The organism is Micromonospora sp. RV43 (genome assembly GCF_001029515.1).
Lineage (GTDB): Bacteria > Actinomycetota > Actinomycetes > Mycobacteriales > Micromonosporaceae > Micromonospora > Micromonospora aurantiaca.
On the sequence record NZ_LEKG01000005.1, the window covers coordinates 57,672 to 99,579 of the forward strand.

Sequence of the window (41,908 nt, forward strand, 5' to 3'; positions counted from 1 at the left end):
CGGCCCGCAGGGCGGTGAGCGTAGCCGAGGGGGTGGGGTGGTGTGGGGTGGCGAGGTGGCGGTCCAGCCGGTCGCACCAGTCGTCGGCCAGGTCGAGCCGGTCGGCGTAGATCATGGCGATGAGGGCGCAGATGACCCTCCACATGTGCGGTTCGTCGTCCGGCCCGGTGGTCGACAGTGTCCGCTCGGCCGCCTCGACCACGCCCGCGTCACCCCGGGCCAGCACGCCGGACAGCAGGATGACTCCGCTGAGCCCGTGCTTGACCCGGGCCAGCGTGAGCGGATCCCGCGCCGCCACGGCGGGCGCGGGCCGGTCGACCATGACCCCGGGATAGAGCGTCGAGATCCAGCCGGTGATGATGAGCAGCTCGGCCACGGACTGCGGATCGGCGGGATCCGACCGCTCGCTCAGGTGCCTGACCAGGTCGACGGCCTTGTCGATCTCACCGTGCCAGAGGAGGTACTGGATGGGACCGGCGGCCTGTTGGCTGCCGAGGTGCCCGGCCCGGATGGCGGTGGCGACGCTGACCAGGTGGGGGATCGTGGCCTGCGGGTCGAGTCGCCACTCGGCGCGCGCCAGCGCGGAGCGGATCCGCGCCCGCAGACACTCGCCGACGCCACTGCGGTGCGCCCGGCGCAGGTACCGCAGGGCGGTCTCCACCTCGCCGTCGAGCAGCGCCTGCTCGCCGGCGTCCAGCAGGGTCTGCGCCATCCAGGGTTCGGCCAGCTCGCCGATGTCCACCAGGTGCGGCGCGATCCGGGCCGGGGGCGCGCCGTCGTCGTGCAGCAGGCGGGCTGCTCCCAGATGCAGCCGTACGCGTTCCTCGGCGGTCATCCCGTCGATCACGGCCTGGGTCACCGCCGGATGGCGCAACCCCTGTTCGTCGATCAGCCCCGCGCTGGTCGACTTGTCGACAGCGCCCAGCGCGGGGTGCAACCGGGCGTCGACGAGATGCGGCAGCAGGCTGCCGTGCAGCGGCTCGCCGGTCACGGCGAGCACCCGGGCGGCGTTGAGCACCAGGCGGTCGCAGCGGTACAGGCAGCTCAGCACGGCCTCCCGGAACGACTCGCCGACCGCCGGGGCGTCGGCGGACCGTGGCGCGGCTGCCTGGTCATCGGCGAGCGCATGCACCAGGAGCGGATTCCCGCCGCTGATCCGGTGGCTCTCCTCGGCGATGCTGCGGGCGAGCGGGATGTCGAGCCGCTGGGCGAGCAGCTGGAACGTCCCCTCGGCGGTGAGCAGCGGCAGGCGGATGCGGTGCAGCTTCGCCGGTTGCAGCATCTCGGCGTGCACGTCCGCCTGCCACGGCCGGGTGCGTGGCGCCTCCGTCAGGACCATCAGCACGGGCAGGCCGGAGAGCCGCCGGGCCACGTAATCGAGACAGCGCAGCGACGGCACGTCCGCGTGGTGGATGTCGTCCACCACGATGACCAGCGGCCCCCGCGAGGTCAGTTCGAGCAGGGCACGCCCGATGGCGGCGGTGAGCCGGGCGTTCTCCGCGTCCGCCGGATCGGCGTCGCTCCATGCGAGGGCGCCCGCGTCCAGCAGCCGGGCGAGGCGGGCCCGGATGTCGGGGGCGTCCGCGGCGCACGACGGCACCGCGCGGACGAGCTGCCGGACGACCTCCAGCGGTACGCTGCGCTCCGCGCGGGAGGCGCTCGCGCCGATGACCCGTGCTCCGGCGTCGCAGGCGCGCCGGGCGAAGGTCTGTGAGAGCGCGGTCTTGCCGGAGCCGACCGGGCCGGTCAGCACGGTCACCGGCCGGTCGGTCGGCGAGGTGCCGCCGCGGAGCAGGTCTGCGAGTCGGCGCTCCAGCAGGCCGAGCTGGCTTGAACGCTCGGTCAGCTCCATCACCGCCCCCTCCGGGGGAGGGCCGCGTGCCCGGTGCGGCCCGACAGCTCGACCAAATTGGAGACCGGCAATTCTTGACCCATTCCATTATCGGCAAGTATCGACGGGTGTCGAGCTTTGCCGGTGCGCCATCGACCGACTTGACCGGTTGGCTGCTGCGAGCCGTGTTCCCGTGTGCGTCGGCGATAATTCCCCAGCTCTCGCGGGGTCGACACTTCCTATCGACCTCCTTGATGGTGGGAGTATGGCAGTTGGGCAATTGGGCGGCAAGCCGAGTTGTGTAAAGGATGAGCAAACATGGGTTACTTGTCTCGGGTGACCCGGACCGGGGGTGGCGACGGAAAGTCGCCGGCTGGTCCCGTACCGTGACAGAGCGCTCCCATGAGCCGATGGTTCCGCTTATTCGGCCCGCCTGCTGATTGGCGAATGGGCTTTTCCGTGCTAATCCGGCGTCCGGGCGTTGCCGGTCGCTCTCGCCGAGAGGTTCGAAGCCGCCGCGGTTGCGGCGTGCGGAGGCGTCGAGCTGGGCGTCATCGTCGTTGAACTCGGCGTTCGTGACCCCGCCCGTGCCGATCCCGGCGCGGGCGGGCCTGGTGCCGGCAGCTGGTGTGGAGGTGTCGTCCGCCCCCGGGGTGGGGCTGCGGGGTCTGGTCGGGCCTCCGGCAATTGCCGGAGGCGCTCGATTGTTGCGATGTAAGGCATCGATGCCGGAACTGCGATCGATGCCTGTCCGATCCTGCCGGCGGTCGAGGCTTGGTGTGCGTCGGCGGGCCACGATTCGGACGTTTGGGAGATTCTGCGATTATGTATGAAAAGGAATTATGCGTCCGAGTGTCCTGTTGGTTGCGGAGGTCTGCGGTCCCATTCGGCCTGAAGGCTGATCTCATGCGGGACGCGTCAATGCGATAAAGTCGTGACGGCGAGCTGTCGGGCATTGAGAAAGACGTTTTCCGATCGGTTTTCGCTCGCTGAAGACAAATGCGGTCTCTGTATTGTTCGCCGAGCCGGAGTGAGCGCTCGGGCCGGCCGTTGTGTCCGGACGGCCGGGATCCGGTCCTAGCTGGCCAGTAGGCCCGGACAGGGGGATTCGGACTCGGCGGCTAGGGGTTGTGCCCGACGATAGCCCGGCCCTAATTTCGGGGCACCCGGTCTCCACCGTCTGGATAGCCGGACATGGGGCCGTGCAGGCCCGAGACCTGAAGGGTTCTGTGGCCGTCGTGATGTCCCAGCTGCCGCCGCGACTCGTTGCGGCCCCGCGCAGGGGATAGCGGAGATGACACTGCTGCCGGTGCTGCGTGGATTCGGTGCGGATCGGGCCGACGCGGTCACGGTGGCCGGAAAAGCCCTCTCCAGCGAGGCCCTGCTGGGCTGCGTCACCGCCGTCGCTGATCGGATCAGGGGCGCGACCGCGGTCGCGGTCGACGGCACACCGACGCTGGAAGCGGTGGTCGGAATGCTCGGCGCCCTCCTCGCCGGGGCGCCGCTCGTACCGCTGCCTCCCGGCGCCGACGAACGCGAACGCCGCCGCATCCTGCGGCAGTCCGGAGCGACGGTGATCCTCGGCCGTGCCCCGTCCGGGGCCGACGGCCTGTCCACGATCCCGGTCGACCTGCGAGAACACGCCTCGACGCGGCACCCCGAGCCCGCCCCGGGCAGCGACGCCGTCATCCTCTACACCGGTGGCGCATCAGGGCCGCCACGAGGGGTGCGCATCTCGCGCCGCGCCATCGCCGCCGACCTCGACCTTCTGGCCCGTGCGTGGCACTGGAGCGAGGAGGACGTGGTCGTCCAGGGCACCCCGCTGTTCCGGGCGTACGGTCTGGTCGTCGGCCTGCTCGGCGCACTGCGGGCCGGAAGCCGTTTCGTCCACCTCGATGACGCCGGCACCGCCGGGCCGGTCGGCTCCATGCACCTGGCGTCGCCCGACCAGTGGGCGAGGATAGCGCTGGACGGCCACCGGGCCCGGCCGCTGTCCGCGGCGCGGATCCTCGTTTCCGCGGACGGTCCGCTGGCCCGCGCCGTGGCCGAGCGGCTCCGACTGCTCACCTCGCACCGGCCGGTGCAGGCCTACGGCACCACCGAGACGCTCGTCGCGCTGACCGGGCGGGCCGGCGACCGTACGGTTCCGGGCGCTGTCGGCACCCCCCTGCCCGGCGTCGAGACGCGCGTGCTGGACCGCGAGGACCGGCCGGTGCCGGCCGACGGCCAGTCGGCGGGCGAGCTGAGCGTCTGCGGGCCGACGCTGTTCAGCGGGTACGTCGGCGGGCGGAGCCTCGCCGCCGGTCGCTGGCACGCCACCGGGGACCTGGCCAGCGTGGCCCCCGACGGCACGTACCGGATCATCGGGCGGTGCGGGCTCGACGTGGTGCACAGCCGGGGCCGGCGGATGCCCACCGGGCAGATCGAGGAGGCGTTGCTGAGCCACCCCGGCGTGCGCGACGCCGCCGTCGTCGGCACGCCGCACCACGCGCTCGGCGAGCAGGTCACCGCCTACGTCGTCGCCGAGGGGGTGACCGCGCAGGTGCTCATCGACCACGTCGGCCGGTACCTCTCGGCGGGCCAGCGCCCCCGGCGGGTGCACTTCGTCGACGAGCTGCCGCGCAGCGCCTTCGGGCGGATCAGGAAGTCCCTGCTGATCGCCCGCGGCTGAGCCGGCCGGACAGCGGGCGGCGGTGACCCGCCCCCGCCACGGTCAGCCCTCCACCCAGCCGTGCCGCCGGGCCAGCTCCAGCATCCTCGCACGTACCGCCACGATCTGCGCTCCGGTCAGGTCCGACACGGAGGTCACCAGCGCCTCGGTGGTCTCCGCGGAGAAGGCCCGCTCGGAGAGGACGTCGCACAGACCCTCGTCGTCCTCCGCGCCGCCCGTGGCCTGCCCGCTGTCCCTGCTGCGCCCGCCGCCGACCGTGACGCCGGCCCGGGCGGACAGCCCGGCACCGGCCGCCGGGACGCGATCCGCACCCGGGGCGACGCCGGACACCCGCACCAGCACGGCCTTGGGCCCGCGCTCGGTCTCCACCGCGTCGTACTCGACCGGGACGCCGGGCGTCAGTGCCCACTTGTCGCCGTCGAGCATGTTCGCGTGCACGAACACGTCGTCGCTGCCGTCGTCCGGGGCGATGAACCCGTAGCCCCGCACCTCGTCGAACCGCACCACTTTGCCAGTAAGCATCGCCATTCCCGCGTCCATCCGCCCCAAATCCAGGTGCCCCGCCCGCAGGACCGGGACGGCGCTCAGAGTGGCACCTGTCCCGTGCAGGCCGGCACCCGTACCCGACCCCTATGGTGCACCTATCGCCGAGGCCCGCCGCGGCGAGGGGTGCCGCAGCGCCTACCATCGGCCAACGTGATCGAGCAGATCCTGCCCCCCACCGTGGCGGTGTCCGAGTCCTTCACCGATCCCGCCGGCGTGACCCTGTTCCCCGAGGAGGAGGCGCTGGTGGCACGGTCGGTGGAGAAGCGACGCCGGGAGTTCACCACAGTGCGGCACTGCGCCCGGCTGGCCCTCGGCGAGCTGGGCCTCGCCCCGGCGCCGATCGTCTCCGGCGCACGCGGTGCCCCGCTCTGGCCGGATGGCGTGGTCGGCAGTATGACGCACTGCGATGGCTACCGGGCGGCGGTCGTCGGCCGTACGGCGGCGTTCGCCAGCCTCGGGGTGGACGCCGAGCCGCACGCCCCGCTGCCCGACGGGGTGCTTGGAGCGATCGCCCTGCCGGCCGAACGGTCGCGCACCGTCACGCTGGGCGCGGTCCGCCCCGCCGTCTGCTGGGACCGCCTGTTGTTCAGCGCCAAGGAGGCGGTGTACAAGGCGTGGTTCCCGCTCACCGGCCAGTGGCTGGACTTCTCCGAGGCGGACATCGTGTTCGACCCGGCCGGCACGTTCGAGGCCCGGCTGCTGGTGCCCGGTCCGGTGTTCGGCGGGGCCGAGGTGCGGGCGTTCGCGGGCAGGTTCCTGGTCGAGCGGGGGCTGGTGGTCACCGCGATCAGCATCCCGGCGGTCGCGTCCTAACCGTCTGCGCTGAGCCGCGTCTTCTGCACCTTGCCCAGGGCGTTGCGGGGCAGGGCGTCGACAAGGCGCACCTCGCGTGGTCGCTTGTGCGCCGAAAGGTGCCGGGCCACGAAGTCGATCAGCTCGGCCTCGCCCACCCCGTCGCCCACCACGTACGCGGTGACCTGCTGACCGAGGTCGGGGTGCGGGGTGCCCACCACGGCTGCCTCACGGACCCCCGGGTGCGTCAGCAGGGCGTCCTCCACCTCGCCGGCGCCGATCCGGTAGCCACCGCTCTTGATCAGGTCGGTCGACGCCCGGCCGACGATCCGGTGCCAGCCGTCCGGGTCGACGGTGGCGACGTCCCCGGTGCGGAACCAACCGTCCGGGGTACGGCTCGCCGCGTCGGCGTCCGGACGGTTGAGGTAGCCGTCGAACAGCGTGGGGCCGGTGACCTGAAGCTCGCCCATCGTCGCCCCGTCGGCCGGGAGCGGGGTGCCGTCGTCGCCGACCAGCCGCGTACGGACCCCGGGCAGCGCCAGCCCGACGGTGCCGGGCCGGCGTGGGCCGTCCGTCCGGGCGCTCACAGTGATCAGGGTCTCGGTCATCCCGTACCGCTCGACGACCCGGTGACCGGTGAGGGTGGCGAGGTCGGCGAAGACCGCCGCCGGCAGCGCCGCGCTGCCCGAGACCAGCAGCCGCGCCGGACGCAGCGCCCGGGCCGCGTCCGGGTCGGCGGCGATTCGGGACCACACCGTCGGCACCCCGAAGTACATGGTGCCGTCGGCGGCGGCGTACCGGTCGGGGCGGGGGCGGCCCACGTGGTGCAGCCGGCTGCCCAGCCGCAGTGGTCCGAGCACGCCGAGCACCAGCCCGTGCACGTGGAACAGCGGCAGGCCGTGCACCAGCAGGTCGTCCGGCGTCCATGTCCAGGCGTCGGCCAGCCCGTCGAGGCAGGCGGCGATCGCGCGGCGGGAGATCACGGCGCCCTTCGGGGCGCCGGTGGTGCCGCTGGTGTAGAGGATCATCGCGGTGCAGGCCGGATCCGGCTCGGGGTGGACGGTGTCCGACCGGCGGGTCAGGTCGACGGGTACGACGGGCCGGCCGGTGTCACCGACGGTGCGTTCCGCGCCGGCCGGGGCCAGCAGCGCCGTCGCGCCCGAGTCGCGCAGGATGTGATCGCGCTCCATCGGCCCGGCGTCCGGCGGGATCGGCACGACCGCCGCCCCGGCCGTCAGCGCGCCCACCACGCCGACCACGGTCTCCAGGGTGGCGGTGGCCTCGATCGCCACCCGGTCGACGCCGCGCAGCTCGTCGGCCACCGCCGTGGCAAGGCGGCGAAGCTCCACCCAGGACACCGCCCGGCCGTCGACCCGGATCGCGTCCGGGTGCTCGTCGGTGCCCTTCGTCAGCCAGCCCAGCAGCGGCATGGTGCGATCCTCTCAGCGGCCCGGTCCGAGCCCTGCCGGGGGCCGCGACGCCGGTAGGGTCGTGGGGTACCGCCGGATCCGGGTGGGCGAGTGCGCCGCGCCGGTGGGCCGGGAGAACGGTCCTGACCGTAGTCGGGGGTCTCCGCGGCCTGCCACCCCTACCGGCCGTGGCGGTCGTGCGGGCGGGGAGGTGACATCGGTGGTCGCGAGGGCGACGGCGGCACCCGACGGTGTCCGGGCGGTGGTGCTCGACCTCGACGGGGTGCTGGTCGACAGCCTCGCCGTGGCCAGAGAGGCGTTCGCCCTCGCCTACGCCGAGGTGGTCGGCGACGGCATGGCCCCGGTCGAGGAGTACTGCCGCCACCCGGGCCGGTACCTGCCGGAGGTGCTGGAGCTGATGGGTCTGCCAGCGGCGCTCGCCGAGCCGTTCGTGCGGGAGAGCAACCGCCTTGCACACCGGGTCAGCCCGGTCGTCGGCGCGGCGGAGCTGCTGCGCACCCTGCGTCGGCGGGGGATCGGGCTCGCCGTGGCCACCGGCCGCAGCGGCGTACGCGCCCGGGACCTGCTCGGCCGGCTCGACCTGTTGCCGCTCGTCGACCACGTGGTGGGCTCGGACGAGGTGCCCCGCCCGAAGCCCGCGCCCGACATCGTACGGCGGGCGCTGCACCTGCTCGGGGCCCGGCCGGCGGAGGCGCTGATGGTCGGCGACGCGCCCAGCGACCTGGCCAGCGCGCGGGCGGCCGGGGTGACGGCGGTGGCCGCCCTGTGGGGCGAGTCCGACGAGGAGACGCTGCGCACGGCCGGCCCGGACGTCGTTCTGACCCGGCTCGACGAGCTGCTGCCGCTGTGCCCGGCACGGCGGTGACGAGCCACACCGGATCCGTGGGCGAGAAGCCGTCCGGAGCCGCCGCCCGCCCGGACGGACGCCCGGACACCTGGCGTGACCGGGCGACACCCCTGTCGCCGGGCGGCACCCCTGTGGAGGATCGTTCCCCGACATCGAAACCCCCGATTCGTCACCCGATCAGTTGATCGGCGCATCGGTTGCGCGGATGATGTCGGGCGTCGGTCGGCCCGGGTCCGGCCCGTTCCCGCGAACCGACGCCGCGATCAGCCGAGGGGTCCGCCCTTTCCGACGGCAAACCGCACATGAAGGAGGACCACCCCAGATGCCGGTCATCGAGGTCGATCATCTGCAGAAGCGGTACGGCGAGAAGGTCGCGGTCGACGACGTTTCCTTCACCGTCGAGCAGGGCGAGATCTTCGGCGTCCTCGGCCCGAACGGCGCCGGCAAGACGACCACGGTGGAGTGCGTGCAGGGGTTGCGCCGTCCCGACGGCGGGACCGTCCGGGTGTTCGGGCTGGACCCGGTGCGCGACCGCACCGAGGTGCGCCAGCGCGTCGGCGCCCAGCTCCAGGAGAGCCAGCTGCCGGACAAGGTGCGGGTGCGGGAGGCGCTGGACCTGTACCGGTCCTTCTACCGCAACCGGGCCGACATCGACGAGCTGCTGACCGACCTAGGCCTGGCCGAGCAGCGCAACACCTACTTCCAGAAGCTCTCCGGCGGGCAGAAGCAGCGACTGTCGGTGGCCCTGGCGCTGGTGGGCAGGCCGGAGATCGCCATCCTCGACGAGCTGACCACGGGCCTCGACCCGCAGGGCCGCCGGGACACCTGGGATCTCGTCGAGCGGATTCGCGACCGCGGCGTCACCGTCGTGCTGGTCACCCACTTCATGGAGGAGGCGCAACGACTCTGTGACCGGATCGCGATCATCGACAAGGGGCGGGTGGTGGCCATCGACAGCCCCGCTGGCCTGCTCGCCCGCGTCGGCAGCGAGCACCGTGTGCACTTCCGCCCGGCGGAGCCGGTCGAGGACGCCCTGCTGCTCGCCTCGCCCGACGTGACCGGGGTCAGCCGCTACGGCGCGGAGGTGACGGTGACCGGCACGAAGGACGTGCTCCAGTCGGTCCTGTCAGTGCTCAACGGGCACGGAACAACCTACACGGACCTGCGGGTCGAGCAGCCCAGCCTCGACGACGCCTTCGTCGCCCTGACCGGCCGTGGCGGCCGGACCGCCGCGCAGTCCCCGACCGACGGGAGGTCGTCGTGAGCGCCCTGTCCAAGCTGATCGCCGTCGAGACGAAGCTGTTCCTCCGGGAGCCCGTGTCGTTGTTCTTCGTCTTCGCCCTGCCGATCGGCCTGATGCTCGTCTTCGGCCTGCCGCAGCGTGCCGGTACAGCCGCCGACACCGGGCAGCACGCCGAGCAGACGTTCCTGCCGTCGCTCGCGCTGGCTCTCACCATCGGCATGCTCGCGCTCTTCACCCTGCCGATGGCGCTGGGCATCTACCGGGAACGCCGGATCCTGCGCCGTCTGGCGACGACCCCGGTGCAGCCCGCGCTGCTGCTGGTCGCCCAGGTCGTGGTCAACCTCGTGATGGGCGTGCTCGGTGCGGTGGTCACCGCGATCGCCGTGCGGTTCCTGCTGGACCAGCCGGCGCCGGCCAACCTGCCCGGGTTCGTGCTGGCCTTCCTCCTCGGGGTCGCGTGTCTGTTCGCCGTCGGCCTGCTGATCGCGGCGCTGGCGCCGTCGGCCAGGGCGGCACAGTCGATCGGCCCCGCGCTGTTCTTCCCGCTGCTCTTCCTGGCCGGTGCCTGGTTGCCCCGCGACCGGATGCCGAGTGCCCTGGCCGTCGTCGCCGACTACTCGCCGCTCGGCGCGACGGTCGACACCATCGGCGCGGCGTGGGCGGGCGCCGACCCCGAACTGCCGCAGCTGATCGCCCTGGCCGTCACGGCCGCCGTCGCCTCCCTGGGGGCGACGCGCTTCTTCCGCTGGGAGTGAGCCCCGCCGCCCGACAGGGCTGGTCTGGGCATCGTCGCTGCCCAGGGCGTATCTAGGGGTGCGCTAAGGGTGCCGGTGAAATGTGATCTGCACTACGTTCGGTTCACCCGGCATCGGGTGTCGTTGGACCTGTGTGGACCGAGCCGCCGTCGCCCCTGTAGCGGCTCGTAAGGTGTGCGGAATGCGACGGAGGTCGTGCCATGAAGGACGTTTCGCAAGCTGATCCGGTCGCCCGGGACGCCGCCGGCGTCATCGATGTCGTCCTGGAGGGCGGCCCGGCCGGCCTGCCGGCCGACCTGCGCAGCCGTCGGGTGTCCACGGCCGAGAAGAAGATCAAGATCCTGTACTACGGCGGGTACGAGCACTTCGAGCGGGGCAACGCCGCCGCGGCGGTCGAGCCGGTGGTCTTCCGCTGGACCGGTCGGACCCGGATCGCCGAGTAGCGAAGGGACAGCAGTCTCATGCGGGCACAGGACCAGCGTACGGGACCGCACCTGACGGTCAGCGACACAAGCGAGGCGATCGCCTTCTACACGGACGTCTTCGACGCCGTGGCCATCCAACGGGAGTGCCTGCTCGACGGGCATGTCGTGCACGCGGAACTGGCCGTCGGCGGCCATCACCTGACCGTGAGCGAGTGGTGGGAGGCGGGCGACCCGTCGGTGGCCGCAGACCGTGACGAGGTGTTGACCATCGAGCGGACGGACCCCGAGTCGGTGCTGCGGCGGGCGGTGGCCGCGGGCGCCCACCTCGAGCCGCCGGCTGCCCCGTCGCACCAGGTCATGTTGCGCGACCCTGCCGGCCTCTGCTGGAGCGTCGTCGGCCCGCAGCGGACGGCGTAGGGCGAGCCTTCGCGCGCCCCGGCGGACCCGGGACAGCCGGGCTTCCGCCGGCCGGCCCGATGTGCAGGATCGCGGTCGGCGCGTCGGCCAGGTCTCCGCCGGCCGGCAGCCGGGCCGCCGGGAGAGCGGCCGCCTCCGCCGCCGCGCCCGGTGCGCTCCTGCGCCGCACCATCACCAGTGCGAGCGCGCCCAGGCCCGCGGCGACCAGCAGGCCGCCCAGCAGGAACATCGACGTACTGCCGCCCTCGTCGCCGGTGGCCGTGAGTGTGGGCGGCGCGGCCGCGGGGGCGCCGTCGTCAGCCGCCTCGGCGAGAGGGCTCGCCTCCGCGGTGGGCGACGGCGACGTCGTGGTCGGCGCCGGCACCGCGGAGAGGGTCAACCGTACGGTCGCGACGTCACCGGCCCGGCCCCGTACGGTCGCGCGGGCGGTGCGGTAGCCGTCCATGGTCGCGCGGACCGTGATGGATCCCTCGGCGATCGTCCTGCCTGCCCTGGACGTGATCGAGAACCGGCCGCTGCGGTCGCTGGTCGTCCGGTACTCGTGGCCGGCACTGTCCCGGATGGTCAGATCCGCCCCGCCGATGGCCTTTTCCTCGGCGTCGCCGACCCGGCCGGAGACCCCCCTCACCCCCGCCGCCGGCTCGGCCTCGCCGGAGGGCGAGGCGCCCGGCCCGTGGACGTAGACCATCTTGTACGCGTAGCTGTTCTGCCCGGCGAGCCGCACGCCGACCGAGATGTTGAGGCCGGTGGTCTCGCCCGGGCGAGCGTCAGGGGCCACGAGTGTCGCGTCGAAGGTCCGGCTCTGACCGGGCCGGAGATTCGGCTCCGCCCGGCAGCCGGTGGCGCACCGCGGGCCGCCGCCCACCACCACGATCGCCGTCTCGGCGCGGCGTCCGTCGTTGGTGACGCGGAACTGCACACGTACCGTCTCGCGGGGTTTCACGTTCTCCGCCGACACGCTCAGGATGCTCACCGTCTCCGGCGCGGCCGTCGCCGGTGCCGCCGCCACCGCGAGCGTCCCTCCGGCCAGCGCTACCAGTGCGGCCACCCGGGCCAGCCGGACACGTGAGCGCGTCGTCACTTCCCACCACCTCTTCCCCCGAGCGGGCGATGCCGGTCGATGGCGCCGCGGGCCACTATGCCCTGTGCGGGACGGGCTGCGCGACCCCCCGCCCCGAGAGCGGCGACGGCTGCCCAGCGTGGATCGACGTCGATGGTCGGGAGGTCGCCGCCGGTCGGTAATCGGTTGCCCGCCACGGTGAGACTGCCTAGATTGCCGATCATGCACGACATCGACGGGTATGCCGGATGAGTGGCCGTCTCCGCGAGATCGCCCGGCAGACGGTCGCGATCACCGAAGCCGGACGCTATCGCAACAATGCCGGCGAGGACATCGCGATCGAAGCGGCGGTACGCGCCGCCGTCGCCGGCACCCGTGAGCACCTGCCGGACGAGGTCCTCCACGTCGACGGCGCGAAGCCCGGCACCGGCGACCTGGAGGTGACGCACGAGTCGACGTTGCAGGCGGCCCGCCGGCTCGGGCCCGGCGCGGCGTGTCTGGTGTTCGCGTCGGCGAAGAACCCGGGCGGCGGGTTCCTGGGCGGCGCGAAGGCGCAGGAGGAGAGCATCGCCCGCGCGTCCGCGCTGTACCCGTGTCTGCTCGCGGCGCCCGACTTCTACGCCTTCCACCGGGCGCAGCGGGATCTGCGGTACAGCGACCGGGTCGTCTACTCGCCGGGCGTGCCGGTGTTCCGGGACGACAAGGGCGACCTGCTCGACCAGCCGTACACGACGTCCTTCCTGACCGCGGCGGCGCCCAACCTGGGCGCGATGGTGCGCAATCAGCCGGAGCACGCCGCGGACGTGCCGGCGGCGCTGGGCCGGCGCGCCCGGCGGGTGCTGGAGGTGGCGGCCGCGCACGGGCATCGGACAGTGGTGCTGGGCGCGTGGGGGTGCGGGGTGTTCCGGAACGACCCGGCGACGGTGGCCGGCGCGTTCGCCGACGCGCTCCGGGTGGTCGACCGGTTCGACCTCGTGGTGTTCGCCGTTCGTGACGGGTTGCCGGGCACACCGGTGTACCGCACGTTCGCGGAACGCTTTTCGGTAGGTTCGTCGCATGAGTGACGACACCTTCCGGTCGGTGGAGATCGAGCGCACCAGCGTGGGCAGATACGTCGCGCGCAACGCCCGCGGCGGCGAGCTGTCGATGGGTACGGGGGAGGACGCGACCTTCACGCCCGTGGAACTGCTGCTGGCGGCCCTCGGCGGCTGCACCGCCGTGGACGTCGACCACGTGACCAGCCGGCGCGCCGAACCGACCCGGTTCGCCGTCACGGTGAGCGGCGACAAGATCCGTGACCCGGAGGCCGGGAACCGGATGGAGAACCTCACCGTCACGTTCGCGGTGACGTTCCCGGACGGCGCGGACGGTGACCGGGCACGAGAGGTACTGCCGCGTTCGCTGCGGCAGTCGCACGACCGGCTCTGCACCGTGTCCCGCACGGTGGAGCTGGGCACTCCGGTCTCCATCGTGGACGCGAACGACCCGGGTCCGGCCGACCCGCGCTAAGCCGGCGACGCGGCTCCGGCGTGCGGCCGGAGCCCTGTCAGCAGCTCTGTTAGCGCTAACTAACCGCCCGCGCCGTGAGACGAGTGCGCCGTGATGTGACGCCGGGCTGCAGCGGAAATCAGCGAGACCTTGACAGATATCTATGTTATCGACAACATGACCGGTAACCCGGACGTAACGCCGCAGCCATCATCCTTCGCCCCCGATCGTGCTTCCGGGAGCCGGAGGCGGCCGAGCGCAGGAGGTTTCGGTGACAGGGACCGCTCGGACGACGCGTACGGCGGCTGTCGTGGTCTCGGCGGCGCTGGTCCTCGCCGCGGGGGTGGTGGCAGGGATGCCGCCGGCGTCGGCGGCGACAGTCGACACGTCCGCGTCGTACGTCGTCGTGAACCGGCACAGCGGCAAGGCGATGGACCTGTACGACTGGTCGACCGCGGAGAACGCGCCGGTGAACCAGTGGACGCGCAACGACCTCGCGGTGCAGCAGTGGCAGTTCGTGGACGCCGGCGGCGGGTTCTACAAGGTGCGGTCCCGGCACAGCGGAAAGGTGCTGGAGTTGCCGGACGGCGGCGACGGCACGCAGCTCGTGCAGAGCACCGACCGCTCGTCGGCCACCCAGCAGTTCCGGTTGCAGGACTCCGCGGGCGGGTTCGTGCGGTTCGTGAACCGGCAGTGGGGCAAGGTCGTCGACGTGTGGCAGTGGTCGACGGCCGACGGTGGCCGGCTGGCCGGCTACACCGATCTCGACGGCGCCAACCAGCAGTGGCAGCTGATCCGGCTGGGCGGCGGCACACCCACCACACCGGCGCCCACGACCCCGGCACCGACCACCCCGGCGCCCACCTACCCGCAGCCCGGCCGGGTGACCGGGGACATCGGCGTCCACGACCCGACGGTGGTCAAGCGACCCGACGGCACCTACCTCGTCGCGCACACCGGTGACGGCATCGCGCTGAAGACCTCCGCCGACCGGATCGCCTTCCGCAACGCGGGCGCCGTCTTCCCCGGCGGCGCGCCGTGGACCACCACGTACACCGGGGGAGCGCGCAACCTGTGGGCGCCGGACCTGTCGTACCGCAACGGGCGCTACCACCTGTACTACTCGGCGTCCACGTTCGGTTCCAACCGCTCGGCGATCTTCCTGGCCACCAGCACCACCGGGAACTCCGGGAGCTGGACCCACGAGGGGCTGGTCGTCGAGTCGCGGACCACCGACGACTTCAACGCCATCGACCCGAACCTCACCGTCGACGACCAGGGCCGCTGGTGGCTCACCTTCGGCTCGTTCTGGTCCGGCATCAAGATGATCCCGATCGACCCGGCCACCGGACGCCGGCTCGGCACCGCCATGTACGCGCTCGCGAACTACGGCCCCGGCATCGAGGCACCCGTCCTGGTCAAGCGCGGCGCCTGGTACTACCTGTACGTCTCGTTCGACAGATGCTGCCAGGGTGCCGCCAGCACGTACCGGATCATGGTCGGTCGCTCGGCGAGCCCCACCGGGCCGTTCGTCGACCGCGCGGGCCGGGACATGCTCGCCGGGGGCGGCACTCAGATCCTGGCCTCGCACGGCAGCGTGCACGGCCCCGGCCACCAGGCGGTCCTCGCCGACACCGACGGCGACGTCCTCTTCTACCACTACTACGCCGAGAACGGCGCGTCGCTGCTCGGCGTCAACCGCATCGGCTACGACGCCGCTGCCTGGCCCTACGTGTACTGAACCGGCCACCAGGGAGGGCGCGCATGTCGCCTCGTCACCTTCTCCACCCGGCCCGCCGCACGGCCGCCGACCCGGCCCGCACCGCCGACCCGGCCCGCCGTCGTCTGCGGCCGATCCTGGCCGCGGCGCTCGCGATGCTCACCGCGTCCGCCGGTCTCGCCGTGCCCGGCCCCGCGCGGGCGGCGCCCGCGGTGAACCACACCAACCCGCTGGTGAACCAGCGGGCCGACCCGCACATCGTCAGGCACACCGACGGCTACTACTACATGACCGCGACGGTGCCGCAGTACGACCGGATCGTGCTCCGGCGGGCCACCACGCTGCAAGGGCTGGCCACCGCCACGGAGACGACGATCTGGCGCCGGCACACGAGCGGCGAGATGGGCGCCCACATCTGGGCTCCGGAGATCCACTTCATAGACGGCAGGTGGTACGTCTACTTCGCCGCCGGGCGGACCGACGACGTGTGGCGGATCCGGATGTACGTGCTGGAGAACGCGAGCGCGAACCCGCTGACCGGCTCGTGGACCGAACGCGGCCGGATCACCACCCCGTGGGACACGTTCAGCCTGGACGCCTCGACGTTCGTGGTGAACGGGGTGCGGTATCTGACCTGGGCCCAGCAGGAACCGGGTATCGCCACCAACTCCAACGTCTACCTCGCCCGGACGGGCGCTGAACCGTGGCAGATCACCGGCCCGGTGGCCCGGCTGGTCGTGCCGGCGTACGACTGGGAGACCCGCGGTTACCGCGTCGCCGAAGGACCGGCTGTGATCCAGCGCAACGGCCGGGTCTTCCTCACGTACTCGGCCAGCGCCACCGACGCGAACTACTGCCTCGGCATGCTCACCGCGTCGGCCGGCGCGAACCTGCTCAACCCCGCCTCCTGGAGCAAGAGCCCGACCCCGGTGTTCGCGAGCAACGCCGCCACCGGCCAGTACGGCCCCGGCCACAACTCCTTCACCGTCTCCGAGGACGGGCAGAGCGACATCCTGGTCTACCACGACCGCAACTACCGGGACATCAGCGGTGATCCGCTCAACGACCCGAACCGGCGGACCCGGATCCAGAAGCTGTACTGGAACGCCGACGGCACGCCGAACCTCGGCATCCCCGTACCCGACGGCGCCACACCGGTCCGGTTGCGCTCGCACGATCTCCCGGCCGCCTACGTCCGGCACTACGACTACCGGGCCCGGGTCGAACCGAACGTCACCAACCTCGCCGACTCGCAGTTCCGCCTCGTCCCCGGTCTCGCCGGCGCCGGATCGGTGTCGCTGGAGTCGACGAACTTCCCCGGTTACTACCTGCGGCACCGGGCCTTCGCTCTCTACGTCGAACGCGACGACGGCTCGGCCCTGTTCGACGGCGACGCGAGCTTCCAGCGCCGGCCGGGCCTGGCCACGACCGAGGGGCTCTCCCTGGAATCGCAGAACTACCCCGGCCGGTACGTCCGCCACCGGGACGGACTGCTCCAGCTCGAAACGGTGGGTACGGGCGCGGACCGGGCCGCGGCCACGTTCCACCTGGAGTAGGCGCCCCGACAACCGCTGCGCCGGACTCGGCGTACCCCTTTCTCGGAGGTCGAACGATGCTCAACCCCGCAGTGACGTCGCCGCCCGGCGCCCGCCGGGGCCGGCGCGCCGGCCTGGCGCTGACCCTGGTGGCGGCGCTGGCCGCCGCGATCGGCGTGGCAGTGGTGGCCGCGCCGTCGGCGCAGGCGGCCACCATCGACACCAGCGCCTGGTACGTGCTCGTCAACCGCAACAGCGGCAAGGTCCTCGACGTCCGGGACACCTCGACCAGCGACGGCGCGGCGATCCAGCAGTGGTCCCGCAACGACGGCGAGTGGCAGCAGTTCCAGTTCGTCTCCTCCGGCAGCGGCTACTACCGCCTCCGTGCCCGGCACAGCGGCAAGGTGGTCGACCTGTGGGAGTGGAACGTCGCGGACGGCGCGGAGTACCGGCAGTGGCCCGACCTCAACGCCGCCAACCAGCAGTTCCAGGTGCGCGACTCGGACGGCGGCTACATCCGGTTGATAAACAGGCACTCCGGCAAGGCACTGGAGGTCTGGGAGAGGTCGACCGCCGACGGCGCCCGGGTCAGCCAGTACGCCGATCTCAACGGCACCAACCAGCAGTGGCAGATGGTGCGGGTGGGAGCGGGCACACCGACCACGCCGCCGCCGTCCACCGGGTGCGGCAGCGGCTCCTACCAGGCCGAGGCCGTGCTGAACGGCGGCACCTGGACGGCCCGCAACGGATCGTCGACCGTGTACTCGGGCGGGGACATGCTCGCCGCGATGCAGGCAGCGGTGAACTCCCTGCCGGCGGGACGGACCGCGAAGCAGCGGGTGGTGGTGCGCGGCTCCGGGTCGATGAGCGCGGGGTCGCGGTTGTCGCTGCCGTCGTACACGACGCTCGCGGTCTGCGGCACGATCAACGTGACCGGCTCGGGGTCGGGTGACTATGCGCCCGTGTACTCGCGCGGGACCACCGACGTCGAGGTGCAGAACCTGACCCTCACCGGGGCGCCGCTGTACGGGATCTTCATGCGCAACGTGAACAACCTGATGCTCGGCCAGATCGACATGCGGCTGTCCGGCGGCCTGGGGGTGCGGATCGACAACCACGGCGGCGACCGGGCGGTCAAGGTGCGCAACGTGCGGATCGACACCGTGTACGTGTCGGGGACCGGCGCGCACGGCGTGGAGACGTACGGCGTGGACGGCCTGACGATCGGCACCGTCACCGCGCGCAACACCGGCTACTCCGGCCTGCTGCTCAACGACACGATCAACGCCACAGTGGGCACCGTCGACGCGCAGGGCGCCGGCACCGGAACCGGGTACGCGGCGTTCCGGATGGCCAACCGCAACGGCCGGGTCGGCAGCTCGTACCCGACGAACATCCGGGTCGGCACCGTGATCGCGTCCGGCGGTGGCCGGGGGATCTTCTGCGTGTCGGAGTCCGGCGGCGCGGTCATCGACCGGGTGACGATCTCGAACACCGGGAACAACTCGATCCTCGTGGAGAACTGCTACAACGTCACCATCGCCGGGGTGTCCGGGACGGTGACGGGCGGCGGCGAGGTGCGGATCGCCTCGCGGACCGAGTTCCCGATCTCCTCCGGTATCCGCTTCCAGAACCTGACGGTCACCAACACGAACATCACCCAGAGCCCGTGCGGCGGGGCGAACAACACGATCAGCAACGTTACGCGGGTCAACTCGACGCTGACCTGGTGCTGACGGTCCGGCTGCCCCGCAGCGCCGGTGGCGCGCGGGGCAGCCGGTCAGGCCCGGGGCAGCACGCCCAGCAGGGTCGCGGTCAGGGCCATCGTCAGCGAGTCCGCCATCTCCAGGTGCAGGCGGGCCAGTTCGGGCTCGGCCCGGTAGGCCGCCGCGAGGCTCGGCGGCGGTGTGCTGTACGCCGACAGCGCTCCCGCCAGAACCATGGTCTGGAGGCTGAACAGCATCGCGTTCCCGCCCAGCTCCGGCAGGTATTTCCGCATCAGGTCGGTCATGGTCGCCAGGCGGTCCAGGGAGGCGCGCTTGTAGCGGGCCACGACCTCGACGGAGACGTTGTGCTCCAGGACGCTGCCCTGTGCCCCGAAGAGGTCGCACATCACCGATCGGCGGGCGAGCGAGCGGCTGACGACCCCGGCCACGGCGGTCGCCCGCTCGGCCATCGGCAGGTTCGCGTCGACGCCGTCGGCCAGCTCGTCGGCCAGCTCCGTCAGCCACTCCCGCAGGTAGCGGTCCAGCAGCTCCAGCAGCACCGCCTCGCGGGACTCGAAGTAGCGCAGCACGTTCGGCTTCGCCAGGCCGACCCGGCGGCTCAGCTCGTTCAGCGTGACGGCGGCGACAGGCATCTCGTCGAGCATCGCCGACGCCACGTCGAGGATCGCCCGCCGGCGGATCTCCCGCTGCTCCTCGGTCCGGGCCCGCTGGAAAGTCACGCCCGCCAGCCTAACTTGAGTACCTCCGGTACGTTGACAACGTACCGGAGGTACCTTAACGTCTACGGCACAAGATACTTCCGGTACTTTAAGTGGAGGAGTGGCATGGGCGAGACGTGGACGACGGCGGACATCCCGGACCAGCGCGGGCGGGTGGCGGTGGTGACCGGGGCCAACACCGGACTGGGGTACGAGACAGCGAAGGCACTGGCCGAGCGCGGCGCCTCGGTCGTGCTCGCCGTCCGCGACGTCGGGAAGGGCGAGCGGGCCGCAGCCGGCCTCACCGGCGACGTGAGCGTGCAGGCGCTTGACCTGACCTCGCTCGACTCCGTCCGCACCGCCGCGGCGGCGCTGCGGTCCCGGTTCGGCCGGATCGACCTGCTGGTCAACAACGCCGGCGTGATGTACACCCCGAAGCGGACCACCCGGGACGGCTTCGAACTCCAGTTCGGCACCAACCATCTCGGCCACTTCGCGCTCACCGGGCTGCTGCTGGACCTGATGCTGCCGGTGCCCGGCTCGCGCGTGGTGACGGTCAGCAGCGTCGGCCACCGCATCCGGGCCGCGATCCACTTCGACGACCTGCACTTCGAACGCTCGTACGGCCGGGTCGCCGCCTACGGGCAGTCCAAGCTGGCCAACCTGATGTTCACGTACGAGCTGCAACGCCGGCTCGCCCCGTACGGCACCACCGTCGCGGTGGCCGCGCACCCCGGCATGTCCAGCACCGAACTCGCCCGCAACACCCCGGCGGCCCTGCGGCTCCCGCTCACCTGGCTCGCGCCGCTGATCACCCAGACACCCGCGATGGGCGCGCTGCCCACGCTGCGGGCCGCCACCGACCCCGCCGTGCTCGGCGGCCAGTACTACGGCCCCGGCGGACGGTACGAGGTGAAGGGTCACCCCCGGCTGGTCACCTCCAGCCCGCAGTCGTACGAGGTGGCTGTCCAGCAGCGGCTCTGGGCCGTCTCCGAGGACCTCACCGGCGTGCGGTTTCCCGTCCGGTCCGGTCCGCACCCGGTTACCGCCGCCGCGGCCGGCATGAGGTGACAGCGACCCTCTGTTCCGCGTTCGGCAGCGCGGGGCGGGCCGTCTTTGTGACGCTTCGATAGTGGAGATACCCGGCGGCGACAGAGGCGTCGAGCTGCGCATCCACGGGGTGTCCGGTGCGTCGGCGGAGACGATCGTCGACCATCCGATAGTGGTGCGTGTGGCCGGCGACGGGCACGCCGGGTTCTACCGGGTCCGGGAAGGGCTCGGCTCGGCCGGCGGCGCGACTGCCGGGGTGGTGGTGGAGGCGTACCGGTGGGGAACCCTGACCGCCGGGGTGGCGGTGCGCACGGCGTCGATGCTGGTGCTGCTGCCGTTCATGCTGAGCAACCTGGCGGTGTGGATGCGTTCCACGCCGGTGGACCGCTGCGGCCTGCTCGGCGGGCTGTGCCGCCTGCTGGCCGGATCGCTGACCGTGGCGTTCACGCTGGCGCTGGTCGGGGTCACCATGAACCTGACCGGCTGGCAGTGCGTCCCGTACGCCGAGTGCCGGGAGGGGAGACCGTACCTGTCGTGGCTGGTGGCGTTGCCGATCGGCCCGCGCCTGGCCGTGCTGGCACTGGTCCCGCTGCTGGCGCTGCGGGTGTTCTGGGCCGTCGGGAAGCGGTCGGCCGCCGCTTTCGAGGGCTTCGGCTCGGCCCCGCCGCGCGGGCGGTTCCTGGAGTCCACCGGGAGTCTCGCCGCCCCCGGGGTCTGGCACGACGAGCAGATGACCTCGTGGCTGCGCCAGATCCACGTGGGTCTCGGTGCCGGCACCGTCGGCGTCAGCCTCGTCGTCGCGGTGTCGCACGGCCGGTGGAGCGCCGTCGCCGTCGGGCTGCTCGGCCTCACCGCCGGGCTCGTGGTCCTCTGCGCCGTGCTGCTGACAGTGACGGTCCCCGCCGGGCGGGCCGGGCCGTTGCGCCGCGCGGTCTGGATCCTGGTCGCGGTCGCCACCGTGTCGAGTCTGGGGTACGCCGTGTCCCGGCGGGAGGTGCCCGTGCCGGCCGGGCAGATGCCCGGCTACGAGGGCGCCGTCGCCGGTCTGGTCGCGGCGCAGGGCCTGATGCTGGTCCTGATCGCCGCGGTGACGCTCGTGCGCCGGCGCGCCCGGCCGGCCGGTTCCCGCGCCCTGCTCCGGGGGCTCGGCACACCGCTGGTCGCCGCCATGTCGGTCACCGTCGCCTCCGCCTACACGGCCACGCTCGTGTTCCGGACGGCGGACCAGCTCGACCGGGGCCGCATCCCCGACCCGATCCGGAACAACCCACCCGCCCTGGGACCGCTGGAACCCCCCGTCGGGTACTGGTGGGCGGCGCTGGCCGGGCTCGCCGCTCTGCTGGTCGTCAGCGCGGCGATCGCCGTCACCCTGCCGGTGGCCCGGCGCCGGCGGCGGGCGTACGCGCGGCACGTGGTCGAGCACGACTATCCCGACGCGCCCGCCGAGGCGACACCACGACTCGACGCGGTCCGATCGACGATCGCCCGGTCCTTCGTGACCGACGAACTGGGGCCGACGTTCGTGGCGTTCTTCGTGATCTCGTCGGTCGGGCTCGCCACCGTCGCGCTCGACCTGATCGGGATCGGCCCGACCCAGCTCGTCGCCCGCCTCGGCCGTCGGCACGACACGCTCGCCGTGCTGACCGCGTACGTGACGGACGTCGGCATCTGGGCCATCAGTCTGCTCGTCATCGGGCTGCTGATCCTGGGCTACCGGGCGTACCGGTCGCCGGAGACCCGCCGGCTCGTCGGCGTCCTGTGGGACCTGGGCACGTTCTGGCCGCGTACGGTGCACCCGTTCGCGCCGCCGTGCTACGCCGCCCGCGCCGTACCGGAGCTGGCCCGGCGGGTCTCCGCGCTCGCCGCGCAGGGCCCGGTGGTGATCTCCGGACACAGCCACGGCTCCGTCCTGGCCGCCGCCACCGTCCTGCAACTGCCGCCGGAGGCCCTGCCCCACGTCGCGTTGCTGACCCACGGCAGTCCACTGCACCGCATCTACGCCCGCCTCTACCCCGCCTATCTCGGTGAGGAGGCGCTGCGCGACGTCGGCGACCGGATCGGCTGGCGCTGGCGCAACCTGTGGCGCGACACCGATCCGATCGGCGGCCCGATCTTCGCCGACCCGGGTCTGCGGGCCCACCTGCCCCCGGCCGCCGAGGCGGTCGACGTCCGGCTGCGGGATCCGCGCAGCGTCGTCGTGGAGGCGCCGGACACCGTGCCGCCACCCGTCGAACGCCACTGGCACTACCACAACGAGCCGGAGTACCGGGAGGCCGTACGGGAACTCGTCGACGACATCCGGGCCGGTGCCCCCGGCTGAGGCCGCCCCGCGTACCGCCGCCGGCCGCCGCGACTGTGGCGCTCACAGCAGCCGGCGGCGGGTCAGGAGCCGGAAGGCCACATACCCCGGCGGTACCGGGAGCCAGAACGTCGCGAGACGGTAGATCAGGGTGCCCGCGACGGCGGCGTCCAGTGGCACTCCGTAGAGCAGCAGCCCGGAGACGAGCGCGGCCTCGGTGGCGCCGAGCCCGCCGGGGGTGGGCGCGGCGGACGAGACGCCCTCGCCGACGAGGCAGACCAGGATCACCGGGGGCAGGTGCGCGAGGGGGAGCGGGCCGGTGGCGAGAAGCGCGAGGTAGAGACAGAGGCCGTAGGTGAGGGTGAGCGCCGTGGACGCGACGACGAGCCACCACAGGCCGTGCTGACGGGTCAGGGCGCGCAGGGCGGTGACGACCTGGCCGGCCGCGTCGCCGGAGCCGTGGCGCGGCGAGGACGGCCGCCAGGACGAGCAGCACAGCCAGGGCGCCCAGCAGCAGCGGTATCGCCCTGGTCGCGTCATGGGTGAGGATGCGGGCGGGCCGGCGGGCGAACGGCAGCAGCACCGGCAGGAGCAGCACGACCGACACCGCACCGGCGGCGCGGGAGACACCGACGGCAGTGGCCGCGTCGGCGGTGGTGAGTTCCCTCTGGTGCAGGTACCGCAGGCTGAGCGCGGCACCGCCGAGGCTGCCGGGAGCCAGCCGGTTGGCGAACGACGCGGCCACCTGCACCAGGGTGGCCTCGCCCAGCGGGATCCGCTTGGCCGCGGCGAGCCGGAGCACGACGCCGCTGAGCAGGTAGGTCAGGGCTGAGCCGAGCAGCGCCGCGGCGACCGCGAGCGGATCGGCGTGCAGGATCAGACGCGCCGCGGTGCGTATCTCGCCGAGCTGCGGAAGCAGCAGGTGCACGATCAGCCCCAGGATCAGCAGCTCCAGGACGGTGCGGCGGTTGAACCGGACCACCTTCGCCGCCGGGCGGTCGCGGTCGGGGCAGCGCCGCACGATCTCCTGACGGAGGCTGTCGAGCATGCCGGGACGGCCGCGCAGGGCGCTGCGGCCGGCGCGGGACAGCACCGCGGGTTGCAGGAACGGCACACTGTCCGCGACCGCCGCGGCGCCCAGACGGTCGACCGCGGCGGCGACCACAGCGGCGGGGTCCACCCGCGTGGACAGCGCGACCATCAGCTCGACGACGTCACGGGCCCGCTGGTCGGCCGGGGCGTCGTCGGCGGCGAAGCCCAGGTCCACCAGGTAGACGTGGTCCCGGCCGACGAGCACGTTCGCGGCGCGCAGGTCGCGGTGTGCGATGCCGGCCCGGTGCAGGCGACCCACCTGGTCCCACGCGTCGCGCACGGCGGCGGGCGGGACCGGTCCGACGACGGCGTGCAGCGGGGCGGCGTCGATGAACTCCTGCACCAGGACGGCGTCCCCGCCGGACATCGCGGCGGTCGTGACGACCGCCGGGATCCGCACGCCCCCGCGCTCGGCCAGCAGGGTCATGCAGGTTTCGTGTTCGCTCTGCTGGCGGGCGCTGAGATACGGGGGCGCGTCGGCCACGTGCCGGTACCGCGCCCGGCGGTAGAGCTTGTAGGCCCAGTCCGCGTCGCGCTGCTCGCCGCCGGTCACCTTGACGAACAACTGCCGCCCGCCGGTGGTGACCGCCCGCCACGGCTGCGAACCCCGGGCGTCACCGTGGATCGGCGTCAGCCCTGCCACGTCGATCCCGCGCCGCCGCAGCGCCGCCCGCAGGGCGGGCACCGACCGCTGCGGCCCGACCTCGCCGACCACGAGCCGCGTCACGCAGACCGCGAGCCAGCCGACGAGGAACCCGCCGAGCACGTCGACCGGCAGGTGCGCCCCGACGTGGATCCGGGCCCCGGCCACCAGGGCGATCGCCACCCAGGCCGCCCGGCGCCACCGGGTGCCCCCGGCCCGCGCCGCGACGAGCGCCAGGGCGGTGGCGACCGCGACGTGTCCCGAGGGGTATCCGTACCGCCCGGTGATCGTCTCCCGCAGGACCACATCGGTGAGCAACGCCGCCGGCCGCTGCCGGGTGACCGCGGCCTTGGCGGCGACCGCGAGCCAGTACGCCAGGTTCCCGGCCAGCAGCAGGCTCCACGCCGTGCCGATCCGGCGGGCCAGGACGGCCGCGGTGGCGGCGACGAACACCGCCGGGTAGGAGCCGAGCTGCATGACCAGGACCAGGACCGGAGTCAGCCCGGCGGGAAGGTGGTTGAGGAGGGCGAACAGGTCCCGTTCCCAGGGCGGCACCCGGCGGCTCCGGACGGCCGCGCTCAGCGCTGCCAGCAGACCGGCCGAGGTGGCCAGGCTGACCAGCAGGGCGGGCGACGGGCGATGCGTACGCGCTGCCACCGGTCCTCGGCCGCCCCTCAGTCGGCGCAGATGCCTGCTGTCGATCCGAACCCTACGGATCGCCGACCCGGCGGATGCTCCGGTTCGCCACCGGTCAACCCGTTGGGGGCGACGATCAGGTGGTGGTGGACACGGCGGTGGAGACGCTCGTCGGGCTGCCGCCGGTCCTCGTCCTGACGCTGGTGATCGTCCTGGTGGTCCACGGTGGCGCGTTGCCGCTGTGGGCGGCGGCGGCCGCCGGTACGGCCCGGGTGTGCTCGCCCACGCTCCACGGGTGCTGCGCCGGCGCCTCGACATCGCGCGGGTCCGCCGATGAACTGTGGCGTCAGCCGCGACCACGTACCAGGGGCAGGAACACCTCGTCCACGATCTCGACCAGCACCTCGTCGGGGACGGACGGGACGCCGCGCATCGCGTACTCGGCGCGGAGCAGCATCATCGGTACCGTCGCCACCCGGTGACGGACGGCCGCCGCAGGCGCCTCGCCCCGGGCCGCGGCCCGTTCCAGCATCCCGGTCCACGCACGGTCCATGGTGTCGGCGCCGGATCGTTCGCGCATGAGCGTGAGCAGCTCCGGATCGTCAGCCGCGGCGGCGAGCAGGCCGCGCAGGACGGCCCCGTGCGGCGACGACCACGTCTCGTTCGCGAGCCGGAGCATCTCGAGCGCGTCGCCTCGCAGCGTGCCCGTGTCCGGATTCGGCATGGCCGCGTCGGACAGGTGGCGGTACGCCGCGACGCCCAGCGCCGCCCGGTGCGGCCACCGGCGGTAGATGGCGTTCTTGTTGGTTCCGGCGCGGGCGGCCACCCGGTCCATCGTCATCCCCGCGTATCCGGACTCGCGTAGTTCCTCCGCCGCGGCCCGCAGGATCGCCTGTTCCAGTTCCTCGCCCCGTCGCCTCCTGCTCATGCCTTGCAGGGTACGCGCCGTACCTTATAGGGTACGCGTCGTACCCTAAGAGTGGAGTTCTCGATGCGCGTCTTCGGCATGAACTACGACACCGGCTTCGTCAGCGCCGGATCCACCACCCACGAGCCGTTCGACCCCGACGTCGTGCGCAGCGACCTGCGTGTCATCCGCGACGAGCTGCGCTGCGACGCGGTCCGCGTCACCGGCGGCGTGCAGGACCGGCTGGAGCTGACCGCGCGGCTGGCGGCCGAGGCGGGGTTGGAGGTGTGGTACTGCCCGTTCACCAACGGCCTGGACCGCGACGGCCTCATGGCGTTCCTGCTCGACGGCGCCGAGCGGGCCGAGCGGCTGCGGCGTGTCGGCGCCCCGGTCGTCTACCTCACCGGTTCCGAGATCTCCCTGTTCACCGACGGTTTCCTGCCCGGCCGTGACCTGACCGAGCGCATGGCGGTGTTCACCGACCCGATGCGGATGCGGGAGGCGGTCCCCGCCGCGCGGGCGGCGGTGCGCGACTTCCTCGCGGAAGCGGTGCCCGCGGTGCGGGAGCGCTTCGGCGGCCCCGTCGGGTACGCCTCGATCCCGCTCGAGGACGTCGACTGGACGGCCTTCGACATCATCGCCAGCGACGCCGGCTACCGTGACGCGACCAACTCCGCGGTGTTCCCGCAGTCCCTGGCGGCGGCCGTGGGGCAGGGCAAGCCGTACGCGGCGACCGAGTTCGGCTGCTGCACGTTCCGCGGCGCGGCCGACGTCGCGGGCGCGACGGAGCCCGTGGCCTACGACGAGCACGGCCGTGCGGCGAAGCTCACCGCGGAGCTGGAGCGCGACGAGGAGGGCCAGGCACGCTACCTCGTCGACCTGCTGCGCGACTACGAGGCCGGCGGGGCGGAGGCGGCGTTCGTGTACACGTTCGCGAACCGGCACCTGCCGACCACCGGCGACCTCGAGCACGACTACGACCTGGCGTCACGGGGGATCGTGCGCGTCCTGCCGGACGGCTCGTGGACGCCCAAGGCCGCCTTTCACGCCCTGGCCGAGTACGGCCGCGTCCGTGCGCTGAGCCGGACCGAATTCGGTGGTGGTGGTCGCGGCGGACGGGCAAAGTAGGACTGCGCACCGGCGGCGAGCGCCGCCACCACGACTGTCACCAGGAGAGACAATGCGAGCAGCTTCCACGCTTCGGACCCTTGCCCGTCCTACCGTGGAGCTCCGCCTTGGCCCTGTTGAACCTCGGAATCGTCGCGCATGTTGACGCCGGAAAGACCAGCCTGACCGAACGCCTGCTCTACGAGGCGGGCGCGGTGGCCGAGCCGGGCAGCGTCGACGCCGGCACGACCCGGACCGACTCGATGGAGCTGGAACGCCGCCGCGGCATCACCATCCGGGCGGCCGTCACCTCGATCACCATCGGTGACCTCAGCATCAACCTGCTGGACACCCCCGGCCACCCCGACTTCATCGCGGAGGTCGAGCGGTCGCTGGCCGTCCTCGACGCCGCAGTGCTCGTGGTGTCGAGCGTGGAGGGCGTCCAGCCGCAGACAGTCGCCATCTGGCGGGCGCTGCGCCGCATCGGCGTACCGACTGTGTTCTTCTTCAACAAGGTGGACCGTGGCGGCGCCGACGTGGACCGGGCGACGGCCCAGGTGCGGCAGCGGCTCGGGGCGCGGCCGGTCCTGCTCACCACTGTCACCGGCCAGGGCAGCCGCGAGGCCCTGGTGCATGCCGTGGACCTCGACGCCGAACCCGTGGTGGCGGAGGTGGCCGAGGTCGACGACGCGGTGGCGGCACGCTGGCTGACCGACCGGCCGGTACGTGTCCGCGACGTCCGCCGGGCGCTCCGCCGCGCGGTACGAGGCGCCGAGCTGGTCCCGGCGGTGTGCGGCTCGGCCATCACCGGTGCCGGGGTACGCCGGCTGTCGGCCCGGATCGGCCAGCACATCGGCGACCCGCCACGGCGGCACGGCTACCGGTTCCCGCCACCGACCCGGCAGGCGGTCGTCGAGCCGGTCGACCCGGCGCAGCGCCTGGCGATGTTCGCCGGCCTGGCCGAGCTGGCCGACGAGGACCCGCTGGTGGACCTGCGCCTCGACGAGCAGCAGGCGGAAGCGGTGATCCGCCTGCACGGCGAGGTCCAGAAGGAGGTCCTCGCCGCCCTGATGGAGGACCGCTACGGCGTCCGGGTGCGGTTCTCCGGCACGCTCACCGCCTGCATCGAACGGGTCGCCGGCACCGGCGCGGCCGAGGAGCGGTTGCGCGAGCGCGGCAACCCGTACCTGGCCGGGCTGGGGTTGCGCATCGACGCCGCACCGGCCGGGCACGGCATCGAGTTCCGTCCCGGGATCGAGCCGGGCCGACTGCCGCCGGCCTTCGTCGCCGCCACCGAGGAGGGCGTGCGGGCCGCGCTGCGGCAGGGCCGGCACGGCTGGCCGGTCACCGACTGCACTGTCACCATGACGGCGTCCCGATACTGGCCCAGGCAGAGCCGGCCGCACCGGAAGTTCGACAAGTCGATCTCGACGGTGGCGGCGGACTTCCGCAACCTCGCCCCGGTCGTGGTCGCCGCCGCGCTGCGGCAGGCCGGTACGCGGGTGTGCCAGCCGATCGAGCGGTTCGACGTCAACCTGCCCCGGCACGCGGTCGAGACGGTGCTGGCGCTGCTCGGCCGGCTCGGCGCGGTCGTCCACGACACCGCAGTCGCTGGCGGCTACCTGGAGGTGAGCGGCACCCTGCCGTCCGCCCGGGTGCCGCGGGTCGTCGTCGCCCTGCCCGACCTCACCGGCGGCGAGGCGGTGCTGACCACCACCTTCGACCACTACGCGCCGGTCACCGGCGAGGAACCCCCGACACTGCCCCGGCGCGGGCCCGACCCGGACGACCGGGAGGCGTGGTTCCGGGCCGTACCGAGGTAGGCCGCGCCGGGCGGTGACGGGAGCGTTGCGGCGATAGGATCACCGGCGCCCGCCGCCGCCCGTACCCGTTGGAGTCCCGCTGTCAGCGCAGCCGGTCACCCACCTCGCCCGGCGTGTCCGCCGGGTGCTGACCGCGGTGTGTCTGCTCGTCGTTGCCGGGTTGCCCGCAGGGTCGTCGGGCGCGGGCGCCGCCGGCGCGGGGACGCTGCGGGTGCTCCAGATGAACCTCTGCAACAGCGGCCGGGCCGGCTGCTACACCGGCCGGGCCGTCCCGCAGGCCGCCGACGTCATCGCCGCGGAACTGCCCGACGTGGTCACGCTCAACGAGGTCTGCCGCGACGACATGGTGACGCTTGCGCGTACGCTGCGGGCCGTCCGTGCCGGTGGCACGACGGTGTCCGCGTTCCAGGCCGCCGGTGACCGCCCCTCCGGCGGTCCCACCCGGTGCAACAACGGCGAGCCGTACGGGATCGGGTTGCTGGCCCGCCTCGACGCCCGCGACGCGCGGCCGTCGGTGCACCGGGGGACCTATCCGGCGCAGGACCTCGCCGACCCCGAGGAGCGGGTCTGGCTCTGCGTCCGGGCCGACGGGCTGCACACGTGCACCACGCACCTGGCGAACACCAGCGGCCAGGTGGCGCTGGCCCAGTGCGGGCAGTTGCTCGGCACCGTCGTGCCGGGCGTCCGGGGCGACGCCGTCGGCGCGCCGACCGTCCTCGGCGGTGACCTCAACCTGCGGGCCGGAGGCATGCCGGACGTGCGGTCGTGCGTGCCGGTGGGCTACCGGCGGATCGACGACGGCGGCCGCCAGCAGATCCTGGCGTCGAGCGGCGTGACGATCTGCTGCCGCCGCGCGGTGGACATGCGCGGGGCGACCGACCATCCGGCGCTGGTGGCGACCATGATCCGCTCGTGGCCGGCGCCGCCACCGGGACGGTACTGACCGAGGTCTCCGGACACGCGGCGGATTTGGTCCGCCGTCCGTGCAACTTCCCGGGCGGGCGTAGCCGTTCTACCTCCGTCACGAGGAGGCAGTCGATTGAAAGCCGAAGACGAGCAAGCGTTCCGCGAGTTCGTGACGTCACAGATGGCGTCCCTGCGCAAGCTGGCGTACATGACCTGCGGCGACTGGCACGCCGCGGAGGACGCCGTGGCAAACGCGCTGGTCAAGCTCTATCCACGCTGGCGGAAGCTGGAGCGGCCCGATCTCTACGTCAAGACCATGGTCTACCGGGCCGCGATCGACGAGACCCGCCGGCCCTGGCGGCGCGAGCGGTCGGCCGGCGACGCCATGCCGGACGCCGCGGTGCGGGACACGGCGGCGGTGACTGACGAGCGGATGCGCCTGCGGGCGGCGCTCGAAGCCGTCCCGGCGGGACAGCGGGCCGCCGTGGTGCTGCGGCACTACCTGGACCTGAGCCTGGAGGACACGGCCGCCGTGCTCGACTGCACGGTCGGCACGGCCAAGAGCCAGGTCTCCCGTGGGCTGGCGAAGCTGCGCGAGTCCCTCGGCGGCGAACACCTCAATCTCACCGGCAGGCCGATGGAGGAGTGGACGAATGCAGTTGCGTGAACTGGTGGACGCCGTGACCGGCGACGAGCCGCCGATGGGCCGTACCGTCGACGACATCGTCGCGGCCGGGCGGCGCGCCGAGCGGCGCCGCCGGAACCGGTTCGCGACAGCCGGCGCGGCGGGCCTCGTCGCGGTGGCGGTCGCCGCCGCGATCACGGTGCCGACCCTGGACGCGAGGCGCACCGCCTCGGCGCTGTCCGAGGCGCCGCGTCCGGGCGTCAGCCCCTGGCCGGACGCCTCGCCGTTCACCTTCACCTTCACCGGGTACGACGCCGGCACGCTGCACGTGCAGGACCCGATCGTCGTGTCGACCGCGTACCAGATCGCCCCCGTCTACTCCGACCGGCACACCTCGAACGACAAGCCCGTCAGCCAGGACGAGGCCGAGGCGTTCGAGCAGGAGAGGACGGCCGCCGGGGCGAAGCCGACTCTGTGGGCGTACCTGACCGTCTACCGGCCCGGCGCCTTCGATCCGGCCGCGGTCAAGGACGGTCGGAGCGTCAGGGTGGCCGGGCGCAGGGCGGTGCAGGCGACGCTGCCGTTCGGCCTCGACCCGCGCAACCCGGTGGATCCGGGCAACAAGCTGTTCGCCTGGGAGTACGCCCACAACGCCTGGGCGGCCGTCACGTCGATCTCCGGCGACGCGGCGACGCCGAGCTTCGCGGACCTGAGCGGCCTGGTCGCGGGCCTGAAGCCGGCCGGGCCGACGCCGGCGCCGCTGCCGTTCACTGTGGGCTACCTGCCGCGGGGTTACGTGCCGCTCCAGGTGGGCACGCACGCCATGCCCGGCCTGAGCGGCATCGCCACCGCCCGCGCCGGTGACTACGGCGGCGCGACGTACACCAGGCCGCCCCTGCGCACCTCGGGCCTGACCGCGCCGTTCGACTCGGTCGAGGGCGGGATCAGGGACGGGTTCCACATCTTCGTCACGCCGAGCACCAGCTCCAACCAGTCACCGGAGCCCGGTGCGACGAAGTGCTACCCGGGGGCGGCCCGCGGAGGCGGGTTCTGCAACATCTGGAGCGCCGACGGCACTGTCGTCGTCCAGGTCAGCTCCGAGGGCGTCGGCGGCCGGCTGCCCCAGGCCGAGCTGCTGCGGATCGCCGAGGGGATCACCGTCGCCGACGACGTGCGGGACGAGTCGACCTGGACTCCCGCCCCGGACGCCCTGACGCCCTGACCGATCCTGGCGGCGGTGGGAGCGGCCCGACCGCTCCCACCGTCACCGCCTGATCTACAGGAACCGCCAGCGCTGGTGCGCGGCCCCGGTGTCGTCGGCGAGGACCGCCTGCGCACCCTGGGCGCCGGAGCCGCCGCTGAGCCCGAGCACACGGCCCCCGTTCGCGCACTGGATGCGGAACCAGCCGCCTCCGCCGTGCCGCAGCCGCCACCTGTGGTCGGCGGTGCCGTTGTCGGCCCACTGGACGATCCGGGCGCCGGCCGCTGTCGAGCCGCCCTCGACGCCCAGCACCTTGCCGCTGTTGCCGTTGCGCAGCCGCAGGTAGCCGCCGGTGTCCACGAGCGCGGTCCAGAGGTGGTCGGCGGTGCCGGTGTCGCCCCACTGGACGACCAGCCCGCCGTCGGCGGTGGACATGTTCTGCACGCCGAGCACCAGCCCGCTGCCGAGGTTCTGGATCCGCCGCGCTCCGTTGGGCAGGAACCGCCACTGGTTGTCCAGGCTGCCGTTGTCCGGATCCTGCACGGCGAACGCGCCCTGGGCGGTCGAGCCGCCGGAGATGCCGAGCAGCTTGCCGGTGTGCACGTTGCGCAGCTTGTGGCTGCCGTCGCCCACGTCGACGACGGTCCACAGGTGGTCGGCGGTGCCGTTGTCCGCCCACTGCAGGATCCGGGCGCCGTCGGCGGTGGACATGTTCTCCACCCCCAGCACCTTGCCGCTGTTGACGTTGCGCAGCCGCAGCGCCGACCCGTCGACCACCAGTTGCCAGTCGTGGTCGGCGGTGCCGGTGTCGCCCCACTGGAGCGCGAGCCCGCCATCGGCTGTGGACATGTTCTGGATGCCGAGCACCAGGCCGCTCGCCGCGTTGGCGAGCCGGAAGCTCGCCTCCCCGCCGCCGGCGCCCGCGCCGACCCGCCAGTAGACCGTGTAGTTGTGCCCGTGGGCGTCGTAGAACGGGCCGAGGTTGACGGTGGCGCCGTCGGCCCGGGCGGTGAACGCGAGGCTGCCGGCGCCGGTACGGGTGACCGAGGCGGGGTCCAGCGTCGGCAGGCCGCTCAACGTGGCGTTGCCGTAGTTGCCGGAGAGCACCACCGGCCCGTACGTGACGGCCTGCACAGCGGCGTCGTCGTTGGCCGCCACAGTGGTGACCCGCATCGGCAGCCGGACCGTGACCGTGTCGCCGGACGTCCAGGCGCGGGTCAGGACGGCGTAGCTGCCCGGCGTGGCGGCGATGCCCGCCGCGACGCCGTTGACGCTGACGCTCGCCCCGCTGGTCCACGCCGGGATCCGGATCCGCATCGTCCACGACCCGGCCACCGAGCCGGTGACGGTGAGCGTCGTGGTGTCGCCGACCGGGTACGAGGTGGCCTGCGTGACGGTGATGCCGCGCTGGCTCCAGGTGAGCACCGAGGGGACGAACAGGTTGACGGTCAGCGTGGTGCCGTTGTGGAAGTAGATCGCGTCCGCCAGCGTCGTGTTGGTCTCCAGCCCGGTGCCCTGGCAGCACCAGAACGAGTTGTAGTCGGTGCTCCACGTGCCGCCGCCCCACGCCGGGCCGACACCGCGGCGCCCGCCCGGGTTGAGCGGGGTGAAGTACGTGACGTGGCCGTGCGCGTCGGCCGGGTTCTGCTGGCCGATCATGTGGTTGAGCAGCGCGCGCTCGTAGAAGTCGGCGTACGCGACCCGGTCCGGGTCGAGCTGCCAGAGTTCCCGGGTCAGCTTGAGCATGTTGTACGTGTTGCAGGCCTCGCACGTGTCGTTGCGCAGGTAGCCGGCGATCGCGTTGGGTGCCCGGAAGTGCTCGGCCTGGCTGTTGCCGCCGATGGCGTACGTGTGCGCGCCGACCGTGATGGCCCACGCGTTCGCGGCGATGTCCCGGTAGCGGGTGACGCCGGTGGCCTTGTACTCCCGGGCCGCGCCGATCCACTTGGGCACCTGCGTGTTGGCGTGCAGCCCGTTGAGCTGGTCGGAGTTGGCGGCGAGCGGGTTGAACACGGCGGCGTGGTCGAACCGCTGCGCGACAGTCAGCCACCGCCCGTCACCGGTCTGCTGGTAGAGGTCGGTCAGGACCGCGTTCATGCCGCCGAACTCGGTGCCGAGCATGGCCTGCATCTGGGCCGAGGTGAGCCGGCCGGTGCGCTGGTCGACCCACCCGGCCAGCGCCAGCAGCACGTCCCGGGCCTGGGTGCTGCCGATCAGCCGCCACACGTCCAGCAGCCCGGCGAGCGTCTTGTGGATGCAGTAGTAGGGCACGTTGCCGTTGCTGAGCGTCCGCGCCTCCAGCGCGGTGAAGTCGGACTCCGGGAAGCCGGACAGGTACCCGGCGCTGAACCCGGCCGCGCCGTTGTTGGCCTGGCAGCGGGCCAGTTCGGCGACCATGGTGAGTGCCTTGTCCCGGCAGGTGGTGTCGCCGAGCACCGCCCACGCCTGTGCCCAGGCGGTCAGGAAGTGGCCCTGCATGTGGGTGCGGAACGGGAAGTTGGGCGCGTCCCAGCCGCCGTTGGCGGCGGCGCCGCCGGTGGACAGGCGGTGGTTGGCCCGGAAGTTGTAGAGCAGCCGGTTCACGTCGACGAAGCGCAGGTAGGCGACCGTACGGTTCTGGTTGTCCTGCCAGCGGCCGGCGGTCAGCCGTACCTGGCCGGGATCGAACGCGTACGCGGACACGCCGATGTCGGGGCGGGCCGGTGGCAGCGCGGCGTGTGCCGTACCGCCTGCGGAGACGGACCCGGCGGCGGCGCCGGCGGTGGCCGCGACGGCTGTCGCGGCGGTCGTGCGCAGGAGGAATCGGCGGTTGACCAGGGGAGCGGGCATGGCGGCCTCCGTGGCGGGGGACGGTGGTGGTGGGGGCGGTTACGCGGTGACCCGGAACGTGGCGTCCTGCCTGTCGATCGCGGGGGAGCCGGCGCCGAGCGGGTCGATGCGCAGCCGGTAGTCGTAGTGCCGCAGGTAGCGGGTGGGAAAGTTGTGCGAGCGGAACGACGACCAGGTGCTGTCCGCCAGGCCGGCGGTGCGGTGGAAGGTGGCGTCGGCGCGGAACGTGGCGGTGCCGTCGTTCGGGTCCAGCCGGACCGCGTAGTCGTAGTGCCGCAGGTAGTTGCCGGGGTAGTTGACCGACTCGAACGAGACGGCGGCGGAGTCGGCCAGGCCGGGGACCATGCGCCACATCTGGTCCTGGTAGGGGTCGAACGGGTACGCGTCAACGCGGGCGATCCGGTCGGCGTGCCGGACGTAGCGGTCGGGCAGGTTCGACGACTTGAGCCGCACCCAGTTCGGCGTGCCCCAGCGGTTGACCATCCCGGCGTACTCGGCGTCGCTGATGCCGACCATCGAACCGTGCTTGGAGTTCAGCGGTGGGGTGTAGTCGCGCTGGTTCAGCGGCGTCCACGAGTTGCCCGCGATGGTGGTGGTGGACCAGGCGTAGTAGTCGTTGTTGACCGGGCTGAACGAGTCGCCCCACAGCCGCCAGCCGCCCTCGTTCGTGCGCAGCAGCAGCGGCGCCTCGATCGCGTTGCCCTGCCGCAGCCCGCTGGTGTACGTGGTGAAGCTGTTCGGTGCGCCGGTGGCGGACCGGGCGCCGTACAGGTACCCGTCGTCGAGGTTCTTGTAGTAGAGGTACGTGGTGCCGCCGTCGACCACCACGTCGCCGTCGAGCACGCCGAAGCCCGGGCTGAAGTAGACCTGCGGTGCGCTGACGGTGCGGAAGTCGCTCGTGTAGTTGACGAACAGCACGTCCCGGCCGTTGTTGGCGGAGTAGACGATGGCGTACTGGCCGCGGGCGGCGTCCCAGAACGCGGTCGGCGCCCACGTGTGGGTGTCCAGCGTGTGCATCCGGATGCGCCGGTAACCGGTGAACGCGGTCAGGTCGGTGGAGTCCCACACGTGCAGGTACTGGCTGGTCAGCCCCCAGTTGGTGCCCTTGAGGTCGGTGGCCAGCACCACGAACGTGCCGTCGGTCCTGCGCAGCACGAACGGGTCGCGCAGGCCGAGCTGCCCGGCGGCCGGGGTGACGACCGGGTTGTTCTGGTTCAGCGGGGTCCAGGTGAGGCCGTCCCGGCTGACGGCCAGGTGCAGGCCGTAGTCGGCGCCGAGACCGTTAGGCGTCTCGGTGAAGTAGGCCATGGCGTAGGCCGTGTTCGGCGCGGCGAGCGCGCCGCGGGGCAGGCTGAGCGCGCCGGAGGCGGCCGCAGCGGTGGACAGGGCACCGAGGGTGAACGCGCGTCGGGTCAGGGGCACGAGGGGCCCTCCTCTGCGGTGGGGATGACGTCCGCGTTAGCGCTAACAATCTCCCCTAGCCTGGCGTTCACATAGTCGTCTGTCAATCGAGTGGTGACGCTAACGCGCGCAGCCGCGGACCTCCCGCGACGACACCAGTCGTACCAGCCGGGGGAGTGGTCGCGGGGCGAACGCCGCAGGGCGGGCCGATCGTCCTCACGGCCCGCCCCGCCCGGCTTCCCGGCGCCGCCCGCACGGCGGCGGATCAGCGGTTGCGGTAGTGGTTCACTGCCAGCGCCGCGCCTGATGCGAGCGCCAGCGCGCCGAAGGCCGAACCGGCCCACGGGTTGCCCAGGACGCTCGACAGCGTCACGTTCGCCGCCACGCTGACGACGAGCACCAGCCAGAGCAGCGGGCGCATCCGGGTGACGGGCGTCGTCGCGGCGGTGTTCTCGGCGGTACGGTCCAGGTCGTTCACGGCTGCCTCCTCGGGTGACGTCCTTGCACCTCGACGCTAGGCGCGCGGCCGGCCGGGAACGATCCCGCCAGCACGACGACCGGGGTACAGCAGGCTGTACTTTCCGCGCCCGGACCTGACGGACGGCGACAGCGGTGACCTATCGTGGCGGCCGGGGGTGGGCCGGGGATGGAGTACGTACGCAGGCGGTTCCGCGCCGCGGTGGACGCGCTGGAGCACCTCGTCGGCGGGCTCGGCACCGCCGTGCTGGCGCTCGGCGCGCTGTTCGGGATCGTCGTCGTGGCGGCGGCCTGCGTCGGCGGGTTCGGACTGCTGCTCGTACCCGGGATGCTGCGGGCGGTGCGGTCGGTGGCCGACCGCGAGCGTGCCCGGCTGTCCCGGTGGGGGCCGCCGATCCCGTCGCCCGGCCCGGTGCCGGCCGGGGTGCGCCCGGCGCTGCGCGACCCGGTCGTCCGGCGGGAACTGCGCTGGGTGGCCACCCACGGAACGCTCGGCTTCGGCGCCGGGCTGATCGCGCTCGCGCTGCCGATCTACGCCGTGCAGGACATGACGTTCCCGCTGTGGTACCGGCTGGTGCCGCCGGACGCCGGTGCACCGGGGATCGGCTGGTGGCGCGTCGACGGGCTCGGCGACGCGCTCACTGTCGGCGTGCTCGGCATCGGGTGGCTGGTGCTCGCGGTCGCGACCGGGCCGGCCCTGGCGCGGATCCAGGCCCGGCCGGGCCGCCGGCTGCTGCCCCCGCCGCCCGGGTTCGACCTGTCGCTGCGGGTCGCCGAACTGACCGCCACCCGGGCCGCCGCGCTCGACGCCCACGCGGTGGAGCTGCGCCGGATCGAACGCTCGCTGCACGACGGCACGCAGAACCGGCTGGTCGCGGTGAACGTGCTGCTCGGCGCCGCGCGGCGGGCGGTACGCCGTGACCCGGCCCGCGCCGACGAGATCCTGGAACGCGCGCAGAACGCGGCCGAGCAGGCGCTCGGTGAGCTGCGTACGGTGGTGCGCGGCATCCTGCCGCCGGTGCTCGGCGACCGGGGCCTGGCCGGGGCGCTCGACGGACTCGCCGCGGAGTGCGCGGTTCCGTGCCGCCTGTCGGTGGACGTCGACGTGCGCTGCGCGGCGTCGGTCGAGGCCACCGCGTACTTCGTGGTGGCCGAGGCGTTGACGAACGTGGTCCGGCACAGCGGCGCGAGCGCGGTGGACGTCGCCGTGCGCCGGGAGGGGAACCGGCTGCTCGTCACAGTCACCGACGACGGGCGCGGGGACGCCGACGAGACGCGTGGCTCCGGGCTGACCGGCATCCGCCGCCGGGTCGAGGCGTACGACGGGCGGATGACGCTGACGAGTCCACCGGGAGGACCGACGAGGATGCACGTGGAGCTGCCATGCGGATCGTGATCGCCGAGGACGACGCGCTGCTGCGCGAAGGGCTGGCGCTGCTGCTGCGCGCCGAGGACCTGGACGTGGTGGCCACCGCGGGCACGCCGGGGGAGTTCCTGGCCGCCGTGGACGAGCACCGGCCGGACGTGGCGATCGTCGACGTGCGGATGCCGCCCACGCACACCGACGAGGGGATCGTCGCCGCGGTCGAGGCCCGCCGCCGCCTGCCGGGCCTCGCGGTGCTGGTCCTGTCCGCGTACGTCGAGCAGGCGTTCGCCACCGAGCTGTTCTCGGTCGGCGCCTCCGGGCTCGGCTACCTGCTCAAGGAGCGGGTGGGCCGGGTCGAGGAGTTCCTCGCCGCGCTGCACCGCGTCGCGGCCGGCGGCAGCGTGATCGACCCCGAGGTGGTCGGGCAGCTGCTCGCCCGCAACCGGCGGCCGGACACCGCGCTGGCCGAGCTGTCGCCGCGTGAGCACGAGGTGCTGGCGCTGATGGCCGAAGGGCTGGGCAACGGCGCGATCGCGGAACGGCTGTTCGTCACCGACGGCGCGGTGCACAAGCACATCCGCAGCATCTTCGCGAAGCTGAGCCTGCCGCCTGACGACCGCGCCGACCGCCGGGTCACCGCCGTGCTGCGCTACCTCGACGGCCGGCGGTAGACGCACGCACGTCCGCGCGCCGCCTCGCGGGAGGCGGCGCGCGTGCGGTGTCGAGGCGGATCAGCGGCGGGTGCCGCACAGGGCCGCGTCGACGGTGCTGGTGACCGCCTCCAGCATCTCCATGCTCGTCGGCAGCCCGGTCACCGCGACCACCGCGCTGCGCCCGTCGGTGGTGGACAGGTTGCGGGTCTGGAAGCCCTGGATGTCGCCGCCGTGCCCCCAGGCGTGGCCGCCGCAGGGCAGCTCGTGCCGGGCGATGCCCAGGCCGTACTCCCAGACGCCTGTGGGCTCGAAGTCGGGCGCCGGCACGGTACGCGTCAGGGCCGCCTGCTGGGCCGGCTCGAGCAGCCGGCCCGCCAGCAGCGCCTCGAAGAACGTGCGCAGGTCCGACGGCGTCGAGACGAGCTGGCCGGCGGCCCAGCCCAGCGACGGGTCCATCCGGGTCACGTCGACCCACGGCGCGCCGGGCTCCACCGCCACGTATCCGCGCGGCAGCCGGCCGGGCAGGTCCTGCTCGCCGGTCTGCGGCCAGTACGTGTCGCGCAGCCGCAGCGGCTCGATGATCCGCCGGGTGATCTCCTCGCCGACCGGGCGCTGGGTGACCCGCTCGACGATCAGTCCGGCCAGGACGAAGTTGGTGTTGCTGTACTCCCACTTCTCGCCCGGCGGGAAGTGCCGCGACTGGGTGAGTGCCTCGTCCAGCAGCCGGCGCGGGTCGAAGTAGTCGCTGCGCCGGTCCACGAGGTCCAGCGCCTTGCCGAACACCACGTCGTCGTAGTCGGGCAGGCCGCTGGTCTGCTGGAGCAGCTGGCGTACGGTGATCCGCCGCCCGTCGTTGCCGTTGGCGCGCACCAAGCCGGGCAGGTAGCGCTCGACGCTTGCGTCCAGGTCGATCCGGCCCTCGCCGACGAGCTGGAGGACGACCACCGCGGTGAACGTCTTGGTGTTGCTGCCGACGCGCACCCGGGCGTCGCGGGGGATCCCGGCGCCGGTGCGCAGGTCACCGACCCCGGCGGTGTAGTCGCGCACCCGGCCGTCGCGGCGTACGGAGGCCAGCGCCCCGGGGAAGCCGTGCTCGGCGACCAGGCCGTCCAGTCGCTGCTGGACCGCGTCGGCGGCCGGACGCCGGGCGTCGGTGGTGGTGGCGGACGCGGCGGGCACACCCAGCGCGGTGACGGTGAGCAGGGCCGCGGCGCCGACGGCCACCGGGAAGGTACGGCGGGTCATGGGAACTCCTCGACGGAGGTGAACGGGTACGACCTCAAGCCTCGGAGAACCAGGCCCCGCGCTCCATACCGCCAGCTGCCGAACCGGGGTAGCGCTGGCACTACTTGATGGCGCCGGTGCCGCCGGTTAGGCTCCGCCCAGCGTCGCGTGCCGGTGGCAGACCGTGTCAGGCATGGAGGCGCCGGATCGAAGGGAGTACGACGATGACACTCGTCGTCCCTTCGCCCTCGCCTCATGGCTGAGGGCGAACAGACCAGGCTGGTGGCCTGGAGCCGCGAGATGCGCGCCGTTCACGAGCGGCTGCGCGAGGCGCTGGCGGTGACCCGGCGGGCGCTCGCCGACGGCGAGCCGGCCCGCCCGGCGACACGTGAGCTGCTGTTGTTCTGCCACGGGTTCTGCGCGGCGCTGACCGCGCATCACGAGGGCGAGGACCACAGCCTCTTCCCGGCGATCGCAGCGCGGCATCCGGAACTGCGCGGCACGCTGGACCGGCTGCGGCAGGACCACTCGATGATCGGGTACCTGCTGACCGGGCTGAGCGCGGCGGTGGTCCGCGACGCCCCGCCCGGGGAACTGGCCCGGCACCTGGAGGGCGTGGCGGCGATCATGGAGTCGCACTTCCGGTACGAGGAGCGGCAACTGCTCACCGTGCTGGAGACGCTCTCCCTGGACGCCGACCCGGGCGACGTGTTCGGGCCGTTGTGACCGCTGTCGCGGCCCGGCGGGATGCGCACCGCCGGGCCGCGACCGGTCCCTGTCAGTTCAGGCCGCAGGTGGCGAACCCGTCCAGGTTCGGCCGCTGCGCGCCGACGCGGTTGAACGCGATCTCGATGCGGTCGAGCGCCGCGACGCGCTTGCTGCGCAGCGGGCCGAGGATGGCGTTGTCGATGAACGCCGGTCCGCCCTCGGGGCGTACCGCGAGCCGGGCCAGGCGGGCGTCGGCCTCGGCGATCTGCTTGTCCAGCGTGGCCAGTTCGGCCTGCACCTGGCCCGCGGCCGCCGCCGGGACGGCGGGGAGCACGACGCGGGGGCAGTTGACGGTCCGCGCCGCGCCGCCGGCGTTACCGTTCTGGCCGCCCGCGTTGCCGTTCTGACCCCCGGCGTTGCCGTTCTGCCCGTTGCCGTTCTGCCCGCCGGCGTTGCCGTTGCCGTTCTGGCCGGCACCGTTCTGGCCGGCGCCGCCGTTGACGGCGCTCGGCACGCCCGGGGCGTTGAGCGAGCAGGCCGCCAGCGCGTCCAGGTCCGGCCGCTGCGCGCCGATCCGATTGAAGGCGATCTCGATGCGGTCGAGCACGGCGACGCGCTTGCTGCGCAGCGGGCCGAGGATGGCGTTGTCGATGAACGCCGGTCCGCCCTCGGGGCGTACCGCCTGCCGGGCCAGCCGCTCGTTCTGCCGGGCGATCTCCTGGTCCAGGTTGGCCAGTTCCCGTTCCACCTGGGCCGACGCCGCAGCGGGGACGGCGGGCAGCTTGTCGCGTACGGTCGGGCAGTTCACGGTCTGCGCGGCGGCTGTGGTGGCCGGGCGGTTGTTCTCGCCCGCCGACGCCAGTTGCAGTCCGCCGGCGAACAACAGCGCCGCGAGGGCGCCCACCCCGCCGAGCTTCAGGACCGCGGTCTTGCGCGTACCCCTGGCCATGCACCTCTCCTCTGGTTGACCGGGAGGGCCGGTGCGGCGGGTGCCGCCCCGTCTCCACGGTGCGAAGTGACGACTGGAGGAATCGTGCTCGTGCCCGCTCCGGCATCGCGGTTCCGGCCGATGTTCCGGTCGGCAGTGGATACGGACGGCGCGTCGAGATCGTTCAGTGCGTACCGAGGTTTGACCACATCGACGTCCGTCGTTAGGCTGCGCTGAAAGCGCTTACTGCGCGGGAGACGTGAGCGTTCGTGGGACGTCCGGGTATCAAGGCCCGCCCCCGACACCGACAGGGCATCGGTGCCGGCGCGGGCACGGCACCACCACCCGCAGGAGACCAGCATGATCAACCGACACCGCCGTACGGTGTTGTGGACGTCCGCCGCGGCGACGGCCGCGCTCGCCGCGTCCGGCCTGGCCGTCGGCGCGACCGCCGCGCAGGCGGCCGCCGGCTGCCGCGTCGACTACGCCGTCACCGCGCAGTGGGGTGGCGGCTTCACCGCCAACGTCAACCTGACGAACCTCGGCGACCCGCTCAACGGATGGGCCGTCACCTGGACGTTCGCCGCCGGTCAGACCGTCGCCCAGGCCTGGGGCGCCGAGATCACCGCCAGCGGCGCCTCGGTGCGGGCCGCCAACGTCAGCTACAACGGCAGCCTGGGCACCAACGCGAGCACGTCGTTCGGCTTCAACGGCACCTGGAACAACAGCAGCAACCCGGTCCCGACCTCGTTCGCCGTCAACGGTGTCACCTGCACCGGCGGCGTCACCCCCACCACCGGCACGCCGCCGGTGCAGGTGACACCGTTGACGGCGAACGAGGTCGGGAC

36 protein-coding genes and 1 pseudogene (1 of these 37 running past the window's edge) are annotated in these 41,908 nt (G+C 73.0%); 23 read left to right on the plus strand and 14 right to left on the minus strand.

Annotated features, from left to right (window positions below):
- Window positions 1–1,852, minus strand: partial view of a LuxR family transcriptional regulator gene (locus ABD52_RS02620; RefSeq protein ID WP_047890663.1) — the 5' portion only. 1,004 nt of this gene lie to the left of the window's left edge; the window shows 1,852 of its 2,856 coding nt (coding positions 1–1,852); it begins with the start codon at window positions 1,850–1,852; its stop codon lies off the left edge, out of view.
- Between the two features lie 1,273 nt (window positions 1,853–3,125).
- On the opposite strand from ABD52_RS02620, the gene ABD52_RS02625 reads away from it, so the two are divergent.
- On the plus strand, window positions 3,126–4,502 hold the full coding sequence (locus tag ABD52_RS02625) for an AMP-binding protein (protein ID WP_047890664.1): 1,377 nt from the start codon (window positions 3,126–3,128) through the stop codon (window positions 4,500–4,502).
- Window positions 4,503–4,544: 42 nt separating this feature from the next.
- On the opposite strand, the gene ABD52_RS02630 is transcribed toward ABD52_RS02625, so the two are convergent.
- The gene (locus ABD52_RS02630; RefSeq protein WP_030268717.1) at window positions 4,545–5,042 is read right to left on the minus strand and encodes a cold-shock protein; all 498 of its coding nucleotides are present in this window, start codon (window positions 5,040–5,042) and stop codon (window positions 4,545–4,547) included.
- 156 nt (window positions 5,043–5,198) lie between these two features.
- Here ABD52_RS02630 and ABD52_RS02635 point away from each other — a divergent pair, with 156 nt between their 5' ends.
- Window positions 5,199–5,861 carry a 4'-phosphopantetheinyl transferase gene (locus tag ABD52_RS02635; protein WP_013477263.1) on the plus strand — a complete coding sequence of 221 codons (663 nt, stop codon included), beginning with the start codon at window positions 5,199–5,201 and terminating at the stop codon, window positions 5,859–5,861.
- Here the strand turns inward: ABD52_RS02635 and ABD52_RS02640 are convergent.
- A complete protein-coding gene (locus ABD52_RS02640) occupies window positions 5,858–7,270 on the minus strand; it encodes an acyl-CoA synthetase (RefSeq protein WP_047890665.1) in 1,413 nt (470 codons plus the stop codon). The genes ABD52_RS02635 and ABD52_RS02640 overlap by 4 nt on opposite strands.
- A gap of 199 nt (window positions 7,271–7,469) precedes the next feature.
- Here ABD52_RS02640 and ABD52_RS02645 point away from each other — a divergent pair, with 199 nt between their 5' ends.
- The 5 genes from ABD52_RS02645 (at window position 7,470) to ABD52_RS02665 (ending at window position 10,957) form a co-directional block, all read left to right on the plus strand.
- Window positions 7,470–8,135 carry an HAD-IA family hydrolase gene (locus ABD52_RS02645; RefSeq protein ID WP_013285650.1) on the plus strand — a complete coding sequence of 222 codons (666 nt, stop codon included), beginning with the start codon at window positions 7,470–7,472 and terminating at the stop codon, window positions 8,133–8,135.
- Between the two features lie 304 nt (window positions 8,136–8,439).
- Window positions 8,440–9,381, plus strand: coding sequence for an ABC transporter ATP-binding protein (locus tag ABD52_RS02650; RefSeq protein ID WP_047890666.1), 942 nt, complete (start codon window positions 8,440–8,442; stop codon window positions 9,379–9,381).
- Window positions 9,378–10,115 (plus strand): ABC transporter permease, encoded by a 738-nt coding sequence (locus ABD52_RS02655; RefSeq protein WP_013285652.1) that lies wholly within the window; start codon window positions 9,378–9,380, stop codon window positions 10,113–10,115. Before ABD52_RS02650 ends, ABD52_RS02655 begins: the two co-directional genes overlap by 4 nt.
- A 200-nt stretch (window positions 10,116–10,315) precedes the next feature.
- Complete coding sequence (locus tag ABD52_RS02660; RefSeq protein WP_013285653.1) at window positions 10,316–10,558, plus strand: DUF5988 family protein; 243 nt, start codon at window positions 10,316–10,318, stop codon at window positions 10,556–10,558.
- Between the two features lie 18 nt (window positions 10,559–10,576).
- Window positions 10,577–10,957: a glyoxalase/bleomycin resistance/extradiol dioxygenase family protein gene (locus ABD52_RS02665; protein WP_013285654.1), complete on the plus strand. Its 381-nt coding sequence runs from the start codon at window positions 10,577–10,579 to the stop codon at window positions 10,955–10,957.
- Here the strand turns inward: ABD52_RS02665 and ABD52_RS02670 are convergent.
- Entirely contained in the window at window positions 10,896–12,038 is a 1,143-nt protein-coding gene (locus ABD52_RS02670; protein WP_047890667.1) for a carboxypeptidase-like regulatory domain-containing protein, read from the minus strand. The genes ABD52_RS02665 and ABD52_RS02670 overlap by 62 nt on opposite strands.
- 227 nt (window positions 12,039–12,265) lie before the next feature.
- On the opposite strand from ABD52_RS02670, the gene ABD52_RS02675 reads away from it, so the two are divergent.
- The 5 genes from ABD52_RS02675 to ABD52_RS02695 all read left to right on the plus strand — a co-directional run bounded on the left by ABD52_RS02675 (window position 12,266) and on the right by ABD52_RS02695 (window position 18,496).
- On the plus strand, window positions 12,266–13,081 hold the full coding sequence (locus ABD52_RS02675) for a TIGR02452 family protein (protein WP_013285688.1): 816 nt from the start codon (window positions 12,266–12,268) through the stop codon (window positions 13,079–13,081).
- Complete coding sequence (locus ABD52_RS02680; RefSeq protein ID WP_013285689.1) at window positions 13,074–13,526, plus strand: OsmC family protein; 453 nt, start codon at window positions 13,074–13,076, stop codon at window positions 13,524–13,526. The genes ABD52_RS02675 and ABD52_RS02680 overlap by 8 nt, the downstream gene beginning before the upstream one ends.
- 250 nt (window positions 13,527–13,776) lie before the next feature.
- Window positions 13,777–15,246 (plus strand): family 43 glycosylhydrolase, encoded by a 1,470-nt coding sequence (locus ABD52_RS02685; protein WP_047890668.1) that lies wholly within the window; start codon window positions 13,777–13,779, stop codon window positions 15,244–15,246.
- Between the two features lie 23 nt (window positions 15,247–15,269).
- The gene (locus ABD52_RS02690) at window positions 15,270–16,781 is read left to right on the plus strand and encodes a family 43 glycosylhydrolase (RefSeq protein WP_047890669.1); all 1,512 of its coding nucleotides are present in this window, start codon (window positions 15,270–15,272) and stop codon (window positions 16,779–16,781) included.
- Window positions 16,782–16,837: 56 nt separating this feature from the next.
- Window positions 16,838–18,496, plus strand: a complete 1,659-nt coding sequence (locus ABD52_RS02695) for an RICIN domain-containing protein (protein ID WP_047890670.1) — start codon at window positions 16,838–16,840, stop codon at window positions 18,494–18,496.
- 44 nt (window positions 18,497–18,540) lie between these two features.
- Here ABD52_RS02695 and ABD52_RS02700 read toward each other — a convergent pair whose 3' ends face one another.
- A complete protein-coding gene (locus tag ABD52_RS02700) occupies window positions 18,541–19,206 on the minus strand; it encodes a TetR/AcrR family transcriptional regulator (RefSeq protein WP_047890671.1) in 666 nt (221 codons plus the stop codon).
- Between the two features lie 105 nt (window positions 19,207–19,311).
- On the opposite strand from ABD52_RS02700, the gene ABD52_RS02705 reads away from it, so the two are divergent.
- Together ABD52_RS02705 and ABD52_RS02710 are read left to right on the plus strand one after the other, a co-directional pair.
- Window positions 19,312–20,256 carry an SDR family NAD(P)-dependent oxidoreductase gene (locus ABD52_RS02705; protein ID WP_047890672.1) on the plus strand — a complete coding sequence of 315 codons (945 nt, stop codon included), beginning with the start codon at window positions 19,312–19,314 and terminating at the stop codon, window positions 20,254–20,256.
- Between the two features lie 61 nt (window positions 20,257–20,317).
- The gene (locus ABD52_RS02710) at window positions 20,318–22,555 is read left to right on the plus strand and encodes a hypothetical protein (RefSeq protein ID WP_235437311.1); all 2,238 of its coding nucleotides are present in this window, start codon (window positions 20,318–20,320) and stop codon (window positions 22,553–22,555) included.
- A 42-nt stretch (window positions 22,556–22,597) separates the two neighbouring features.
- On the opposite strand, the gene ABD52_RS41360 is transcribed toward ABD52_RS02710, so the two are convergent.
- The 4 genes and pseudogenes from ABD52_RS41360 to ABD52_RS02720 form a co-directional block, all read right to left on the minus strand.
- Window positions 22,598–23,074, minus strand: a complete 477-nt coding sequence (locus ABD52_RS41360) for a YbhN family protein (RefSeq protein ID WP_255352830.1) — start codon at window positions 23,072–23,074, stop codon at window positions 22,598–22,600.
- Window positions 23,025–24,746 (minus strand): annotated as a pseudogene (locus ABD52_RS02715) (phosphatase PAP2 family protein); the annotation flags it as partial. The pseudogene ABD52_RS02715 and the gene ABD52_RS41360, both read right to left, overlap by 50 nt.
- A gap of 295 nt (window positions 24,747–25,041) precedes the next feature.
- Window positions 25,042–25,191, minus strand: coding sequence for a hypothetical protein (locus ABD52_RS39675; protein WP_161801599.1), 150 nt, complete (start codon window positions 25,189–25,191; stop codon window positions 25,042–25,044).
- Window positions 25,192–25,251: 60 nt separating this feature from the next.
- Window positions 25,252–25,833: a TetR/AcrR family transcriptional regulator gene (locus tag ABD52_RS02720; protein ID WP_013477236.1), complete on the minus strand. Its 582-nt coding sequence runs from the start codon at window positions 25,831–25,833 to the stop codon at window positions 25,252–25,254.
- A gap of 51 nt (window positions 25,834–25,884) precedes the next feature.
- Between ABD52_RS02720 and ABD52_RS02725 the strand changes: the two genes are divergently transcribed.
- The 5 genes from ABD52_RS02725 (at window position 25,885) to ABD52_RS02745 (ending at window position 31,495) form a co-directional block, all read left to right on the plus strand.
- The gene (locus ABD52_RS02725) at window positions 25,885–26,940 is read left to right on the plus strand and encodes a hypothetical protein (protein WP_225319675.1); all 1,056 of its coding nucleotides are present in this window, start codon (window positions 25,885–25,887) and stop codon (window positions 26,938–26,940) included.
- A 107-nt stretch (window positions 26,941–27,047) separates the two neighbouring features.
- Window positions 27,048–28,742, plus strand: coding sequence for a translation factor GTPase family protein (locus tag ABD52_RS02730; RefSeq protein WP_047890674.1), 1,695 nt, complete (start codon window positions 27,048–27,050; stop codon window positions 28,740–28,742).
- A 124-nt stretch (window positions 28,743–28,866) separates the two neighbouring features.
- Window positions 28,867–29,685, plus strand: a complete 819-nt coding sequence (locus ABD52_RS02735; RefSeq protein WP_047890675.1) for an endonuclease/exonuclease/phosphatase family protein — start codon at window positions 28,867–28,869, stop codon at window positions 29,683–29,685.
- Window positions 29,686–29,781: 96 nt separating this feature from the next.
- Complete coding sequence (locus tag ABD52_RS02740) at window positions 29,782–30,315, plus strand: SigE family RNA polymerase sigma factor (protein WP_030268774.1); 534 nt, start codon at window positions 29,782–29,784, stop codon at window positions 30,313–30,315.
- Window positions 30,302–31,495: a hypothetical protein gene (locus ABD52_RS02745; protein ID WP_030268776.1), complete on the plus strand. Its 1,194-nt coding sequence runs from the start codon at window positions 30,302–30,304 to the stop codon at window positions 31,493–31,495. The genes ABD52_RS02740 and ABD52_RS02745 overlap by 14 nt, the downstream gene beginning before the upstream one ends.
- A gap of 54 nt (window positions 31,496–31,549) precedes the next feature.
- Here the strand turns inward: ABD52_RS02745 and ABD52_RS02750 are convergent, their stop codons facing one another.
- The 3 genes from ABD52_RS02750 to ABD52_RS02760 form a co-directional block, all read right to left on the minus strand.
- On the minus strand, window positions 31,550–34,303 hold the full coding sequence (locus ABD52_RS02750; RefSeq protein ID WP_047890676.1) for a beta-L-arabinofuranosidase domain-containing protein: 2,754 nt from the start codon (window positions 34,301–34,303) through the stop codon (window positions 31,550–31,552).
- A 39-nt stretch (window positions 34,304–34,342) separates the two neighbouring features.
- Window positions 34,343–35,725, minus strand: a complete 1,383-nt coding sequence (locus ABD52_RS02755) for a glycoside hydrolase family 43 protein (RefSeq protein ID WP_047890677.1) — start codon at window positions 35,723–35,725, stop codon at window positions 34,343–34,345.
- A gap of 244 nt (window positions 35,726–35,969) precedes the next feature.
- A complete protein-coding gene (locus tag ABD52_RS02760) occupies window positions 35,970–36,182 on the minus strand; it encodes a hypothetical protein (protein ID WP_013285733.1) in 213 nt (70 codons plus the stop codon).
- Between the two features lie 168 nt (window positions 36,183–36,350).
- On the opposite strand from ABD52_RS02760, the gene ABD52_RS02765 reads away from it, so the two are divergent.
- Window positions 36,351–37,577, plus strand: a complete 1,227-nt coding sequence (locus ABD52_RS02765; RefSeq protein ID WP_047890678.1) for a sensor histidine kinase — start codon at window positions 36,351–36,353, stop codon at window positions 37,575–37,577.
- On the plus strand, window positions 37,565–38,218 hold the full coding sequence (locus ABD52_RS02770) for a response regulator transcription factor (protein ID WP_030268785.1): 654 nt from the start codon (window positions 37,565–37,567) through the stop codon (window positions 38,216–38,218). Before ABD52_RS02765 ends, ABD52_RS02770 begins: the two co-directional genes overlap by 13 nt.
- Before the next feature lie 60 nt (window positions 38,219–38,278).
- Here the strand turns inward: ABD52_RS02770 and ABD52_RS02775 are convergent, their stop codons facing one another.
- Window positions 38,279–39,445, minus strand: a complete 1,167-nt coding sequence (locus tag ABD52_RS02775) for a serine hydrolase (protein ID WP_047890679.1) — start codon at window positions 39,443–39,445, stop codon at window positions 38,279–38,281.
- A gap of 234 nt (window positions 39,446–39,679) precedes the next feature.
- On the opposite strand from ABD52_RS02775, the gene ABD52_RS02780 reads away from it, so the two are divergent.
- Window positions 39,680–40,150, plus strand: coding sequence for a hemerythrin domain-containing protein (locus ABD52_RS02780; RefSeq protein WP_047890680.1), 471 nt, complete (start codon window positions 39,680–39,682; stop codon window positions 40,148–40,150).
- A 52-nt stretch (window positions 40,151–40,202) separates the two neighbouring features.
- Here ABD52_RS02780 and ABD52_RS02785 read toward each other — a convergent pair whose 3' ends face one another.
- Complete coding sequence (locus ABD52_RS02785; protein WP_047890681.1) at window positions 40,203–41,081, minus strand: hypothetical protein; 879 nt, start codon at window positions 41,079–41,081, stop codon at window positions 40,203–40,205.
- A 339-nt stretch (window positions 41,082–41,420) separates the two neighbouring features.
- Here ABD52_RS02785 and ABD52_RS02790 point away from each other — a divergent pair.
- The coding region (locus ABD52_RS02790; protein ID WP_047890682.1) for a cellulose binding domain-containing protein at window positions 41,421–41,908 on the plus strand (488 nt) is incomplete at its 3' end.

What these genes read in the sequence shown, in the direction of transcription:
- ABD52_RS02750 (WP_047890676.1), bottom strand. Translation starts at nt 34,303, where the DNA reads ATGCCCGCTCCCCTGGTCAACCGCCGATTCCTCCTGCGCACGACCGCC.
- ABD52_RS02780 (WP_047890680.1), top strand. Translation starts at nt 39,680, where the DNA reads ATGGCTGAGGGCGAACAGACCAGGCTGGTGGCCTGGAGCCGCGAGATG.
- ABD52_RS41360 (WP_255352830.1), bottom strand. Translation starts at nt 23,074, where the DNA reads ATGACGCGACCAGGGCGATACCGCTGCTGCTGGGCGCCCTGGCTGTGC.
- ABD52_RS02665 (WP_013285654.1), top strand. Translation starts at nt 10,577, where the DNA reads ATGCGGGCACAGGACCAGCGTACGGGACCGCACCTGACGGTCAGCGAC.
- ABD52_RS02690 (WP_047890669.1), top strand. Translation starts at nt 15,270, where the DNA reads ATGTCGCCTCGTCACCTTCTCCACCCGGCCCGCCGCACGGCCGCCGAC.
- ABD52_RS02675 (WP_013285688.1), top strand. Translation starts at nt 12,266, where the DNA reads ATGAGTGGCCGTCTCCGCGAGATCGCCCGGCAGACGGTCGCGATCACC.
- ABD52_RS02625 (WP_047890664.1), top strand. Translation starts at nt 3,126, where the DNA reads ATGACACTGCTGCCGGTGCTGCGTGGATTCGGTGCGGATCGGGCCGAC.
- ABD52_RS02630 (WP_030268717.1), bottom strand. Translation starts at nt 5,042, where the DNA reads ATGGACGCGGGAATGGCGATGCTTACTGGCAAAGTGGTGCGGTTCGAC.
- ABD52_RS02680 (WP_013285689.1), top strand. Translation starts at nt 13,074, where the DNA reads ATGAGTGACGACACCTTCCGGTCGGTGGAGATCGAGCGCACCAGCGTG.
- ABD52_RS02660 (WP_013285653.1), top strand. Translation starts at nt 10,316, where the DNA reads ATGAAGGACGTTTCGCAAGCTGATCCGGTCGCCCGGGACGCCGCCGGC.
- ABD52_RS02785 (WP_047890681.1), bottom strand. Translation starts at nt 41,081, where the DNA reads ATGGCCAGGGGTACGCGCAAGACCGCGGTCCTGAAGCTCGGCGGGGTG.
- ABD52_RS02775 (WP_047890679.1), bottom strand. Translation starts at nt 39,445, where the DNA reads ATGACCCGCCGTACCTTCCCGGTGGCCGTCGGCGCCGCGGCCCTGCTC.
- ABD52_RS02640 (WP_047890665.1), bottom strand. Translation starts at nt 7,270, where the DNA reads ATGCCGCTGCTGGGCTGGCTGACGAAGGGCACCGACGAGCACCCGGAC.
- ABD52_RS02745 (WP_030268776.1), top strand. Translation starts at nt 30,302, where the DNA reads ATGCAGTTGCGTGAACTGGTGGACGCCGTGACCGGCGACGAGCCGCCG.
- ABD52_RS02650 (WP_047890666.1), top strand. Translation starts at nt 8,440, where the DNA reads ATGCCGGTCATCGAGGTCGATCATCTGCAGAAGCGGTACGGCGAGAAG.
- ABD52_RS02765 (WP_047890678.1), top strand. Translation starts at nt 36,351, where the DNA reads ATGGAGTACGTACGCAGGCGGTTCCGCGCCGCGGTGGACGCGCTGGAG.
- ABD52_RS02705 (WP_047890672.1), top strand. Translation starts at nt 19,312, where the DNA reads ATGGGCGAGACGTGGACGACGGCGGACATCCCGGACCAGCGCGGGCGG.
- ABD52_RS02770 (WP_030268785.1), top strand. Translation starts at nt 37,565, where the DNA reads ATGCGGATCGTGATCGCCGAGGACGACGCGCTGCTGCGCGAAGGGCTG.
- ABD52_RS02695 (WP_047890670.1), top strand. Translation starts at nt 16,838, where the DNA reads ATGCTCAACCCCGCAGTGACGTCGCCGCCCGGCGCCCGCCGGGGCCGG.
- ABD52_RS02720 (WP_013477236.1), bottom strand. Translation starts at nt 25,833, where the DNA reads ATGAGCAGGAGGCGACGGGGCGAGGAACTGGAACAGGCGATCCTGCGG.